55 protein-coding genes (1 of these 55 only partly in view) are annotated in these 57,671 nt (G+C 51.5%); 43 read left to right on the top strand and 12 right to left on the bottom strand.

Annotated features, from left to right (window positions below; all coding sequences use genetic code 11):
* Positions 1 to 20 precede the first annotated feature (20 nt).
* The gene (locus BLO51_RS12355) at positions 21 to 611 is read left to right on the top strand and encodes a helix-turn-helix domain-containing protein (RefSeq protein ID WP_167670187.1); all 591 of its coding nucleotides are present in this window, start codon (positions 21 to 23) and stop codon (positions 609 to 611) included.
* Between the two features lie 109 nt (positions 612 to 720).
* On the opposite strand, the gene BLO51_RS12350 is transcribed toward BLO51_RS12355, so the two are convergent.
* Positions 721 to 1,755 (bottom strand): Cfr family 23S rRNA (adenine(2503)-C(8))-methyltransferase, encoded by a 1,035-nt coding sequence (locus BLO51_RS12350; protein ID WP_090671822.1) that lies wholly within the window; start codon positions 1,753 to 1,755, stop codon positions 721 to 723.
* A 561-nt stretch (positions 1,756 to 2,316) separates the two neighbouring features.
* On the opposite strand from BLO51_RS12350, the gene BLO51_RS12345 reads away from it, so the two are divergent.
* Both BLO51_RS12345 and BLO51_RS12340 read left to right on the top strand, forming a co-directional pair.
* Entirely contained in the window at positions 2,317 to 2,871 is a 555-nt protein-coding gene (locus BLO51_RS12345) for a hypothetical protein (RefSeq protein WP_217266734.1), read from the top strand.
* Positions 2,872 to 2,900: 29 nt separating this feature from the next.
* Positions 2,901 to 3,305 (top strand): hypothetical protein, encoded by a 405-nt coding sequence (locus BLO51_RS12340; protein ID WP_090671816.1) that lies wholly within the window; start codon positions 2,901 to 2,903, stop codon positions 3,303 to 3,305.
* A gap of 168 nt (positions 3,306 to 3,473) precedes the next feature.
* Here the strand turns inward: BLO51_RS12340 and BLO51_RS12335 are convergent, their stop codons facing one another.
* Positions 3,474 to 4,229: a creatininase family protein gene (locus BLO51_RS12335; RefSeq protein WP_090671813.1), complete on the bottom strand. Its 756-nt coding sequence runs from the start codon at positions 4,227 to 4,229 to the stop codon at positions 3,474 to 3,476.
* A gap of 188 nt (positions 4,230 to 4,417) precedes the next feature.
* Here BLO51_RS12335 and BLO51_RS12330 point away from each other — a divergent pair, with 188 nt between their 5' ends.
* On the top strand, positions 4,418 to 4,957 hold the full coding sequence (locus tag BLO51_RS12330) for a GNAT family N-acetyltransferase (protein WP_090671810.1): 540 nt from the start codon (positions 4,418 to 4,420) through the stop codon (positions 4,955 to 4,957).
* Between the two features lie 183 nt (positions 4,958 to 5,140).
* Here BLO51_RS12330 and BLO51_RS12325 read toward each other — a convergent pair whose 3' ends face one another.
* The 4 genes from BLO51_RS12325 to BLO51_RS12310 all read right to left on the bottom strand — a co-directional run bounded on the left by BLO51_RS12325 (position 5,141) and on the right by BLO51_RS12310 (position 10,608).
* Positions 5,141 to 5,596, bottom strand: a complete 456-nt coding sequence (locus tag BLO51_RS12325) for a hypothetical protein (protein ID WP_090671806.1) — start codon at positions 5,594 to 5,596, stop codon at positions 5,141 to 5,143.
* A gap of 90 nt (positions 5,597 to 5,686) precedes the next feature.
* On the bottom strand, positions 5,687 to 7,450 hold the full coding sequence (locus BLO51_RS12320) for an ABC transporter substrate-binding protein (RefSeq protein WP_425415808.1): 1,764 nt from the start codon (positions 7,448 to 7,450) through the stop codon (positions 5,687 to 5,689).
* 194 nt (positions 7,451 to 7,644) lie between these two features.
* Positions 7,645 to 9,153: an ABC transporter permease gene (locus BLO51_RS12315; protein WP_090671799.1), complete on the bottom strand. Its 1,509-nt coding sequence runs from the start codon at positions 9,151 to 9,153 to the stop codon at positions 7,645 to 7,647.
* Between the two features lie 12 nt (positions 9,154 to 9,165).
* On the bottom strand, positions 9,166 to 10,608 hold the full coding sequence (locus BLO51_RS12310) for an ABC transporter permease (RefSeq protein WP_425415806.1): 1,443 nt from the start codon (positions 10,606 to 10,608) through the stop codon (positions 9,166 to 9,168).
* A 152-nt stretch (positions 10,609 to 10,760) separates the two neighbouring features.
* Here BLO51_RS12310 and BLO51_RS12305 point away from each other — a divergent pair, with 152 nt between their 5' ends.
* The 16 genes from BLO51_RS12305 (at position 10,761) to BLO51_RS12235 (ending at position 27,557) form a co-directional block, all read left to right on the top strand.
* Complete coding sequence (locus BLO51_RS12305; protein WP_090671797.1) at positions 10,761 to 12,497, top strand: ABC transporter ATP-binding protein; 1,737 nt, start codon at positions 10,761 to 10,763, stop codon at positions 12,495 to 12,497.
* A gap of 1,266 nt (positions 12,498 to 13,763) precedes the next feature.
* A complete protein-coding gene (gene cas6, locus BLO51_RS12300; RefSeq protein ID WP_090671793.1) occupies positions 13,764 to 14,510 on the top strand; it encodes a CRISPR-associated endoribonuclease Cas6 in 747 nt (248 codons plus the stop codon).
* A gap of 166 nt (positions 14,511 to 14,676) precedes the next feature.
* Positions 14,677 to 16,200, top strand: coding sequence for a hypothetical protein (locus BLO51_RS12295; RefSeq protein ID WP_090671790.1), 1,524 nt, complete (start codon positions 14,677 to 14,679; stop codon positions 16,198 to 16,200).
* Positions 16,197 to 18,479, top strand: a complete 2,283-nt coding sequence (gene cas10 / locus BLO51_RS12290; RefSeq protein WP_090671784.1) for a type III-A CRISPR-associated protein Cas10/Csm1 — start codon at positions 16,197 to 16,199, stop codon at positions 18,477 to 18,479. Before BLO51_RS12295 ends, cas10 begins: the two co-directional genes overlap by 4 nt.
* Entirely contained in the window at positions 18,480 to 18,983 is a 504-nt protein-coding gene (gene csm2 / locus BLO51_RS12285) for a type III-A CRISPR-associated protein Csm2 (RefSeq protein WP_090671781.1), read from the top strand. It begins immediately after the preceding gene.
* A 6-nt stretch (positions 18,984 to 18,989) separates the two neighbouring features.
* On the top strand, positions 18,990 to 19,655 hold the full coding sequence (gene csm3 / locus BLO51_RS12280; RefSeq protein WP_090671778.1) for a type III-A CRISPR-associated RAMP protein Csm3: 666 nt from the start codon (positions 18,990 to 18,992) through the stop codon (positions 19,653 to 19,655).
* Complete coding sequence (gene csm4 / locus BLO51_RS12275) at positions 19,652 to 20,590, top strand: type III-A CRISPR-associated RAMP protein Csm4 (RefSeq protein WP_090671775.1); 939 nt, start codon at positions 19,652 to 19,654, stop codon at positions 20,588 to 20,590. The genes csm3 and csm4 overlap by 4 nt, the downstream gene beginning before the upstream one ends.
* A 155-nt stretch (positions 20,591 to 20,745) precedes the next feature.
* A complete protein-coding gene (locus BLO51_RS29770) occupies positions 20,746 to 20,907 on the top strand; it encodes a hypothetical protein (protein WP_217266733.1) in 162 nt (53 codons plus the stop codon).
* A 354-nt stretch (positions 20,908 to 21,261) separates the two neighbouring features.
* Complete coding sequence (locus BLO51_RS28575; RefSeq protein WP_143006878.1) at positions 21,262 to 21,483, top strand: hypothetical protein; 222 nt, start codon at positions 21,262 to 21,264, stop codon at positions 21,481 to 21,483.
* Between the two features lie 257 nt (positions 21,484 to 21,740).
* Positions 21,741 to 22,373 (top strand): phospholipase D-like domain-containing protein, encoded by a 633-nt coding sequence (locus BLO51_RS12265; protein WP_090671765.1) that lies wholly within the window; start codon positions 21,741 to 21,743, stop codon positions 22,371 to 22,373.
* Between the two features lie 380 nt (positions 22,374 to 22,753).
* On the top strand, positions 22,754 to 23,125 hold the full coding sequence (locus tag BLO51_RS12260) for a hypothetical protein (protein WP_090671762.1): 372 nt from the start codon (positions 22,754 to 22,756) through the stop codon (positions 23,123 to 23,125).
* Between the two features lie 51 nt (positions 23,126 to 23,176).
* Positions 23,177 to 24,112, top strand: coding sequence for a helix-turn-helix transcriptional regulator (locus BLO51_RS12255; protein WP_090671759.1), 936 nt, complete (start codon positions 23,177 to 23,179; stop codon positions 24,110 to 24,112).
* A gap of 77 nt (positions 24,113 to 24,189) precedes the next feature.
* The gene (locus BLO51_RS12250) at positions 24,190 to 24,447 is read left to right on the top strand and encodes a zinc ribbon domain-containing protein (protein ID WP_090671756.1); all 258 of its coding nucleotides are present in this window, start codon (positions 24,190 to 24,192) and stop codon (positions 24,445 to 24,447) included.
* Between the two features lie 195 nt (positions 24,448 to 24,642).
* Positions 24,643 to 25,326, top strand: a complete 684-nt coding sequence (locus BLO51_RS12245; protein WP_143006877.1) for a lysoplasmalogenase family protein — start codon at positions 24,643 to 24,645, stop codon at positions 25,324 to 25,326.
* A gap of 44 nt (positions 25,327 to 25,370) precedes the next feature.
* Positions 25,371 to 26,903: an aldehyde dehydrogenase family protein gene (locus BLO51_RS12240; protein ID WP_090671753.1), complete on the top strand. Its 1,533-nt coding sequence runs from the start codon at positions 25,371 to 25,373 to the stop codon at positions 26,901 to 26,903.
* 30 nt (positions 26,904 to 26,933) lie between these two features.
* Positions 26,934 to 27,557 carry a sterol desaturase family protein gene (locus BLO51_RS12235; protein ID WP_090671751.1) on the top strand — a complete coding sequence of 208 codons (624 nt, stop codon included), beginning with the start codon at positions 26,934 to 26,936 and terminating at the stop codon, positions 27,555 to 27,557.
* 83 nt (positions 27,558 to 27,640) lie between these two features.
* On the opposite strand, the gene BLO51_RS12230 is transcribed toward BLO51_RS12235, so the two are convergent.
* Positions 27,641 to 28,105 (bottom strand): MarR family winged helix-turn-helix transcriptional regulator, encoded by a 465-nt coding sequence (locus tag BLO51_RS12230; protein ID WP_090671749.1) that lies wholly within the window; start codon positions 28,103 to 28,105, stop codon positions 27,641 to 27,643.
* A gap of 162 nt (positions 28,106 to 28,267) precedes the next feature.
* On the opposite strand from BLO51_RS12230, the gene BLO51_RS12225 reads away from it, so the two are divergent.
* From BLO51_RS12225 to BLO51_RS12210, 4 genes are read left to right on the top strand one after another with little or no spacing between them, the layout of a single operon-like run.
* Positions 28,268 to 28,903 carry an HlyD family efflux transporter periplasmic adaptor subunit gene (locus BLO51_RS12225; protein WP_245719641.1) on the top strand — a complete coding sequence of 212 codons (636 nt, stop codon included), beginning with the start codon at positions 28,268 to 28,270 and terminating at the stop codon, positions 28,901 to 28,903.
* Positions 28,904 to 28,941: 38 nt separating this feature from the next.
* On the top strand, positions 28,942 to 30,579 hold the full coding sequence (locus BLO51_RS12220; protein ID WP_245719640.1) for a DHA2 family efflux MFS transporter permease subunit: 1,638 nt from the start codon (positions 28,942 to 28,944) through the stop codon (positions 30,577 to 30,579).
* Between the two features lie 7 nt (positions 30,580 to 30,586).
* On the top strand, positions 30,587 to 31,156 hold the full coding sequence (locus tag BLO51_RS12215; protein ID WP_167670186.1) for an NAD(P)H-dependent oxidoreductase: 570 nt from the start codon (positions 30,587 to 30,589) through the stop codon (positions 31,154 to 31,156).
* A gap of 35 nt (positions 31,157 to 31,191) precedes the next feature.
* On the top strand, positions 31,192 to 31,659 hold the full coding sequence (locus BLO51_RS12210) for a hypothetical protein (RefSeq protein WP_090671740.1): 468 nt from the start codon (positions 31,192 to 31,194) through the stop codon (positions 31,657 to 31,659).
* 599 nt (positions 31,660 to 32,258) lie between these two features.
* On the opposite strand, the gene BLO51_RS12205 is transcribed toward BLO51_RS12210, so the two are convergent.
* Complete coding sequence (locus BLO51_RS12205) at positions 32,259 to 32,495, bottom strand: TM2 domain-containing protein (protein ID WP_090671738.1); 237 nt, start codon at positions 32,493 to 32,495, stop codon at positions 32,259 to 32,261.
* Positions 32,496 to 32,796: 301 nt separating this feature from the next.
* Between BLO51_RS12205 and BLO51_RS12200 the strand changes: the two genes are divergently transcribed.
* The 6 genes from BLO51_RS12200 (at position 32,797) to BLO51_RS12175 (ending at position 38,557) form a co-directional block, all read left to right on the top strand.
* On the top strand, positions 32,797 to 33,000 hold the full coding sequence (locus tag BLO51_RS12200) for a cold-shock protein (RefSeq protein WP_090671735.1): 204 nt from the start codon (positions 32,797 to 32,799) through the stop codon (positions 32,998 to 33,000).
* Between the two features lie 73 nt (positions 33,001 to 33,073).
* A complete protein-coding gene (locus BLO51_RS12195; RefSeq protein WP_090671732.1) occupies positions 33,074 to 33,301 on the top strand; it encodes a cold-shock protein in 228 nt (75 codons plus the stop codon).
* Positions 33,302 to 33,377: 76 nt separating this feature from the next.
* Positions 33,378 to 33,989 (top strand): class I SAM-dependent methyltransferase, encoded by a 612-nt coding sequence (locus tag BLO51_RS12190; protein WP_090671730.1) that lies wholly within the window; start codon positions 33,378 to 33,380, stop codon positions 33,987 to 33,989.
* Positions 33,990 to 34,128: 139 nt separating this feature from the next.
* Positions 34,129 to 35,784: a response regulator transcription factor gene (locus BLO51_RS12185; protein ID WP_090671726.1), complete on the top strand. Its 1,656-nt coding sequence runs from the start codon at positions 34,129 to 34,131 to the stop codon at positions 35,782 to 35,784.
* Positions 35,781 to 37,574, top strand: a complete 1,794-nt coding sequence (locus tag BLO51_RS12180) for a sensor histidine kinase (RefSeq protein ID WP_090671724.1) — start codon at positions 35,781 to 35,783, stop codon at positions 37,572 to 37,574. The genes BLO51_RS12185 and BLO51_RS12180 overlap by 4 nt, the downstream gene beginning before the upstream one ends.
* Positions 37,571 to 38,557: a substrate-binding domain-containing protein gene (locus tag BLO51_RS12175; RefSeq protein ID WP_090671850.1), complete on the top strand. Its 987-nt coding sequence runs from the start codon at positions 37,571 to 37,573 to the stop codon at positions 38,555 to 38,557. Before BLO51_RS12180 ends, BLO51_RS12175 begins: the two co-directional genes overlap by 4 nt.
* 55 nt (positions 38,558 to 38,612) lie before the next feature.
* On the opposite strand, the gene isdG is transcribed toward BLO51_RS12175, so the two are convergent.
* Genes isdG through BLO51_RS12155 form a run of 4 tightly spaced genes read right to left on the bottom strand, consistent with a single transcriptional unit; the run spans position 38,613 to position 41,694 of the window.
* Positions 38,613 to 38,933, bottom strand: a complete 321-nt coding sequence (isdG, locus tag BLO51_RS12170; RefSeq protein WP_090671721.1) for a heme oxygenase — start codon at positions 38,931 to 38,933, stop codon at positions 38,613 to 38,615.
* On the bottom strand, positions 38,921 to 39,736 hold the full coding sequence (locus BLO51_RS12165) for an ABC transporter ATP-binding protein (protein WP_090671717.1): 816 nt from the start codon (positions 39,734 to 39,736) through the stop codon (positions 38,921 to 38,923). Before BLO51_RS12165 ends, isdG begins: the two co-directional genes overlap by 13 nt.
* A complete protein-coding gene (locus BLO51_RS12160; protein WP_090671714.1) occupies positions 39,736 to 40,731 on the bottom strand; it encodes a FecCD family ABC transporter permease in 996 nt (331 codons plus the stop codon). Before BLO51_RS12160 ends, BLO51_RS12165 begins: the two co-directional genes overlap by 1 nt.
* Positions 40,732 to 40,737: 6 nt before the next feature.
* The gene (locus BLO51_RS12155; protein WP_090671711.1) at positions 40,738 to 41,694 is read right to left on the bottom strand and encodes an ABC transporter substrate-binding protein; all 957 of its coding nucleotides are present in this window, start codon (positions 41,692 to 41,694) and stop codon (positions 40,738 to 40,740) included.
* 425 nt (positions 41,695 to 42,119) lie between these two features.
* Between BLO51_RS12155 and isdC the strand changes: the two genes are divergently transcribed.
* From isdC to BLO51_RS12090, 13 genes are all read left to right on the top strand, one after another.
* Entirely contained in the window at positions 42,120 to 42,911 is a 792-nt protein-coding gene (isdC, locus tag BLO51_RS12150; protein WP_090671708.1) for a heme uptake protein IsdC, read from the top strand.
* A gap of 22 nt (positions 42,912 to 42,933) precedes the next feature.
* Entirely contained in the window at positions 42,934 to 43,404 is a 471-nt protein-coding gene (locus tag BLO51_RS12145; RefSeq protein ID WP_245719639.1) for an NEAT domain-containing protein, read from the top strand.
* A gap of 116 nt (positions 43,405 to 43,520) precedes the next feature.
* Positions 43,521 to 47,210, top strand: coding sequence for an NEAT domain-containing protein (locus BLO51_RS12140; RefSeq protein ID WP_167670185.1), 3,690 nt, complete (start codon positions 43,521 to 43,523; stop codon positions 47,208 to 47,210).
* Positions 47,211 to 47,298: 88 nt separating this feature from the next.
* Positions 47,299 to 48,201: a heme ABC transporter substrate-binding protein IsdE gene (gene isdE, locus BLO51_RS12135; protein ID WP_090671702.1), complete on the top strand. Its 903-nt coding sequence runs from the start codon at positions 47,299 to 47,301 to the stop codon at positions 48,199 to 48,201.
* 28 nt (positions 48,202 to 48,229) lie between these two features.
* On the top strand, positions 48,230 to 49,213 hold the full coding sequence (locus tag BLO51_RS12130; protein ID WP_090671699.1) for a FecCD family ABC transporter permease: 984 nt from the start codon (positions 48,230 to 48,232) through the stop codon (positions 49,211 to 49,213).
* A gap of 1 nt (position 49,214) precedes the next feature.
* Positions 49,215 to 49,985 carry an ABC transporter ATP-binding protein gene (locus tag BLO51_RS12125; protein WP_090671844.1) on the top strand — a complete coding sequence of 257 codons (771 nt, stop codon included), beginning with the start codon at positions 49,215 to 49,217 and terminating at the stop codon, positions 49,983 to 49,985.
* 19 nt (positions 49,986 to 50,004) lie between these two features.
* Positions 50,005 to 50,790, top strand: coding sequence for a class B sortase (gene srtB / locus BLO51_RS12120; RefSeq protein ID WP_281180353.1), 786 nt, complete (start codon positions 50,005 to 50,007; stop codon positions 50,788 to 50,790).
* Positions 50,791 to 51,234: 444 nt separating this feature from the next.
* Positions 51,235 to 52,308 (top strand): galactose ABC transporter substrate-binding protein, encoded by a 1,074-nt coding sequence (locus BLO51_RS12115; RefSeq protein ID WP_090671696.1) that lies wholly within the window; start codon positions 51,235 to 51,237, stop codon positions 52,306 to 52,308.
* Between the two features lie 92 nt (positions 52,309 to 52,400).
* Entirely contained in the window at positions 52,401 to 53,906 is a 1,506-nt protein-coding gene (locus tag BLO51_RS12110) for a sugar ABC transporter ATP-binding protein (RefSeq protein ID WP_425415807.1), read from the top strand.
* Between the two features lie 33 nt (positions 53,907 to 53,939).
* Positions 53,940 to 54,950 carry a galactose/methyl galactoside ABC transporter permease MglC gene (gene mglC, locus BLO51_RS12105; RefSeq protein WP_090671690.1) on the top strand — a complete coding sequence of 337 codons (1,011 nt, stop codon included), beginning with the start codon at positions 53,940 to 53,942 and terminating at the stop codon, positions 54,948 to 54,950.
* A gap of 127 nt (positions 54,951 to 55,077) precedes the next feature.
* Entirely contained in the window at positions 55,078 to 55,353 is a 276-nt protein-coding gene (locus BLO51_RS12100; protein ID WP_090671687.1) for a hypothetical protein, read from the top strand.
* A 123-nt stretch (positions 55,354 to 55,476) separates the two neighbouring features.
* Positions 55,477 to 56,484, top strand: a complete 1,008-nt coding sequence (locus BLO51_RS12095) for a YeiH family protein (RefSeq protein ID WP_090671685.1) — start codon at positions 55,477 to 55,479, stop codon at positions 56,482 to 56,484.
* Positions 56,485 to 56,601: 117 nt separating this feature from the next.
* Positions 56,602 to 57,671 carry the 5' portion of a copper amine oxidase N-terminal domain-containing protein gene (locus BLO51_RS12090; protein WP_090671682.1) on the top strand. Its footprint extends 502 nt past the window's final position, so 1,070 of the gene's 1,572 nt are visible here — the first part of the coding sequence; the start codon lies at positions 56,602 to 56,604; the stop codon falls past the right edge of the window.

Genomic DNA, 57,671 nt, shown 5'->3' with positions numbered 1-57,671 from the left:
CTAATCATAGGGGGAATTTCATGAGCGAAGACCAACGCAGGCTGGAACTCGGACGATTTTTACGATCGCGCAGGGTGCGTCTGTCACCGGAAACGGTGGGCTTGCAACACTTCGGTATGACTCGGCGAAAAACGAAGGGGCTGCGGCGCGAAGAGGTGGCGGCGTTAGCCGGCATTTCGCTTCCCTGGTACACTTTTCTTGAACAAGGCAGAGACATTAATGTCTCCGATCAGGTGCTTGAGAGCCTTGCCCGAGTGCTGCGCCTTAACCAAGATGAACAAGATCATCTGTTTTTCCTTTCAAACCCTCGCCGTATGAAAGAAATAGTAAGTGATGAAAACTCGATTACATCAACTCCATTAAGATATATGTTGGATCAAATGTCACTTTGTCCAGCTTACATCTCTGACGAGAAGATGAACATACTGGCCTTGAACGGGCTGGCATCCTTAGTATTCGGCCCCTTTGAGGAAGAGGATGGGCACAAACGAAACATGATTTGGCGCATGTTTATGCTGGAATCGTACCGAGTACTGGTTATTCGTTCCCGTAACATTGATATTGATCTTTGCTTTCCGAATGAGCCAAAAGAAGCGAATTGCCACGAATGACCCTTGAAGTGAATACTTGTACTATTTCACTATTTCGCCTATCAATCTTTTCACGAAAACCGGATAATTCTCCCCAATGTTTAGGTTGATCTTTTATTGCGGGAATGTTTTACTTGTTGTCTCCGTATAGCTGACCGCATGCTGCATCAATGTCCGTTCCGAATTGAGTTCGCACAGTGACTTGGATTCCCTTTGATTTTAAGATACTGACAAACGTTTGAACCCGATCTTTGTCCGATTGATGATAGCTTTCAGGCGTCACATCGGTTGAATTGTAGGGGATCAAATTGACGTGATATAAATGTTCCCAAGGACCTCTGTGCTTTAACAAAACAGCAATGGCTTCTGCATGCTCGTTTGAATCGTTTTCTCCTCGAAGTAATATATACGCAATATAGACTTTTCTACCTGTATCACGAATATGCTGATCCAACTTGTTCAACACATCATTAAGCGGAAACCGATTGTTAATGGGCATTAGCTCGCTCCGCTGTTCGTCGAACGGAGAGTGTAGTGAAAAGGTCAGGTTAACCTGTGGAAATTCCTTTGTCAGACGATCGATACCCGGCAAAATTCCGATGGTGGAAACTGTAATTCTTCGATGCCCCAAGCCAAAGGTTCGTGGATCTGTTAGAATCATAAGCGTGTCGAAGAGATTAGGATTGGCTAGCGCCTCTCCCATACCCATAAACGAAACACTATCCAAGGCTTGACCATTTAAATGAAAGTATAACAGCTGATCGGTAATTTCATCAGCGGTCAGATTTCGTTTCAGTCCGATTGTACCTGTAGCACAGAAGCTACAACCATATCCGCATCCGCACTGGCTGGAAATGCAGTATGATTTCCAGCCGCGCTGATAGCTTAGTTGAACTGCTTCTATGCGTTCACCGCCCTCAATGGAAAAAAGCACTTTATTCACTTGCCTGGATGTCTTTTGCATGACAGGGGTTAAGTTCAAAACGTGTTCGCCAAGGTTCTTAATTAATTCGTTTCTTATACCCTTGGGGAGTATGGTCATTCTGTCATATTCACCAATTCTTTGCTTGAAGATCGCATCCGCAATTTGTTGAAACCGATATGCAGGTTGTTTCAATGCTGTCAATATGTGTTGAATCATTTCGTATTTCGAAGTTGATTTCATGTTTTTTCTCCTCTTGAGCCGGAGAAAATGCCTTAAGCACCAATAAAGGGTGCCTAACATCTACATTAACCAACTAAAATAAAACCCACGATGCTTGCAGTTCCAGTCGCTACGTGCATCTATCTATAGATGGATAATGCTCCGGCATCCGTTTAGTTTGATCGTGAACCGTACTAACGGACAATGAACGGTTCACATGAACATTTACAACTTCAAACATTTATTTCAACCTCCTAAAATAATAAAGAGCTACAAGAAAGTTACCTTTCTTGTAGCTCAAATAAACAAAATACGAAAATCTAACCCAATGAATAGATTAGATATTGTTATTTTATTTGAGTGAAGAGAATAAGTAACTTTCTTGCTTAACAAAGAATAAAACAGTTTTTGTTTTATCATTCGTAAAATAAGCAAGAAATATTACATTATTCTCATCATCTCCCCTAGATTAATTGCTAGTATTGTAGCACAGCCAATGTCACATTTCAACTTTGTATCAATCAAGAAATCCACTCGGGAGAACAGGGTAGAAAAAAGATCGCCCTTTCTGTAGAATATTATTTGTACCAGCAAACTGAGCAGGTTTATACCCATAATATTATTTTGGGATGGCAATCTTTAGGTCATCCCTCCTTTAGAGGTGAAGTAATGGCTGATGTTCTTTTTGATTGTACTCAATTTCTGACGTTCGAAGCGAATGAGTGCGGAGATGTTTTATCATTCCTACTACCATTGTTTGAAAAAAGTAATGATTTTAAGGTGCTTCAAGAAAGAGAGATTTCTGAAAGAAGGATGTCCCATCTGAATGAATTTCTAAATAGACATACGGTCGAACTTATAAATCAAGAATTTATAGGTGAATTTGATGAATGGTTTGAATTTGATGAGATACCTCAACCAATCCAACAGTTTGGTCAAAATATTAAGGAACTTATAGAAAGAAATTCCATTGAACAACTTACAATAATACTTGTCCGGCATGCTTATGATGAAAAGGCGGCTGATAATATTTTTGTAGGTGATTACCGAGTAGAGAATATTTATGATGGGTTATATCATGCATCTTGTTTTGTTAACTCAGGGAATATTGTGGTGATTAGGTTAAGAAAGTCTTAACAACATGGATATATGGAGGTGAAAAATAAGTGAATGACGATATAATTTCGCCACAAGAATTGAGATTTCGAAATGAACTTAATCAAATATTACCAAACGCATATGATAGAATAGACGACATTGAAAGTTTTCCCGAAAGCATTGGAACAGAAATTCTTGCTTTTTTTGTTGGGTATGCTTGTCATCCTCAAAATTGGCCTCTAATTGAATTAGCAAGAAATAAAATCAAAACAATTCCTTCGAAATGGTTGCTAAAGCATCTTCCTGAAGTAGCTAGAACGACCATTTGTTTTGAAGACGATTGGGAGTATCGTAGATTGTTGGAACTTATTTCAGAAGCAGCTCCAATACTATTAAATTGGGGAATTGAGCAAGGGGTCAATTCAACAAATGAAGAAGTTAGAGAAGCGGCTGAAGACTTTATGGGACAATAAAAAGATTTTAAGTCCGAAGTAAACACATAGGTGATGTCTGTAACCTACTTCTCATCAGGTTTGCTGGCTATGAACTCCTGGTTTAACACGTTGTTATGAAACGGAAGCACATGCTTCGAATTCGTAGTTGCCTTATACTTTTTGACGGTTCATGTCCCGCTAGTTGAATCATCCTTGTGTTTTTCGACGGTATCCCTCTTCGAGGATTTGTTTTAAACCTTCGGTTCTTTTTTGAATAAATGTGTTCCAAAAAGTCTTACCTTTTTCAGCCAGTTCTTCATGTGAATAAATCCCTTCTTCAAACTTTCCCCAACACCCATCCTGAGTTAGCTTATCCCACCCTAAGTAATCTGCATAAAGACGGTTTTCTGAAGGTATGTCTGAACCCATTGAATTGGGTTTAACCAATTCAGGACAAAGCCACATAGCTGTACAAACGGACAATAAACCACCATGCATTTCGTTTAAGCCTGTTAAACCTGCCGCTTCAATTGCTTCTTCCCATGCAAGATGATTATTATGATTTGCGGAAATCAAAATAATCTGAGGGTACTTGTAATTAATATGCTTGACGAAAGCTCCCTCCCAATATGATCCGCCATGTCCAGTACAAACCAAAAACTTCCTAAACCCTTGTCTTATTAGGTTGCAAATAATCTCTTCCAACATAGCTGTTAAAATATTGGGGCTTACCGTAACTGTCCCCTTGAAATTGGCATGTTCTTCAGAGGTATTAAACGGGATTGTAGGCAACACGTAAGCATTTAATTCTCTCCCATAAGCATCCGCGTATAGCTCTGCGATAAGCGTATCTAAATGCATTGGCAAGTACGGTCCAAACTGTTCCGTAGCCCCTACCGATAGAACAGCTGTATCAATCCCACTAATTGAAACTTCCATTGTCGTGTTCTTAAAACTAAGCATACTAGCACTCCCTATAAAGGCTCGATTTCATAATACGCATTAAATTGTACCATTTTTGAGCGGTAGAAAACGGCTATAACCAAACTATTCCAGTAATTTTTTCTTGAAAAAAAGGGAAATTGTAGGTGTTGTCGAATAAAAAACTGAAGTAAACATCCAGGGGGTTATAGAGAGCGGAGGGGCTTGTTGTGATAAGAAGACCAACAATAGAGGATATAAAAGAGTTAAATGAGTTTTTTAGAATTGTAATAACTGACACGTATATTAAAGAAGGCATAGGGGATATGTTGAATGATTTAGAGGTTGAAATAAAAGCTAAGGAAAACTATCTACATAGAGATCTGGAAAGCGACGGAAAAGACAGATATTTTCTAATTGCTTTAGATGGAGAAAAAATAATTGGATCAATAGAATACGGTCCATCAAGTGAGCTTATAAATCATTGTACAGAACATGCATTAAAAGATGTAAATGAAGTGGGTACAGTTTTCGTGCATCCGGACTATCAGAGGCAGGGAATTGGTAATCAACTACTTGTTGAAATGTACTTGACCTTAAAGAGTGAAGGAATAGAAGAATTCTGTTTAGATAGCGGATATACTAATGCACAAAAAATCTGGAAGAAGAAATATGGAGAACCAGATTATCTGTTAAAGGATTATTGGGGAGAAACCGCTCATCATATGATTTGGAGGGTAAAGGTTAATGATTTATTAACAAGAGGATGAGCTTCGATGATATACAAGCCAAATTCCCCCCTTGTCGCTAATGTTACTACTACAGCTTGCGGTCCGGATTGCAAATGCTCGTCGCTTCTTCTGCAACCTTGACCGCAGCTTTTTGTCCATTTTCATTGTTCAAGGCAGTTCAGCCGGATATACAGGGGGGCGAAACCCGTCGTGCGCATTTCGTTACAACCGATGCAGCGGCTCGATGCGGTAGGCCGACTTCTCACCGGCCGGTCCTTGGTGCTCGCCGTGGATGACCCAGCCGTACGACACCGTCGAAGCCAGCCGGTCACGCTCTTCTACACTCAGTTGGGCGGAGACCGACTCTTGTCCGGGCTCCAGGCTGAGCTCGGGTTCCTCGCCCAAGGCGAGCAGAATCCAACTGGAAATGCCCCGCAGTGTGCTGTACTTGATCTGGTAACCGTTGAAGACGGCCTCTTCGAAGACAGCCGGATCGCTAGCGGCCGTGGCGGTCAATAGCTTGTAGTCGAACTGGAACTCGCTCTCGTCCTGAGGCAGCTCGCCTGCATGGATGCGGCGGAGTAGCTCCTCCTTGGACCAACCGTAGGCTTTTAACGATTCCAGCATGAGGGCGTCCCATTGCGGCAGCTTGGCTTTACTTTTATCAGAAGAAGACACGGATGATCGCTCCTTATTTTATAGGCGTTGGCTTTGTGAAGAAAGAGACCGCCCGTTTGAGGCAGTCTCTTTTCATTATCGCTGAATTCCTTATTTTTTGCCAGCTTTATAAGCGTTCAGGAACTCTTTGGCTTTGCCGGCATCGGCTTTGAGCTCAAGGCCGGTTTGGACGATCGGGCTAAGCGTCGATACGGCTTTGAATTTATTGTTTTTGTAGTAAGCGAGGAACTCATCTTGATTGATCGAGTAAAGCACCGCTTTTCTCAGATCGGCGCTTTTCGCCACTTCGCGGTTTTTCGTATTGAACAGCAGGTACGAGACGGCGTTGCTTGGGGTTGTCTGCAACGAAAGCTTGCTGTCGTTTTTGACGATGTCGAACTTCGTCTCCGGCACGCTGTAGAACAGGTGAATCTCGCCGCTGCGCAGCGCGGACAGCGAGCTGTCGGCGTCTTTGATAAAGCGGGTTTTGATGGTGTTCACCTTCGGTTCGTGCTTCGTGCCCGCCATATAAGCCGGGTTTTTCTGGAAGATCGCTTCGTAATCGTTCTTGTAGGACAGGATGTACGGACCGCTCGTGAACAGGGTGTTGTTGTATTTAGCGCCTTCGGTTACCGTGTTCTGATCGCCGTACGGGATGTCTTTGTTCACGTCGAATTTGGCAACGTCATACTTGTTGATGCTCTCGACTTGCTTCTTGGACACGATACCGGCCGATTGGTGAGCCAGATAGTTCAGCACTTGCGGGAACGGATTGATCGTTGTCAGCTTCACGACCTGGTATTTGCCTTCTTTGCTGTTGGCTTGTTTCTTATCCGGGACCAGAGCGGAGATTTTGGCGCCAAGGCCTTTCTCCAGACCGCTTTTCACCGTTTCGGAGCTGCCGGTTTGCTTGATCGAATCCAGAACAGCCGGGTCGGTCACGAGCTCTACGTTCTTGATGTGTTCATGTAAAGTGTACGTTCGATGGTTCGGCACCGAGTTTTTGTCCTTCGCGCGCTGTAGGGAGAAGATCACGTCGTCTGCGCCTACGCGCTCACCCGTATCGACGGCCAGCTTATCCTTGATTTGAGCGAAGTTGATATCGTCCCGCAGGATGAAATAATAGTCGGTATTGCCTTCGGCGATGGCGAAGTTATACGACAGGGAGCCTTCGGCGGTCAGTTTGTCGTCATCTGTCAGGTTGAGCAAACGCACGTACATATTGGTGTTGATGATGTTGATCGAGCCGTCGTTTCCTTTGATCGGGTCGAGCGACGTCAAGGTCGGTATCGGCGATTGCAGGATAATCGGTTCTTTCGCGCGCTTTCCGGCATCATTGAAATCGAGCTCTTCCCATGGAAGGGAGCGGGATTTCGACAGCCGTACGGCATCCTTCTTGAGAACCTCCTGATTAAAAGCTTGCGATTTGATGGATGTAAACAGAGGCGCGATATAGGCCTTGTCGAATACGAGCTTCTGCTCAAGCTGCTTGTACGTATCCGTATACTGCCCTTGCGTCTGCGTCGAAGCTTTTTCAATCAGCTCGTCGATTTCCTTGTCGGCCATGATGCTGTAGTCGCCGCCCGTTTTGAACAGCGAGCGTACGGCGTAATCGGGGTTGCCGGTTACGGTGGTCCAGCCCGACAGAACGATGTCGAAGTTGCCTGCGTCCTGCTGTGCCTTGTACGAGCCAAAGTCCGGCTGAAGGTTCAGCTTGACGTTGAAGCCGTTCTTGGTCAGTTGATCGCGGACGATGTTGGCGTCCGTCTCTCCGGAGCTCAGAGCGAGCAACTCGATGTCGAATCGGTTGCCGTCGCCCGATGGTTTGGAATGCGCCTGTTCGTCCTTGGTTGTTAACGTGCACCCGCTCAGCATAAGCGATACGCCGAGAATCGCCGGAATGAGCAATTTCCTCTTTTTCTTCAATGCAAGTCCCTCCTGATGAAATAAAGTTATGAAATATGAACTCACACACATTCAGTTATCGTCCCTGCAGGATTCAAGCACCTGAAAAGGAGATAGAGCATGGATGAGGATTCCGCATGTATTGCCTGCCCGAAACGGCGGCTTTACTTTAGCTTCGGATCGAGCGCGTCGCGGACACCGTCTCCCAAGAAGTTGAAGGAGAGAACCAGCGCGATGATCGCCAGACCCGGGTAGATGGCCGTAAACGCATGCGACTCCAGATACGCGCTGCCGACTTTCAGAATATTGCCCCACTCCGGGATATGCGGCTCGACGCCGAGTCCGAGAAAGCTCAAGCTGCTGGTCGAGATGACTGCGGTGCCGATGGTCAACGTCGATTTGACGATCATCGGGGAGATGGAGTTGGGAATGATATGCTTGAACAGAATCAACAGATCGCTGGAGCCGAAAGCCCGTGCCGCCTGCACGTATTCAAGCGTTGAGACGAGCATGACGTTCGCCCTCATCGTCCGGGCGTAAGCGGGGATCGCTCCGACGCTCAGCGCGAGAATAAGGTTCGTCGTGTTGGCACCGAATGCTGCGATGATCGCAATCGCGAGCAGGATGCCCGGAATGGCGTACAGAACGTCGAGCGCCCGCATGATCACGTTATCCGTCTGCCGGCCGAAATAACCTGAGATCGCACCCAGCAAGCCCCCGATCACGACGGGGATCAGCGTGGATAAGAAGCCGACGAACAGCGAGATCCGTGCGCCGAATACGATTCGGGAGAACAGGTCGCGTCCGAAATTGTCGGTGCCGAGCGGGTAAGCCAAGCTCGGAGATTGCAAAATCGCCCCATAGTTGTTGTCGATCGCCATTCCATAATCGAACATCAGGTAGCTGCACACGGCGATGGTAAGCAGGAAGCAGATAAAAAACAGCCCGAGCATCGAGGCGGAGCTTCTGGACAGGCGCTCGACGGCATGGTTAAGCTTCGAGTCCGACATATGCTCCTTGTCGCGCAGCTTGGCGATCAACAGGAGGCCGAGGAACAGGGCGAACAGATTGCCTGTTGCGGTGGTTGCCAACAGCGCGATGGCGACGATCCACATCGATTTTGGAAAAATCTTGTCTTCCGCGTAGCGCGCCACCAGCAGCAAGGCGACCAGTTGGACCACGGCTGCCACGATAAGCAGCGCCATGCCTGGCAGGAACGTATTGGCGACGTAAGGCTTGAATACGTTCAAGGCAGAGACGGCGAATACGGACAAGGTCGTAAGCAGCGCATAAAAGGCCAACGTGTAGGCGACGCTCTTCTTGCGTTTGATCAGTTGTAAAGCGGCGGTCCCGACGAAGATATTGGCTGTCAGCAAGCTGAGCAGCAGCACATAACCTAATCGGCGCGTGACCTGCCGCAGCTCGCCGCTGCGAAGCAGGTCTCTTTTGATAAGGAACCTGACCGCTAACTGCAGCAGCCCAAAAACCAGATAGGCGGCGAATGCGGCCAGGACGGCCGGCTTCCAGACCGCGCCGGACCAGTCGTAGCTGTTCAGCAGCAGTACCAAAGCGATTCCGAGAGAAGCGATGCCGGAGAAACCGGCTTGACTGTATTCCGGGCAAGAGGCCAGCCGGAAGTGAGCTTCATGTTTGGTTAGTTGGTTTGTTTTCACGGCTGACACCTGCTAGTATTGTTTCATTTTTGAACGGATTCTTGGATCGAAAAACGCATACAGAATATCGATAACGACATTGACGATAGAGATTGCGATTGCGGTGTAGACGACGCCGCCCATAATGGCGGGGATGTCCGGGATGAACTGCTTGTCCACGATGTAGCTCCCGATGCCGTTAATATTGAATACCTTCTCGGTAACGGCCGCTCCACCGAGCATCCCGCCGAACTGAAGTCCGATGATCGTAATGATCGGGATCAGCGCGTTGCCTACCGCGTGTTTCCACAGGACGCGCCTGCGGGACAACCCCTTGGCTTTGGCGGTCGTAATGTAATCCTCGTGTATGACCTCAAGCGTGGAAGAGCGGGTCATCCGCGCGACCGCCGCCGTTAACCCCGTGCCCAGAACGATAATCGGCATGATCATCGATAGCGAGTTCTCCGGGCTATAGGTGGCGGGAAGCCATTGCAGCTTGATCGAAAAGTTCAGGATGAAGATCAAGCCTTGCCAGAAGCTCGGGATCGACAAGCCGAGTAAAGCAATGAACATAAACGTATAATCGAAAAACGAATTCGGCCGCGTCGCCGATATAATGCCGATCGGCAGGGCGATGAGCACCGCGACGATGGTGGATATGACAGTAAGTGTCATCGTCACGGGAAACTTGTTGGCAATGGCTGTCATCACTTCCTCGTTGCCGGCAAACGATTTGCCGAGGTCGAAAGTCAGGATGCCCCGCAGCGTATTCCAGAGCTGAACCAGATAAGGCTGATCCAGTCCATACAGCTTATTGAATGCGGCGATCTGCTCGGCGGTTGCGGTTTCCCCGAGAATATTGGCGGCCGGGTCCATCGGCGATATATACAGGATGGTGAAGACCAGAAAGGCGACGCCGAAAATGACCAACACCGTCATGATCAGCCGCTCCACGATGTGTTTCAGAAATGCGTTGCCGTAGATCCCGATCAGCGCATACATCAGAATCCCCGGCAGGAAGGTCACAGCCAGAAACGCCGGGTGATGGATCAGCATCCGGAACGTCTCCGCAAATGTGACCTGTGTCTCGTGGCGCTGCTCCAGTTGAGCCTCGACCTGCCGCTGCAGAGCTTCCTTGAACTTCTCGGCGGTAATGCGCTCCGCTTCATGCTCCAGCTGCTTCTGATCGACCTGTTGGTTGAAAAAATGATGCTTTCGGGTCAACTGTTCTTTCGTTTCCGATAAAATCCGGTCCCGGTAGCCGGACTCCAACAGCTTACGTTCCAGACTTCGACGCAGTTCCTGATGCGCCTTCCGCTTGCCTCCATATAGGTAGACGATGCCGACGAAAACATTTATAGGCGCCCCAGCGAGCAGCAGCAGGAAACGATAAGCCGGATGTAGAAACATTTTAGAGTAGATGTTCCCGATTCGGTCAACGAGACGGGAACCTGTCATGACCGTTTGCCCTGTCAAGCTTGTGCGCTCCCCTTCAAGTAAATTAGGTTGAAAAAATTTGCATTATTCCGATTAATATAGTAGATTTTAAGATAACGCTCGAAAAATGTCAACAATTAATACGACGAAATCAGGTCTTTCAAAATTTACGATTTAACGCAGGTGACTTCATGGATACGCTACTGCAGGTGAACCAATTATCCGTTTCATTTTATTCTCGTGACAGGGAAGTCGAAGCCGTCCGGAATGTAAGCTTCGAGGTACGTAAGGGCGAGACGCTCGGGATCGTCGGAGAATCCGGCAGCGGCAAGAGCGTCACGGCGCGCACGATCATGCGTCTGCTGCCTTCGCCACCCTCTATGGTGAAGGGCGGAGAGATTTTATTCCAAGGCCAGAATCTGGCCTATAAAACCGAACAGGAAATGGAGCAGATCCGGGGGCGGGAGATCGGAATGATTTTTCAGGACCCGATGTCCTCGCTTAACCCGACGATGCGGATTGGCAAGCAGATCGAGGAGAGCTTGATCAAGCATCGGAAGCTCTCCAAAACGGAGGCGCGCAGGGAAGCGATCGAGATGCTCCGGATGGTCGGCATCCCGTATAGCGAGGCCCGCTATATGCAATATCCGCATGAATTTTCCGGCGGCATGCGTCAGAGGGTGATGATTGCCATCGCGCTCGCTTGCCGTCCTTCGTTACTGATCGCCGATGAACCGACAACGTCGCTGGATGTTACGATACAGGCGCAGATTCTGCATCAGATGAAGGAGCTCCAGCTAAAGCTCGGCACCTCGATTATCCTCATCACGCACGATCTGGGCGTCGTTGCCGGTATGTGCGACCGTGTCGTCGTCATGAAGGAAGGCGAGATCGTCGAGACCGGCACAACGGAAGAAATTTTCTACTCGCCGAAGCATCCTTATACGGTCCGGCTGCTGAACGCGCTGCCCCGGTTGGACGAGAAGAAGAAGCCGAAGCCCGCGCCGCTCATCGCGAGGTCGGCCGACGATCGTCCGCTGCTGGAGGTCCGGTCGCTGAAGCAATATTTTGATCTCGGGAAGGGTCAGATCGTCAAGGCAGTGAACGATATCAGCTTCGATATCCGGGCCGGCGAGACGCTTGGCGTCGTGGGCGAATCCGGGAGCGGCAAGTCGACGACGGGGCGGGCAATTCTGCGTCTGAACGAGCCTACCGGGGGCGAGGTGCTGTTCAAAGGGATCGCGCTGAACCGGCTGAACCGCGGTGAAATGAAGACGATGCGGCGGTACATGCAGATGATTTTCCAAGATCCGTACGCCTCGCTGAACCCGCGTCTTCGCATCGTCGACATCATTGGCGAAGCGTTAGACGTGCATGGGATCGCAAGAGGGAAGCAGGAGCGGCAGAAGCGGGTCGAAGAGCTGCTCGATATGGTTGGGCTAAGCCCGGCACATGCCATGCGTTATCCTCACGAATTCTCGGGAGGTCAACGCCAGCGGATCGGCATCGCCCGTACCCTTGCCATCGAGCCGGAATTTATCGTGTGCGACGAGCCGTTGTCGGCTCTGGACGTCTCGATCCAGTCGCAGATCGTCAAGCTCCTGGAGGAGCTGCAGCAGCGACTGGGTCTTACCTATCTGTTTATCGCGCATGATCTGTCTATGGTTAAGCATATCAGCGACCGCGTGGCGGTGATGTACAAGGGCAAGATCGTGGAACTGGCTGAAAGTGAGGAGCTGTACGAGAACCCGCAGCATGCCTACACGAAGTCGCTGCTGGCCGCGATCCCGGTTCCCGACCCGAAGGTGGAATCGCAGAAGACGTTCACCGCTGGGGAGGAGTCCTCGAAGGCGGACCCGTACGGCTTGGAGCGCTCAAGCTTCGTTGAAGTGAAGAAGGGGCATTGGGTGGCAGTTGCTGAAGCATAGGGTTAGGTGAGGGTTCGGGAGACGAACGGCTGCTTAGTGGGAACGACTACAAGCGAATGTAAGTGAATTGGGTTGGAAAAAGGTGGACAAAGCTATATAATTGTAAATGCGCGTTTGTGTCGTCGACCTCCAATGCTGCAAAAAAGCCGGGGGGTCGACGACAACGATTGTCGCGCGGGAAAAGGGATTTTGGTAGTTGGTGTGGGTGAGATTTGTTTTGCAAGTATGCGAGAATGGCGTAACGACGGCGGTTTTACGGGGTTTGAACGTACCTATGAGGAATTGGAACTTGTCAATGGCGACACAGTTGTTAGTGACAGCAGACAGGTTTTGAACGTACCTATGAGGAATTGAAACAAAGTCTTGCGAGGCGACTGGTCTGGAGCGTGGGAAGGTTTTGAACGTACCTATGAGGAATTGAAACACAGTAACCTGATTGTCATATGGCATTCCATCAGCTGTTTTGAACGTACCTATGAGGAATTGAAACTCCAATCGCTCAAGATATGGTTAGATGGCTTGAAGAGGTTTTGAACGTACCTATGAGGAATTGAAACGCGATTTGGAAAGCCGCTCTAATATTGTTGCTTGTACTCCTGTTTTGAATGTACCTATGAGGAATTGAAACTTTTACTAATCTTCATATATTTAATGTACCAAAACTGTTTTGAACGTACCTATAAGGAATTGAAACTGCAGATCGGAGATGTCGCCTTGATATTCTCCAGTCAGTTTTGAACGTACCTATGAGGAATTGAAATCCCAAGCTGATGTTCTCTTAGCGGACGGCAGACGAGTGTTTTGAACTTACCTATAAGGAATTGAAACATCTCCGCCTCTGCGAGCAGGTTGTCGTATGCCTTCACTGTTTTGAACGTACCTATAAGGAATTGAAACTTGTACAGAAATAAAGCCGTAAAAATGACAAGTACCCAGTTTTGAACGTACCTATGAGGAATTGAAACGCATAGCGTCGTGGGCGAGGCGGTGCGCCTGGTCGAACGTTTTGAACGTACCTATGAGGAATTGAAACTACCATGCGAACGAGGTTGGGATGAGTATAATAAAAGTAGTTTTGAACGTACCTATGAGGAATTGAAATTATTGTAATGGATACAGCAGGAAGTGGTATGTCTATTTGTTTTGAACGTACCTATGAGGAATTGAAACTACCCTTCAGGACCAGGCATCGTTCGATATTCACGTAGTTTTAAACCTACCTACGAGGAATAGGAAGTTTGGTATAAACTCAAGGAGGCAAGCTTAGTGCGTATACGAATCAAATTCCAATTCAAAGAAAAGTTAGATGTTCCGGTTCATCATCAGGAGCTACTCCACGGTATGATTTATCATTGTATTGGGGATGACGAATTTCGGGATCGGCTCCATAACATTGGATTTCCATATGAGAAAAGGCAGTTTCGCATGTTCTGCTTCTCCAAATTAATGGGAGCCCATCAATTCGAAAACGGCAGGATCGTCTTTACGTCGCCGGTATCGTTTCTTTTTTCGAGCTCTCATGATCGATTGGTTAGCGAATTGGCGACTACGTTGTTTGCCAAAAAGGAACTGTATATCGGCCAAAATCGCGTAACCATGGCAGGCATCGAAGTGGTGGACGAAAAAATAAGCTCCGCCATGCATATCCGAATGATAACGCCTGTAACGATGTACAGCACCTTGATCGAAAATAATCGTAAAAAAACATACTATTACTCACCGGCAGAAGAAAAATTTTCCGAACTGATAGCCAATAATGCCCGCAAAAAGTACGAGGCCATTTACGGTAATCCGGCTCCGGAAACAAGCTTAGAGCTAACACCGCTGGATTCTCGAAGCCTAAGACCCAAAACGGTTCTATTCAAAGGTACGATTATCAAAGGGTGGATGGGCGATTTTCGATTAACGGGTCATCCGGAACTGCTTCGTATCGTTCATCAGGTAGGCATCGGGGCTAAGTGCTCGAATGGGATGGGTTTGTTTACAGTGGTTCGTGAATTGAACGAAAAGTGAATAAACGATAATAACAAAAAGTCGTTCATCTACAGAGATGAGCGATTTTTGTCGTTTATTAGGAAAACGTGGAAATATTTTTAGGATGAATGGAAGGAAAAAGGTTTTGTGTGTCAAATATAGTAGTATTGGTTCATTTTCACTTTTTTTATAGGGCGGTGGAACTATGGCAATCGTGTTGGCCAATATCGGAACTTCCGATGTACAAAGAGACGGTTCTCGAATACCAGAAGAGGAACGCCTTAATGCATTCAACTTTATGAATGAAGATTTACTGGGGCAAACGAATGTATTTCAACCTGAGTTCCCGATTATGAGGTCGATTGAAAAACTGCTTAGCTCCAAAGAGGAGTACCTGGAATATCTCATTTTGTTCTATACGGAACAGGAAGGCTTAGATTTCCGCAGTTCGGATACCTATAAGGATTTTGAATTTATTCGCTTAGCGATAGCACAGCAGAAGTTGTTCGAAAGTCATAATCCGATACTTCTGGGGTATCCGATTCACAAAGCACCTTATTCTTATGATCGGATGTTTTTTCATTACCGGCAGGCGATGGAGCAAATTATGCGCCAACTGACTGAAAAACATGTAAATTTAAACCAACCGTTTTATGTTTCGGTGGCGGGAGGAACGCCGGCGTGTAATTTCGGACTGCTTCATGCTGTTAATGCCACGAGAGAGCTTCCCCGCAACAAGCAATTCATCTACTCCCCGCGCCCAGCGAGGAAAGAAGATCCGCAGCCGCCTGCGGTGGAGATTGAGGTTGACGCTTATTTGTCTGTCGACGAGCTTCTGTATAACTTTCGGGAATTGTTCGAAGGGCATCATTACGGTCAAATCAAGAAGCTGCTGGAAAGCTTCAAGCTGCTTCAAGAAAAGGATGTGACAGAGGTCCATTTTCTTGATGCGCTGCTCTTGCGTAAAAATTTGCAGTACGATAAGGCTGTACAAAAGTTGAACCGTATAACGAACGCTGACTTTAAAAAAGAAGCATTTTTCAATAAGTGCTTCGTTGATACACAGAGTTTGATGAACGGAATCAAGATCAACGAGGAGCAGGTGCAGGAAAAGCTTCACAAACCGGAGATCAAGAGGCTGCTCGAAGAGCAATACTGGAAGCTCGAAAACTATTATGCTCTTGAGCAATATAACGACTGGGTTACCATGTTCATGAATTTGTATGAGAATATGCTTCGTCTCAAAGCAATAGATGGGATTGGAACAGCGCCAAATGAACATAGTTCCGGTCAGTTGAGGGAAGCCATTCGTTCGTGGGCGACGATTCATGGTGTGGATTCACTTCGAACAGATGATTTTATATGTGGAAAAAGAAGATATCCAACACGCCACACCTATGAGAAGATCGTTTCTGCTCTGGAACCGGACAGCTTGCTTGGCAAGAATAGTCCGCTCGCATGCAAGCTGGATCATATTTATGAAGAACGTAACAATCTGATACACCGTTTCGGGGGCTTGACCAAAGAAGTGATAAAGGACACATTCAGCCTGGCCAACTGGCAAACCGAGCTTAAAGGATTGCTGCACAAGGAGTTTCATTGTCAGCTAAAAGAGAATCCGCTCACTGAAATTCATGACGGTTTCCTTCATTGGCTCCGTCACCGGCTTCACCAGCGCGTAATGTCTCGTGAAATGTATAGGGAACAAGGAGGTGAAAAAATGCAATGAAAGAGACGATAGTCGCTTCGTATTATTATCTGCTATATCATACATTAAGACATTCTCTGGCTGCTTCCGATTTTGAAGCTCATATGGAGTGCATGCGTCAACAGCAAAAGGCAGTCCAAGGAGAAAAAGTGCTTCAGATCCTTGAACAATTACAACAGGGACGCGAGGATCAGGCGAGCCTACCATCCATTCGTAAAGCTCTTGACATCCTAGGCATCATGCCTGAAAACGATGCTGACTCGCTGAGAAGATTATCTTCCGTTTTTTGCTATATCGAACTGGAGCAGCGTTACGAGCGGCAAGCTGTCTATGATTTCGCGGAATTGAGTGAGCGCGCTATTTTTCCGAAGGAGGAGCAGGCGGAGCTTTCGGCCGATCCTCAGGCGTACGTTCAGAAGTTTGTGAGTTCCTTGAACCGGCTTTGGAAGCGGGAGGACTTATCGTTTGAAGCGTTTTTCGCGAAATTAAAGAATACGGTAGAGCATTATGCCTGGTGCATAGCATCCGGATCTAAATCGTCCCATCAATACGTGCCCGTCTCGGAACAATGCAGTATGCTTGGGGCTTTGGCCGCAGCGTTATCCAGCGAAAGAATGGAAGATTCGGGACGGATGACGTTAGTTGTCGGTGATCTGTCCGGTATTCAAAGATATATTTTCGATATTGCCCAGACAGGGGCAGGAAGTGTAGCAAAGCGTCTGCGGGCCCGTTCGTTCTTTCTTAGCGCGCTATCGGACATCATTTCCCATCGAATCGTTCATCGTTTCGGTTTGCCGCTTTCGAATATTGTGATGTCTTCGGGAGGCAAATTTTATATTTTACTTCCGGGCGGGACAGCTACGCTTCAAGAACTGGAGCGTCTCCAGAAAGAATTAGACCATTGGTTTCTGGAACAATACCACGGAGAAATCGCTTGTAATCTGGCTGGCGAGGTCATTGTTGCGGATGACTTGACCCATATGGACAAGATTATGGAACGATTGAACCTTACGCTGCGCCAACGCAAAATGAATCCCCTACTCCAAGGGCTGACTACAGGGGAATGTTGGGATACGAACAATTGGCTTGTTCAGCAGCAGGAGACGGGCCGCCGATGTTCGGTTTGCAAGAAATTCGCGGTAGACGAAGGGGAGCTATGTAAGCACTGCCGGTTCGATGAGGAAATGGGACAGAGGCTGGTTCGAGCGCGTTATTTTGTATATCGCTATCCTTCGCAGCGCGGCCTTCCCGTTGTAGACGGATATAGCGTAGAGGCTGTGGAGTCTCCTCCGGCCTACGAGGACAGTATTTATTTGGTATACCGGTTGAATAGTCCGGCCGTGGATACGGATGACCGTCTACCGATGGTAACGAAATACGCTGCAAACTATATTCCTGTAGCAGACGAGAACGGTTGCCCGCACTGTCTTGCTAAAGACGATGCTCACGATCCGGTCAGACCGGGCGCTCCTTTGCAGTTTGAGTGCATTGCGGAATCCGCAATCGGGGCCAAGCAGCTTGCTTACCTGAAGGCGGACGTCGATTATTTAGGCAGTGTTTTCGTGTTTGGCTTAAATAGGGATGGTCAGGCAGTCCAGCTTCAACAAATCGCGGTGCTTAGCAAAATGCTGGATTTATTTTTTTCAGGTTGGGTGCATAGGATCATCTCCGAAAAATACCGCAGGGTATACACGGTTTTTTCAGGTGGAGACGATCTGCTTCTAATCGGGGCTTGGGATGAGATCGTTCATTTGGCTCAAGAGCTTCATCTGCGATTCCGTGAGTTTGTCGGGGATAACCCGAATTTGACGTTATCTGCCGGGATCACGTTCTGCAAGTCGCATCAACCTGTGGCCAGGCAGGCGGCAGTTGCGGAGGAGGAATTGGATCGGGCTAAGGAAAGTCCAAGCCGAACCCGCCCGGAGGGCCGCAATCAAGTGTCTGTCTTGCAGCAGGCCATGAACTGGGAACAGTTTGCTGAGTTTTGCGAAGAGGCGAAGCGTCTGGCTGTGATGTGGGAGCAAAAGCAGGTTACCTCGGCGTTTCTCTACCGTTTGTTGGATTATGCGGAGATGTATCGGACTTATGAGGCTGGGGACACTCAGGGGCTGCGGTTTTACCCGAAGCTCTCTTATGATATTGCGCGCAATTTGTCCGACGAGAAGGATAAAGAGGTTAGAATTTGGGCCCAGCGTTTTCTCACAATACAGGAAGATCATCCTTTTTTAACGTTACGACCTTTAATTCAGATGAGCAGATTGTATCGTTTAAATGACGTCATCGGAAAGGAAGAGATGTAAATGTGGCCGGAACGTTATCTGGAAGATGGGTATTACGACAAGAAGGGGTACCTGCGCAGGGAAATTATCGTCGAACATGCAGAGGAAGTCGCAGACATGCTGGCGGAGAAAGAACTAACGAGTGCTACACTACATCGCTTTTACAATATGGTGCTTGGGATCGTGCAAAAGTTTCGTACTACAGGAGAGTATGATAGGGTTCGTCCCCAAATCGATGAATTAGAGAAATTCGCTGCGCAAGCGATGAAAAGAAAAGCATCAAAACCTGCACCTGTGGAGTTTAAGCAGTTTATTCAGAAAAACGTTACGCTTGCTAATAAATCAGAGGAAGGACTCTTGGGATTTTTTCAGCATTTTCAGAGCGTTGTTGCTTTTTTCCCCAATACAGAGGGCGGCGGTCCAAGAGGAAACGGAAATTCAGTACACCGAAACCATGAATCGGAAAAACATAACAGTAGCAAGAAAAATACTTCTTTTCATAAAAACCAATCCACGAGGAGGTAATGTAAGATGAGGCTTGAAAAGCATATAATCATTCGCGGAGTAATTCATTGCCTTAGCGGCTTACGAATTGGAGGTGCTAAAGAACAGCTCGAAATAGGAGGGGTAGAAAATAATATCATTCGACATCCTTTAACCAAGCAACCTTACATTCCAGGTTCTTCTATAAGAGGAAAGATGAGAACATTGCTGGAGTACAAACATTCAGATAAAAATTATAAAGTTCCATGTAAATGCAACACTTGCAAAGTGTGCAAATATTTTGGCGCGTTGAATGCTCAAACTCCAACAAGGGTTTTGGTACGTGATGCGGCTTTAACCGAAAAGTCTCAAAAGCTTCTTCAGGCAGCATTATTTGAGTCGGGTATTCATTTTGCAGAAATAAAAATGGAGAATGTTATCGAAAGAAATACAGGGAAAGCGAATTCGCCGCGTGCGATGGAAAGAGTCCCAGCTGGGACCGAGTTCGATTTCGAGATCAGTATACGTAAATTCAAATTTGATAACGAAGAAGATATCGTGAATACAGTATTTGAGGGAATGAAATTGTTGCAGCAGGATTACCTCGGAAGTTCAGGCGGGCGAGGATATGGGCAAATCGAATTCCGCAATGTCACAGTTGACGGCAAGCTTGAGGATTCGTTTAGGCACGATACTGGCGGGAACGATAAATGAAACTGATACGTTACCGCCTGCACTTTCGTTCGGGATTAGTAACTCCGCTTCAGAGCGATACGCTGATGGGGACATTAGCATGGGCAATGTTGCAGCATTACGGGGAGGGTGAACTGAGCCGGTGGATACAACAGTGTGAAGAGCAGCCGCCTTTTGTTATTTCCAACGGTTTTCCCGGAGACCTGCTGCCGAAATTAATTATGCCTTCGCCTGTTGCCGTATATGGGAAGAATAGCAAACAAGACATGATTCGGGAAGTCAAGTTAAACAAACAGCGAAAAGACCGTAAATGGCTGACAATAAAAGAATTTGACGCGGTGCGAAGCGGACGTGATGTTGATTGGGAGGAAGCAGGGAATCCAACTGTCGTTCGTATGGAGCCTCACGTCATTATTGACCGGTCAACCGGAACGAGTCTGGAGCAAAACGGGCTTTTTGACATCGAGGTAGAATACACTCAAGTATATTCTTTGTACGTACGGTTTCTGGATTCGTCGTATCAGGAACGGTTTGAAGAGCTTCTTACAGCAATCGGACAAGTCGGCTTCGGTGCGAAAAAGAGCAGTGGCAAAGGAGTTTTTCGCATAGAGCGAGTTGATGAGAGTCTTGCCTTTTTGGATGAATGTAAAGATAGCAATGGTTATGCACTTTTGTCCAACTGTGTACCTTCGCGACATGATTCGATGAGAGGATATTATAAAATTGCTACGAAATACGGGAAAGTAGGGGAAAACGCCTCCGGCGGCCGCCACCCGTTCAAACGTCCGTTACTCATGATTCAGCCGGGATCTTGTTTTTATTCGCCAAGCTTGCCTCCTTACTTTGGCACGGTGGTGAGAAATGTTTTACCGGAAAATCCAAAGGTCGTTCAGTTTTGTTTTGGTCTGACCGTTCCCGTGAGGCTTCCGAAGTCAGAAGCAGGAGAGAATGGCTAGGTTTTCAATTGGTTTGAGATATGAGCGGAGAAGGAAGTCCTCGTCCACGAGTGATAATTATTTGAACTGGAACTGAAACTCTGTGCTGGAATGAGATTGAAAAAAAGGTGGAAAAAGATTTATAATTTAACTGTGCATGTTGTCGTCGACCCCCGATGCTGCAAAAAAGCCTGGGGGTCGACGACAACGATAGCCGTGCGGCAGAAGGGTTTGTACCGTTAGCTGAGGGAGAGACGAAATTATGGGATATGTGGAAATGGCGTAGTGGCGGGATTTTTATGGGTTTTGAATGTACCTATGAGGAATTGAAACAATAATTTAAAATTGTGTCAGGAGGTTGATACAACAGTTTTGAATGTACCTATGAGGAATTGAAACCAAATTGGAAATGTATTCGTCTCTGAGCCTTGTATCTTCGTTTTGAATGTACCTATGAGGAATTGAAACCTTGTAATTATCACTGCCATTACATCGTCAACTCCCAAGTTTTGAGCGTACTTATGAGGAATTCTATAGACGGTAATGGACACACTAGTTTATTTGAAAAGGAATTGAGCCATTATGATTAAAAAATCATTGATTTTAGGAATAGGTGCTCTAACAATTAGTGCATTGCATTCGCAGGCGTAATTACTTCTAATGTTCAGGCCAATCGTGACGAGCAAAAAAGTGTGCAAGATGTTACTTTCGATCCTGTACCTCCTGTGCTCTTGGAGCATCATAAACACCCCGATGCTATTCAAACAAAAGATGGTTTTTTCGTGAAAAAGCAAGTGGGTCACAATGATTACAGCAAAGTTGAAACAGTAAACGATCCTTCTAATACGAATGGTAAAACTAAGATAATCATTTATGATGGCAATGTATATGTTAAAGAGGAAAATACTATGTAAGAGTTGATTAAAAGGCTATTCTATTGGATAGCCTTTTTTAATGGCTGTAAGGTGGATATCTGCGACCATCGCGATAGCTTGCGCTGGTAGGCTTAGGCCCGTTCCGCTCGGGCCTCGTCAGGCGCAAAAGACTAACTTGGGAAAATCTTTCTTCCCCCGCTGGTTCAAGGATGGCGGGGATTTTTTTGCTTTTTGTCGAATTTGTGGAGTCGGACATGTTCATGATACTATGGGTAAAAATGTAAAGGAGACAAGCTATGAAAAAGTATCTCGGACTCCTCGCCTTGGTAGTAATGATCATGACTGCCGGGTGTACACAAGCAGAGCCTCAAGCAGTTGCAGCTTCAGAGCAGAATACCGCGCCCGCATCGGTTACGACCCTGCAAGATACACCAAAAGAAGCAGCGAAGCAGCCTACGCCTACGAACGTAGAATTTGCCTTTACTAGAGCCGGGCAGCACCCAGAAAAGGTCCTTATTGATGTGATCAACTCAGCTAAGGAGACGCTGGACGTTGCGATCTACAGCATTACGCATCCGGACATTGTAGCGGCTATCCAGGAGGCAAAGAAGCGTGGCGTCGCAGTTCGAGTCCTTACGGACAAGACCAAATCCGAAGGGAAAACGCAGGGAAAGGCTTTGAAGATTTTAGGCAGCGCGGAGATTCCAATAAAGATCAACAGCCACAGCGGCCATATGCACCTGAAGGTAACGATCGCAGATAAGAAGGTTGTGACTTCCGGATCGTTAAACTACAAGGCTTCGAGTACAAAGAACGATGACGTTCTGGTTGTGATTCGCGAGGAGGGTGCCGCAAAAACATTTACAGATGAATTTGAAAAGATGTGGAACGATACCAAGAATTTCAAACCGATTGAGAAGAAGAAATGATGGTAAAGGGAGCGAAAATCATGTTTTGCATTCCTTCACACGTGCTAAGCTTCATTATTGTCGTGATTTTGTTGGCAGTGATTATTCCTGTTTTGCTTGGTTTTTACGGAATGAATTTTTCTTAGTCCTCAAGAGAGGCCGTAGTGGCTTGGTCGCAACACGGAAGTCGACTTCGCAGGCAAGTTCCCGGTTCAAAACCGATAGTTACCCACACGGTTATACACACAACAATCAGCCTATAGACGAGGAATCGTGCCTATGGGCTTTTATTATTCACATATTCACAGAACAGGTTATGCACATGGATATGTGAAATTGCCGGTTCCCATGAGCAGACTTTTTTAGTATGGTATACTTGTAAATAACAGGGAGGTCCGACGATGAAAAAAGCCTTCGTTTTACTCTTTTTACTGCTGCTTTTACAAGGATGTGCCCGAGATGATCATAACAACCTTATGTTCTCCGGCGAGAGCGAGCATTGGACGGGGGAGCTTGAAGTTTTTCGGATTGGCGACAAAGCGGAGAAAAGATTCACGCTTCGCTATAAATCTAACGAGCAGCTTACGGTGCCGATTGACTTCTCCTATTCTTATTCCGGGGGAAACTACTCGGCAAAAGGCCAGAACATAGAAAATAATAAAATCGTCGCCCGCTCCGTTTCCTCGAATGTCCCTCTTCAAAAGAGCGAGGAAATCCCCATACATGTCGAATGGGACGGAAAAAAGGAGGACGTGATGCTTAAGTCGAAATAATGCTGCTATGATGGAGAGTCCGAATAAAGAAAGGCTGGAGCGGTCTTGCGTTTGGAACGGATACTTGCTGTTTTGATGCTGGTTGTCAACAGGAGAAGAATATCGGCCGCGGAGCTCGCGGACAAAATGGAAGTTTCGGTCCGGACCGTCTACCGGGATATCGAAACGTTGTGCCAAGCCGGGTTCCCGATCGTCGCCTACCAAGGGGCCGGGGGCGGCTTTGCCGTCATAGAGGGCTACCGGCTGGACCGGAACGCGCTGACGTTTGATGAAATCGCCTCGGTCATTTCGGCGTTGAAAGGGATGACGAAGACACTCGACGATGCTCGTCTCGGAACGACGCTGGAGAAATATACGAGCTTGCTCACCGACAAGGAGAAAGAAACCGCCCGCTTCTGGCAGGAGCGGCTCGTCATCGATATGAATCCGTGGGGGGCGGACGGTGCGATGAAGCGGAAGGTCGCCCTGACTCGGGAGGCACTCCAGAAGGAGGTGACCCTCCGCTTCGCTTATACTTCGAACAACAGGGTGACGACCGACCGTGAGGTCGAGCCGATGACGCTTTTGCTCAAGGGCGCAGCTTGGTACTTGTACACGTATTGCCCGCTTCGCGGCGATTTTCGCATGTTCCGGTTGTCGCGGATGTCTCAAGTGATGGTAACGAATAGCCCGTTCGAGCGCAGGGAGCATGCCGGCCTGGAAGAGAAGGACTTGGAACAGATGTGGAATAGCGGCTCCCGGACGGTGACGATGGTGCTGCGCTTCGCGCCTGAGGCGAGAGCTCGGGCGGAAGAGTTTTTCGGCATGGAGGAAGGGCAAACGGGAGAGGACGGTTTCTTGACGGTAGTGCAGACGTATCCCGAGGACGAGTGGGTGTACGGCTTCCTGCTCAGCTTCGGGGACCAAGTTGAAATCCTCGAACCCGAGCGGCTGCGTGTGCTCATCCGGGACCGCGCGGAGCGCATCTGCAAGATATACGGGAAATGAAAAAATAACATGACAAACTGTTGTCATAGTTAGGGGTGTATGCTGTAGCTATTCCCAATCAAATGGAGGTTGTCAAAATGGACAAACAATTTTGTCAAAGCTGCAGCATGCCCCTGAACACTGCCGAAGATTTCGGCACGAATGCCGACGGAAGCCGCAATGAAGAGTACTGCACCTACTGCTATCAAGGAGGGGCCTTCACCTCCCCGGACGCTACCGTGCAGTCGATGATCGAGGAATGCGTTCCGCATGTGGTTGAAGGTCAAGGCATATCGGAGCAGCAAGCCCGCGAAATGCTGAACCAAGTGATCCCTTCGCTCAAACGATGGGCGTAACAGACTAACGTTCCTGTACCAAAGCTTTTCATCATCAGATCCCAAAAGAAGCCGCCGTCGTGCTCTGCGTTATTCGCAGGCGCGTCTGCGGCTTTCATCTTTTTGCTGGACCGTTCTTCTTAACTGAACCGTCAATGAAATGATGGAAAACGGCATATATAGGATATAGAATGGATTTATAATTGGAGGGGTACGATGGGGATTGCTTTGGTGCAGGTTGTTCTTTTTGCATGGGGTCTATGGATGGCAAGGCGGAGAGCGATAAGCAGAGAGGACGGTCTTATACTTCCGCTGTGGGTACGAGTGCTGCTCAGTCTCTCACTGGTTGCGGCGGCGTTCGTGATTTGGCGATCCGACCCGGCGTCGCCTTATGGCCAGTGGGTATTTTGGGGAATGCTGCTGTCGTTCCTCGGCGATCTGTCCATGGCCGGCGTCATTCCTTGGCCGCAACGGCTAATTGGCGGCATGCTGACCTTCGCAGTTGCGCAGAGCTTCTATATGACGGCATTTATTCAAATGATGGCCGCAAGCGGAGGGGCTGCGGGAGGCCGCGGATTATGGATCGGCGTGACTGGCTACGGTTTGCTGCTGGTTGTCGGGTGGCTGTTCTTCATTCGCAATCCCCGTAAGCAAGCCATCCTTAATTATGGAGCGCTTGGATATTGGGTCGGCGGAATGGCCTGCTTTGCTCTTGATCTGGCAATGATGCTAGGGGGAGTCTGGTGGCTGACGGCTCTCGGCGGGCTGATCTTTGTCCTGTCCGATCTGCTGATCGGCGTGACGGATGTCGGAGGGTACAGAATTAAACATAAGGAACTATGGATTTGGTTCACGTATGTCGCCGGGCAGATGGCGATTATTTACGCCGCGGCAGGATGATGTTCGGCGAATAACATAATTTGTAGTGAAATGGAGAGATCGTGGTGGCGTGGAGAGCGGTAAATCCTGCGACAGGAGAAGAAGGAGAGGAAATTCATGCAACGCCGCTGGAAGCGGTAGACCCTATGATGCAGAAGGCCAAAATCGCTTCGACCCGCTGGAAGCAAACGCCGGTAGCGGAACGATTGACGTATTTGCGGCGGATTCGTTACTACATGACGGAGCATTTTGAGGAATGCGCGGAGCTGATTGTTCAGGCAACCGGGAAGCCGCTCGTGGAAGCGGCGACACACGAGCTGTTTATCGTGGCGGATGCGATTAAACATATGGAAGACTGCGCAGTCAGGACGCTAAAGACGCGCAAAGCGAAGACGCCGCTCACCTTGTTCGGGAAGCAATCCACGATTTCCTACCACCCCCGGGGTGTCGTTCTTGTCATTGCGCCGTGGAATTTTCCGTTTCAACTTGCGATGATACCTGCGTTAAGCGCATTAACGGCCGGAAACAGCGTCATTGTCAAGCCTTCCGAGGTGACGCCTACTGTAGGGAACTTGATGGAGCGTATATTCGCGGCGGCGGGATTGCCAGAAGGGCTTGTGCAAATCGCTCACGGGGATGGCACGCTGGGAGCCGCACTTATTGAGGCCAAGCCGGACTATATTTTCTTCACAGGCTCCGTGCAAACAGGCGCCCGGATTCAGCAAGAAGCGGCGAAGCGGCTCATTCCGACTACGCTTGAGCTCGGCGGCAAGGACCCGATGATCGTCTTCGCCGATGCGAATCTCGAACGGGCCGTGAGAGGAGCGGTATGGGGATCGCTCGCCAACAGCGGGCAAGCCTGCATTTCAGTGGAGCGAATCTATGTCGAGCGGCCCGTCTATGCGGATTTTACCGCGCGACTTAAGCAGGAAGTGAGCCGGCTGCGCCAAAATGGAACCGAGGATACGGACTTGGGCTCGATGACCTTCTCGAAGCAGGTGGATATCGTTAGCGATCATGTGCGCCATGCACTGGAGGAAGGGGCCGAGCTGGAGTGCGGACTTCATCCCGAGCAATGGCGGCTCACACAAGGCTTGCAGGTGCAACCTATCGTACTGACGCAGGTGAACCCGCAGATGAAGGTGATGCGTGAAGAAACGTTCGGTCCCGTCATGAACGTCATGCCTTTTGATCATGAGGCGGAAGCCATCGAATTGGCAAACGATTCCTCTTTCGGACTGAACGCGAGCGTCTGGAGCCGGGACTTGAACAAGGCCCATCGCGTCGCCGACCTGCTGGAGTGCGGCGGGGTGTGCATTAATGATGTGATGGTTACGATCGCGAATCCGTACTTGCCTTTTGGCGGGATAAAACAAAGCGGTATAGGACGCTACCATGGGGAAGAGGGTTTAACATTATTTTGCCATCAAAAGGCGGTCGTGCTGGACCGCGGAACGAAACCAGCGGAAGTCAACTGGTTTCCGTATGCGGGCAAATATCCGGTCTTCGGCCGTCTGATTAAAAGCTGGTACGGTTCCAGGAGAAGCCTGTTTGGTTTTATTCGGGCGTACCTTGAGTTGATGCGAAAATCCAAATAAGCGAGCCGGGCAGCGGGAAGGGGATGCGCGATGAGACAACATATCAAAGAGTTTTTTACCCATTTTGATATTAGCGTGATGAGCGTATTGCTGGTGGTGGATTGGATGGTCATTTTGCCGCATGCGAATGAGGGGAAGATATGGCTGGCTCTCGTCCTTGGGATGGCCGGTTATGCATTGAGCGAATATATGATCCATCGTTTTTTGTTTCATATGAAGCCGCCGAAGCATCCCCTGCTGCTTGCTATGCTCCGCCGTCTGCACTATGACCATCATATTTACCCGACCGAATTGCGCCTGCTGTTCCTTCCCGTATGGTACAGCCTCCCGATCATGGCCGGACCGGCGCTTTTCGCTTACTTGGTGACGCGGGATACGGTGCTGACCATCGCTTTTGTTATGGGAGTGATCAGCTTCCTGCTTTATTACGAATGGACGCATTTTGTCGCCCATCGTCCCATCAAGCCGATCACGCCCTGGGGGCGCTGGATGAAAAAAGTTCATCTCTGGCATCATTACAAAAGCGAACATTACTGGTACGGCGTAACCAACCCGCTGTTCGATGTCATGCTGGGCACGTTCCGCGACGAGCAGCAGGTGGAAAAAAGCGAAACGGCGCGCAATCTGGAAGGAAAAGCGGATGCGCGGCTCTAGTCCTGTTCTCAATACTTGGCAAGTTCAATGACCCGTAGACGGACGCTTTGCAAAAAGCGCCCCGCTTACGGGTCATTTTGTATTTAGAGCTTCAAGGCGAGCTGTTCGGTAATTTTGTCGATCATAGCGAAAAACTGCGTCTTCTCCTCGTCGCTCAGCGGTTCAAGCATATCGGTAAGCAGCTGCCGCCGGATTTCCATGGCGCTCTTCACGAAAGCAACGCCTTGCTCCGTGAGCGCGATCCGTACGGTGCGCCGGTCCGAATCGCTGCGCAGACGGACGATCAGGCCGTCTTCCTCCAACTGATTCAGCGCGATCGTCGTTGCGCCGGAGGAAAGCTGCAATTGTTTGGCGATATCGGCGACCATGCAGTTTTGGTTGTGGTAGATGGTCTTAAGCATGTAGTATTTCGTATTGTTCATCCGCATATGCGGCTCTTTGAGCTTTTGTTCGACGAGCTTCATTTTGTATTTCTGGAACGTTTCCATCAGTCTGTTCATCGAGTCGAATTCATGAGCAGACGTGTCCGGAGGCTGGTTTGCGGGCATGGGGCTTCTCCTTACATTTGTTCGAAATCGGGCAGATAGATCAGTATACCGGATTTTATTACTAATTGTGTTCCGTTTTTTTTCATGCTAAAGTTGTTTTATTGCAAAATTACTTTATAACAAAGTAATTAACATATTAAAATATTATGGAGGAGAAATCGAATGAAAGGTCGCATGTTTGCAGCCAATATTATTGGCGTTGTTCTTATTGTATTGTTAGCCTTCGGCGGATTTTATTATTACGATCAGACGTCCAAATATATTAAGACCGAAGATGCCCGGGTTGCGGGCGATATGATCGCCGTATCTGCCCCGGCGGCCGGTACGCTGTCGTCCTGGAGCGGGAAGGAAGGCGGGACCGTCGCCAAAAACGGCAATGTCGGTCAAGTCTCCGAAGGCTCGAAAACGGTGAACGTCGCTGCCCTGATTGACGGCACGATCGTCAAAAATCAGGCCAAGGAAGGCCAAATGGTACAGCCCAGCCAGCCGCTGGCGCAGCTTGTCGATATGAAAAACCTGTACGTGACGGCCAACCTGGACGAAACCGACGTGAAAGACATTCAAGTCGGCTCGGCGGTGGACATTACGGTGGACGGCGATGCCGGTACGACGCTGAAAGGAAAGGTCGAAGAGATCGGACATGTGACGAACTCCGTGTTTTCTTTGCTGCCATCCGCGAATACGAGCGGGAATTATACGAAAGTGACGCAGAAGGTACAGGTCAAAATCTCCATGACCAACTATTCGGATTCTGTCCTGCCCGGAATGAACGCAACGGTTAAATTGACGAAAAAATAATGGTTGATTTCTAATATCTTACCGAGAAAGGAGCTGCGATGATGGCTTCTCCGACAGAAACGAAAGATAACCGGGGCGGCTTGTCAGGTTATGGGAGTTTATTGACGGTGCTGATGCTGGGCTTGTTCCTGGCGATTCTGAACCAGACGCTGCTGAACGTCGCACTCCCCCATTTGACGGCCGATTTCGGCGTCAGCACGAGCACGGTGCAATGGTTGCTCACCGGCTATATGCTGGTGAACGGGGTTCTGATCCCTTTGTCCGCGTACTTGATTGAACGGCTTGGGGTCCGCCGATTGTTTCTGATCGCGATGTTTTCCTTTACGGCAGGGGCGCTAATCTGCAGCATCGCTCCAAGTTTCCCGGTCATGCTGACCGGACGTTTGATCCAAGCGATCGGCGGCGGCGTTCTGACTCCGCTGGTGATGAGCGTCATCTTGTTTATATTTCCGCCGGAGATGCGGGGGAAAGGCATGGGGCTGTTCGGGCTCGCGATGATGTTCGCCCCGGCGGTCGGACCGACCTTGTCCGGATGGATTGTACAAAATTACGACTGGCATTGGCTGTTTACGGGAATGCTCCCGTTCGGCGTGCTGGTGCTCGTCATTGCTTTTTTCAAGCTGAAAAATATCGAAGAGCCTAAACAAATCAAGCTGGACACCTTCGGCACGGTCACATCGATCTCGGGGGTGGGGCTTCTCCTGTACGGGCTTAGCGAAGCCGGGTCCAGAGGATGGACGGATACCGTTGTCTTGTCCTGCATCGTTGCCGGATTCGTTCTGCTTATCGCGTTTGTTATCCAGCAAATACGCTCGGAAAACCCGATGCTGGATATGCGGGTGTTCCGCTATGGCGTCTTTTCGCTGTCGACCGTGATCAACGTGTTCGTCACGGCCAGCATGTTTGCGGGGATGATTCTTCTGCCGCTCTATTTGCAGAACTTGCGGGGCTTTACGCCGCTTGATTCCGGGCTATTGATGCTGCCGGGGGCAATCGTGATGATGATCATGTCGCCGATCTCCGGAACGCTGTTCGACAAGATCGGTCCGCGCCCGCTGGCGGTTATCGGAATGCTCATTACGACGGTGACGACGTACGAATTCACGACACTGACTCTGGATACGTCTTACGGTTATATTGTTGCCATTTATATGGCGCGTTATTTCGGTATGTCCTTGTTGATGATGCCGATCATGACGGCCGGCATGAATCAGCTTCCGCGGGAGCTGAGCAAGCACGGGACGGCGATGTCCAATACGCTGCGCCAAATCAGCGGTTCGATCGGGACAAGCTTGATTACGACGATTTTTACTAATCGTTCGACCGTTCATTATGCCGCGTTCACGGACCGGATGGATACGACGGACCCGGGCTTCATGGACTCGTTCGGTGCGCTCGTTAACCGGATCGCCGCGGCGGCGCATCTGCCGTTGACCGAAGCGAAAACACAAGCGGCAGCGGCGTTAGCCGGGCAAGCGAAGCTGCAGGCGACGGTGATGGGGATTAACGACGCCTTTTTCTGGACGACGATCATTTCGGTGGTCGGGTTGGGCTTGAGTGTATTCTTGCGCGATGTGAGAAAAGATAAGCCAAAGCAAACCCTGCATCACCCTGAGGAGACGAATGCGCGTACGGAGGTTATTCTGCTCCCGTCGCCAGGACAAACGGCGCAATAAGAAACAGATGAACCCGGAAAGAAACGGTTTGGACAAGGAGGGGATCAAGGTGAAACTATATATCGTATACGATAGCGAAGGCGGACATACCGAGGCATTGGCGCATGCCATCGCGGCGGGAGCAGCCTTGGTCGAGAACGCCGAGGTGGAGGTGCGCAGCGTGCAGGAAGCGGACGTTAGGGCTCTACCGGAGGCGGATGCGATTATTTGGGGCTGTCCCGGGCATTTCGGAACGATCAGCGCCGGACTTAAAGCATGGATCGACAAGCTTGGCTATTTGTGGGCGCAAGGGAAGCTGATCGATAAAATCGGCGGCGTGTTCTGCACGACGGCGACCGAGCACGGAGGCCTCGAATCGACAATGGTCAGCCTGATGACGCCGATGCTGCATCAAGGCATGATCGTGGTCGGTCTGCCCGGCAATCTTCCGCAAAACGCCACCTATGGCTCGTATTACGGTGTAGGCGTGACGTGCCCGATCGATAGCGATGAGCTGCTCAGCGGGCAGGGCGAAGAGCTGGGCCGGGCTTTCGGGAAGCGGATTGCCGAGGTTACGCAGAGATTTGCGCGTTCTTGAGCGGATGACGCAGGCGGACGGAAGGAGGAAGCGAGATGACCGTTCCTGTCATTTGCATCGCAATAGCCGTCATTCTGGTTATTGTTCTCATCATGTATAATATGCGATCGACGACGTCTGCACCGGTCCCCCGGAGCGAGCGGCAGTTTCCCGGCCATTCGGAGGAGGCGCCGGAGCAGGGGCCACAAGCGGAAGAGCCCGCGGCGGATCAGGAGAGAGTCAAGGCCAGAACGGTCCAAAGGACTTCGGCGGCGGAACAAGGAGCAGAGGTTCGTGCGGCACATAAGCCCATAGCACAATCCGGCCGGGTGCTTGCTCCCGAAGCCGATGCGGAAGCCGCGCGGACTTCGGCCAAGCTTGCCGATCCGGAATATCGTCAGGCATTACGCGGGTTCACCCAACCGGCAAGGTCTGAGACGCTGTCCGAGAAAGCCGGCGAAGCTCCCATGAAGGACAACGACTTCCGCACGGCGCTGCGGTCGATGCACAACAAGAAACAATAATACGATTGCGGAAAAAGACTTCATGACCTTAGGTGATCGCATAGGCGCCCTGGGGGAAGAAGTCTTTTTGCCATGCTTGAAGCCAAGTTAATTACCAATTTGATGCCCCGCATCTGGGCGAATTTCCGGTCCGAGTACATAGTTATCCACGGAATTATACACATAATAAACAGCCTATAGACGAAAAAAACTCGCCTATGGGCTTTTGTTATTCACATATCCACAGAACGGGTTATGCACACCGGGATTTGGAAATTTCGTTTCCATGGGTCTGGTTCTTTATTGTTCCAATATTTGTAAAATGTGACCATAGACAGAAAGAGACCCACAAGCAACGGGCTGTGGGTCTAAAGGTTTTATATATTAAAAAGGGGGTCAAGGATTATTATAGCCTGCGAACATTAAAGAACGATGAAAATTATATTTCAATTAGATTACAAATCGATAACGAACAGAATAATTCACGACAGGCCGCATAGCGTATTAGGAAGCAAACTTGTAGAAACATATCGCAGCGACTCTCTAATTCCCGGACAAGCGCGAATGCAAAAAAACTGCCGCGCAGCAGCAGTTTCTGTACAAAAATGAGGCAATGGGAATTAATTTTTGATAGGCTTGCCTTCAGAATCGGTAAAACGCCCAAGGCAGATCATGATAAAATCAATCAATGTCCAGATACCGAAGCCGCCCAAGGTAAAAATCATGAGAAAAGCGGTTCCGACCTTGCCTGCATAGAAGCGATGCATGCCAAGCGATCCAAAGAAGATGGCAAGAAGCAACGTGCTTACGAAGCTTTTAGAACTCTTTTCCTGATTTTGTGGTGCATTGTAATCCACAGCAATTCCTCCATTAACAACAGTAAAATTTGACTTTCCTTTCAGTCTATCGGCAGGGACCTCGCCAAAAGTTAGTGTTCTTTTCTAAAAAATTCTTTATAATTTCAAATTTATTTTGTTCCACGGGGATATTTGCCTTTACGTACGGAATGTGGTAAAATAAAAAAAATGTTATAAATGAAACCGAAATTCACATATTGAAAAAGGTTACATTTTTTACATGATACTTTTTTCAATGTGTGAATTTTTTAATTTTGGTTAAAAATGAGCATATTAATATCATTTAGTGGAGGTCACACTCATGCAAACAGGTACAGTAAAATGGTTTAACGCAGAGAAAGGCTATGGCTTCATCGAAGTTGAAGGCGGCAACGACGTATTCGTGCATTTCAGCGCGATCCAAGGCGAAGGCTTCAAGTCCCTGGACGAAGGCCAACGCGTTGAATTCAACGTTGTTCAAGGCAACCGCGGACCGCAAGCCGAGAACGTTGTCAAAGTTTACTAAGCAGCAAGCCCGCTCTTAACGCAAGTTAGGGGCGGTTTTTCTTTTAGTATTGAGATCGGAAAGGGGAATGGCCATGAATTATCGTAAAAAGATGTTTGAGGAGATTCCCAAAGAAGAGACCAAGATCTGGTCCTGTACAAAAGAAGATTGCAACGGGTGGATGCGGGACAATTTTATGTTCGAGCATAACCCGACGTGTCCGTTGTGCCAGTCCCCTATGGTCAGCGATACGAAAATGCTGCCGGTGCTCGTGAACTCGACGCTGGATCAGCGTCCGGCTAACGCCGGCCAAGAGGAATAGGCACGCATTTGACAGCCGCCGTTCAAGTTGTTAACTTGGATAGCGGTCTTTTTAGGTTTCGAGTGAGGTGACGAAGATGCTCGAATGGACGGGGGAACGAATTATTCCCAAGCAGATGAAGCCGACGAACGGCATGCTGCTGGAGCATATCGCGAGATATTATTTTGCCGCTCCTTACGTGAAGGGGCGGGTGCTGGACATTGCCTGCGGAACCGGATACGGGAGCCATATGACGGCCAAGGAGCGGAAGCGGGAAGTGACGGAAATCGTCGCCGTCGATAACGATGAGGAGACGCTGCGGTATGCAAAGCGGGAATATCATCACCAGAAGGTGACGTATGTACAAGGGGACGCGACGGACTCCGGGCTTCCGGAGCGGCTTGGCCTGTTCGATACGATCTTGAGCTTTGAAACGATCGAGCACCTGAAGGACGATAGGACGTTCACTGACAACCTCTACCGCATGCTGAAGCCGGGGGGGATTCTGGTCCTGTCCAGCCCTTTCGGCCGGGGGCGGGGTATGCCGACCAGCGAACCGTTTCACGTTCACCAGCTTACACCGAGCGAGTTCGAGGAGCTGTTCACCGGCTTTGCCGAGGTGGACATTTACTATCAGCGGGGCGTAACCTTCGAGAAGCCGCGGGACGGAATCCGGTATTTTATCGGCGTGGCGGTGTGTCGGAAGTAGCGGGACACGGCGCAGCACCTGTCTCCTCCCACTTTTCAAACGTGGTGCCCTACGGGTATATTTATCGTCATAATATTCCATACCGCCGGCCGGGAACGCCGGTTCCCGCTTCAGGCGTAACGAAGCGAGGCTGCGACCGATGTATAAGCTCATGCTTGTGGAAGACGAAGAAGATGTGCGCGAAGGCATCCTGCGGGAGATCGACTGGGCCCGCCACGGATTCGAAGTGATCGAAACCGCGGAAAACGGTCAGGAGGCGGCGGAGCTGTTCGAACGGCAGGTGCCGGACGTCGTCGTCACCGACATCCGCATGCCGTTTATGGACGGGCTGCAGCTCGCGGCGTGGATTAGGCAGCGGTACGAAACGACGAAGATCGTCATCCTGACCGGCTTCGACGAGTTCGAATATGCGCAAAAAGCGGTCAAACTGCATATCGACGAATATGTGCTCAAGCCGTATTCGGCACAGGAGCTGATCGACGTGCTGGCGAAGATCAAGCGCCGGATTGACGAAGAAGCGGCGGAGAAGGAAAACGTCCAGACGCTGCAGGAGCACTACCGCCGAAGTCTTCCCGTGCTGCGCGAGGTATTCCTGGCCTCGCTGGTCGCGCGGAAGCTGCCGCGGCGCGAAATCGAGGAGAAGTGCCGCAGCTACAATCTGGAGCTGGCGGCGGACGCCTACGTCGTATCCGTCATCAGCATGGATACGGGCGACAGCGAACAAACGGACGAGGCAGCCGAAGCCTCGCTCAAAGGTTCGAAGGACACGGAGCTGAAGCGCTTTGCCGTGCTGAACATTGCCGAAGAAATCGTCGAGAAGCACCGCTTGGGGCGGGTGTTTTTGCACAACGATACCTTGGTGCTTTTGACGGTAGCCGGACAAGGGACGGAGGGCGAAGCTTCCGCACTTAAGAAAACGCTTACGGCGTTGGAGGACATTCGGCAGAGTATTGAGAAATATTTGAAATTCACCGTCACGATCGGCGTCGGCACCGTATGCGGCGAATTGACGAACGTATCCTATTCGTACAAGGATGCGGTATTGGCGCTTGATTACCGCGGCATTCTCGGCGGCAACCGGATCATTTGCATCGATGACGTGGAGACGCGTTTCGTCGAGAAGCTGCGCTTCGACGAATTGAAGGAGCATGCGCTGATCCGCTGTCTGAAGGTCGGCACCCCGCAGGAAATTCAGGAGACGGTGGACGGCTTGTTTCACGGCATCGGCGAAACACAGGTATCGATCAAGGATTACCAGATTTATTTGATGGAAATGCTAACCGCCATTCTCAAAGCAGCTAAAGACGCGAACGTCGATTTGGATGCGGTGCTCGGGACGGACTTCATACCTTTCGCGGAACTGCACAAGTTTACGAGCCTTCAGGAAGCGAAGAGCCGCATTCTCGGGCTGTGCACCGCGATTATGAACAGCATCGCGAGCCAGCGGCAGTATACGTACAAAACGCTGGTGGAGCAGGCCATCGACTATACGAAGCGCCATTACCACGAGACCGACATTTCGATCCAGAAAGTATGCAGCCATCTGCATATCAGCGCCGGCTATTTCAGCAGCATTTTCAAGAAAGAAGCGAAAATGACGTTCGTGAACTACCTGATGCACATTCGGATGGAAGCGGCGAAGGAGCTGCTGCGGACGACCGATCTCAAAGCGTTCGAGATCGCCGAGCGGGTCGGGTATGCGGAGCCGAACTACTTCAGCTTCAGCTTCCGCAAGCATGTCGGCGTCTCGCCGAAGGAATACCGCAGCGCCGCCATGGAGGGACACCGTGGATGAAATGGGTGCCCCGGTGGCTTCGGCGGAAGGCCGCATCCGTTGTCTATACGTGGAAGGTCAAGAGCATTCAGGTGATCATCACCGCGTCGTTTACGCTGCTGACGCTGCTTGTGATCGCATTCGTCAGCGTGATGCTGTACAACAAGTTTACGAAGACGGCGGAGCAGAACACGTTTCTCAGCAATGAACAGATCGTCGCGCAGGTGAAATACAATCTCGAAATTTACTTGCAAAATATGTCTCAGGTGTTTCAAACCGTGGAGCAAAAGGTGCGGATGAATTCCATCGTGTCGGGCGAACGGCTGACCGAGCAGCTCGGGACGATACTGGACAGCCGTACGGATATCGTATCGATGGCGCTGTTTACGGCAGACGGCGAGCCGATGGCGGGGCTTCCGGTCATGGAGATGCGCAAGAACACGAAGCTGACCGAGCAGAGCTGGTTCAAGACGGCGCTGGAAAACCCGAACCATCTGACCTTCTCGCTGCCGCACATCCAGAACCTGTACAAGGACAAATACACGTGGGTCGTGTCCATGAGCAAGCAGATTACGATCGAACGCGGCGGCGAGAAGCGGAACGCCGTACTGCTCGTCGATTTCAACTTCAAGACGATCGACGACCTGTGCCGCCGGGTCAGCCTGGGGAAGAAAGGCTACGTATACATCATCGACGAGTCCGCAGGCAACATCGTGTACCATCCTCAGCAGCAGCTCATTTATATCGGCCTGAAATACGAGAATGTGGAGCAGGCGCTCAAATACACGTACGGCAACTATCTCGATTCCTCCAGCGGCGACAAGCGGCTGATCACCATCGCAACGGTCAACAACATCGGCTGGAAAATCATCGGCGTTTCTTATATGGACGAAATTGTGACTGCCAAAAAGGAAATCGGCGGCTTTATCGCTTGGCTGCTGCTGTTTGTCGTCGTCTTCGTGCTGCTGATCTCGGCGTTCATGTCGGCCAAAATTTCGCAGCCGATCCGCCGGCTGGAGCGTTCGATGAGCAAGGTGGAGCAGGGTGTGTTCGATATTCACATCCAGGTGCAGGGCGACGACGAGGTGGGGCGGCTGTCGCGCCGGTTCAACTATATGGTGGCCCGCATCCGTGAGCTGATGGGCCAAATCATCCGCGAGCAGGAAGCGAAGCGCAGGGGCGAGCTTGAAGTGCTGCATGCGCAGATTCACCCGCATTTTCTGTATAATACGCTGAATTCCGTCGTACGTCTGGCCGGCGGAGGCAAGAGCGAAGAGGTCATTACGATGATTACGGCGCTGTCGAAATTTTTCCGCATCAGCCTCAGCAAGGGCCAGACCATCATCTCCGTGGAGGACGAGCTGGAGCATGTCCGCAATTATTTGATCATCCAGAAGATGCGCTACAAGAACAAATTCGAGTTCGCGATCGAAGCGGAGCCGGAGGTCCTGGGCTGCCGGACGCTGAAGCTGATTTTGCAGCCGATTGTGGAGAACGCCATCTACCACGGTATCGAAATGATGGCGGACGAAGGCTTCATCCGGATCACCGCAGAGCTCGCCGGGGAAAAGGTACGGCTGCAGGTCATCGACAACGGGCTCGGCATCCCGGTGGACAAGCTGGAACGGCTGCTGCCGGGCGAGGCGGCAAGCGGCGAAGGCTCTTCCGTCGGCCTGCGCAACGTGCATGAGCGTATCCGGCTTGGCTACGGCGAAGCCTACGAGCTGGAGATCGAGAGTCGGCTGGAGGAAGGCACCACGGTGACGCTGTGGCTTCCGGCTATTCGAACGGAAGGGGCGAAGGAGCGATGACAAGCGGAAACGCAGCGATTCGAACAGTTCCGGTGCTGCTTGCAGCCTTGCTCTGCCTCCTGTTGCTCCCGTCTTGCGAGAACGAGAATACCGAGCCGCACATCGCAGAGCCGAAGAAGCAAATTGCGCTTGTTCTGAAGACGCATAACAGCGATTATTGGAAAACGGTGCGTATGGGGGCGGAAGCGGCGGCAAAAGAGTTCGGCGTCGAGCTGTCGGTCGGGGCGCCCGAGCAGGAAGAGGATGTGCAGGGCCAAATTCAACTCGTGAACGAAGCGGTCAACTATAAGCGGGCTGCGCTGGTACTGGCGGCGAACGACGATCAAGCGCTGGCGGAAGCGGCCGGACAAGCGGCGGAGCGAGGCATGCCGGTCATCGCCATCGATACGGAGATCGACTCGCTGCAGGTGCGCAGTTTCATCGGCATCGACAACTTCGAGGCCGGGCGCAAGGCGGGACTCAAAATGGCGTCGCTGGTCGGGAATCGGGGGCACATCGCGGTGATCGGCTTCAAGCCGAGCGTGAGGACGACCGAGCAGCGGGAGCGGGGCGTGCTGGACGAACTCGCCAAGCACAGCCAGATGAAGGTGGTGGAGCAGGTCGAGTGCGCCTCGGACCCCGCTCCGTGCGCGGGGCAAATCCGCAGGCTCCTGCAGCAGCCTGTAAACGGGATCGTCGCGCTGCATGCCGTTTCGTCCATTGAGGTTATCCGGGCGATTGGGGAGATGGGGCTGGAGGGAAAAGTAAAGGCCGTCACGTTCGACAGCACGGCCGAAAATATCGAATCGCTGCAGGAAGGCGTCATTCAGGCGACGATTATCCAAAATCCGTTCAGCATGGGCTACCTGGGCGTCAAATATGCGGTGGAAGCCTTGGAAGGCAAGAAGGTGCCCGCCCACTTCGATACCGGAACGAAGGTGATCGATCAGGACAACATGTTCTGGTCGGACAACCAGAAGCTGTTGTTTCCTTTTGTGAAGTGAAAAAATGGAGAGGGCGGCCGTATGAGCGGTCGCTCTCTCCTGCATTCCGGCCGCATCAAACGGCAGCGATGGGCTGTCTTACGATTTTAACGTCATAGAACGAGATTTTGTTGGAAATAATATAATCCGGCATGCCTCCGCGGTGGGAGTGCGCCTCCCGGAACGCTTCGCTGCGAGTCCACGCTTGAAAGTCCTCTTTTTTGTTCCAACGGGTGCTGACCGTCACCTCGTCGTATTCCGGCGTATTTTCCGTCAGCAGCACCTCCAGACCGAGAAAGCCCTCCATATATTCCACTTTTCCGACCTTGTCGAACCGTTCGATCAGCTTATGCGCGTTGCCCTTCGTGATGTGGGACGTATTCGTTACAATGACCATATGATTTCCTCCTCAGGTTTATATGCGGTTTTTCGAATCGGGATGATGACAGGATAGTCGTCGTCGAAGGCGACTTTGGCTTCGATGGAGTACACGTCCTGCAAAAATTGCGGATTGATGATTTCTTTCGGATTTCCAGACCCCACCACACGTCCATGCTTCATCGCAATGAGATAATCGCAATAATTGGCGGCCTGCTGAAGATCGTGAAGCACCATGACAATCGTCAGCCGGGACGTTTGATTGATCCTTTGCAGCATTTCCATCACATCGAGCTGATGGGCGAGATCCAGATAAGTGGTAGGCTCATCCAGCAGCAGAATATTCGTTTTTTGGGCCAAGGCCATGGCGATCCGGACTTTTTGCTGCTCACCTCCCGATAAAGTGTGGAACATTTGCTGCTCTGCCTTTGCGGTGCCCGTCATGTTCAGCGCCCAATCAATAATCCGCACGTCGTCCGCCGTCATACGATCGAACATACGTTTGTATGGGGAGCGGCCGTAAGCGACCAGCTCCCGTACGGTCAGCTCGGGAAGCTGGCCTTTGGATTGGGTGAGCATCGATACGGTTTGGGCGAACTCCATCGATTTATAGGTCTTTGCCTGCCGATTATGAACGTACACCTCTCCCTGATCGGCTTTAAGCAATCGCGCCATAATTTTTAATAAAGTGGATTTTCCGGAGCCGTTAGGCCCTATAATGGCTGTCAGCTTCCCTTCCGGGATTGAAACCGAAACGTCCTGAAGCCGGAAGGCGCCAACATGGAATTCCAGATGATCCGTATGAATAGCGGTGGCGGTCATCATACGATTCCCCGTTTCTTCAGCAAAAATAAAAAGAACGGCGCCCCCAGACCTGCAAGCAGAATGCCGACGGGCAGCTCGATCGGGTCGAACCACGAGCGCGCGATCGTATCGGCCAGCACGACAAGCGCTGCGCCTCCCACGATGGACAGCGGAAGGAGGAAGCGGTAATCTTCGCCGGCCAGCAGCCGGATGGCGTGAGGCACGACCAGACCGACAAAGCCGACCAACCCGGCGACGCTGACGGCTGCCCCGGCCAATAAGGAGGACAACAGGATCAGCAGCAGGCGCTGCACCTCCACCTTCTGCCCCAGCAGCTTGGCTGCATCGTCTCCGAGCAGCAGCAGGTTGGCTGGTTTGATCGCAAGGACGGACAAAGCCAGCCCTGTGATGGCGTAGGGCGCCATGAACTGCAGATGATGCCAGCTGCGGCCGCTTAGCCCGCCCGCCAGCCAGGGCAGAACGGCTTGCACCCGGTCGCTGTATGTCACCATCAACCCGTTGGTCATGGCACCCAGCAGCGCGTTGATCGCGACGCCCGCCAAAATGATTTTGAGAGGCGAGGCCCCTTTATTCCACGCCAGCCCATAGATGATCACGGAGGTGATCAGCGCTCCCAGAAAAGCCAGGGCGGGCAGCAAATAGCTGAGCTGCGGAAACACGATCATCGCCATGATGGCGGCAAGGCCTCCGCCCGCCGAGACGCCGATAATGCCCGGGTCGGCCAGCGGATTTTTCATCACGCCCTGCAGCAGCGCACCGGCTGCGGCCAGGCATGCGCCGGTCAGCATGCCGACGAGCACACGGGGGACCCTGAGATTCATGACGATTTTTTCGTGCGCAGGCGGGCCGCTTGCCGTAAAAACCGTCCATATCTCCTGAAGCGACAGAGAGACGGACCCGTAGGCGATGCCATAAAAAGCGACGACGAGGAGAAGGAGAGGGGCCGCAATGCATAGCAGCTTTCTTCTCAGGAGGCGTTGTTGTTTATTCATCGGGCGTCACTTCACGGCTTGAAGCATGGCTTTCAGCCGGTCAAGCGCTTCAATGACCCGGGTGCCGGGATTCGTGCCGAACAGGTCGGACGGCAGCACGTCCACGCGGTTATGCTTGACGGCGTCCAGGCTGTTCCAGGCTGCATTTTGCTGCATTTCCTTCAGGAATCCGTCCTTGACCTTCTCGGGATTGCCATGGCTCATCAACAGAACCAGCTGCGGGTTCGATTGGATAATTTTTTCGGTATTCAATTGCGCATACTGCGGGTAGTTTTCCAGCTTCGGATAGTCCGCAGCAATATTTTCCCCTCCAGCTTTCGCCAGAATATCGCCGCTTAAGGAATTGCCCAGCGCAGCCATGTAGGTGCCCGGAGCGCCGTAAACGAGCAAGACCCTCGGCTTAGGGGCAGCTGAGCCGGAGCTGATTTCCTTGAGCTTCGCATCGATGCTTTCGTTTAGCTCACGGGCTTTGTTTTCCTTCCGCAGCAATTGGCCAAACAAGGTGATCTGCTTCTTGATATCGTCGATCGAATTGGCGGAGGTCAGTAGCATCTTGGAGCCGATGCCTTCGACCGAAGGGATGTCTTTCGTGTTCAAGGGGTGGTTGCCGAGCACGACATCCGCATCCAGAGCAGCGATTTTTTCGAGATCGATGCCGTGGGTGCTGCCGACCTGCTCTGCGCCGGCCGCTTCTTTGACGGCCGCCGGACCTGCCGACGTCGGTCGGCCTACGACCTTGCCGCCCAGCGCATAAATAATGTCCACATCGCCGTTGCTTAATGCGGCGATTTTTGTCGGGACGGTGGGGAAGGTCACGCTGCGTCCGGCAAAATCTTGGACGGATAGCTTCGTATCGGCCGCCTTCGTTTCGGACTGCTTCGCCTCGGACGGCGCAGCCGTGGCACCGCTCCCCGTGGACGGCCCCGGACTGCATCCGGCCGCTCCGAGCAGCAGAACGGCCATGCCTATATGCCACAATCGTTTCACTTGCGTCCTCCTATCTGACGGAGCCGGATATGATAATCTATGATCGATTACAAATGATAATGATTATCACTTTCAATGTCAATGGGGCATTGGGGAATATATCCAAAATTTTTTTTGGAGCGTGATACAATAACCAAAATTTTGGTTGCTGCCAATAATATGGGTTGACAATTTCCTTGAATCTGGAATAAGATCAACCTGTCGGACAAAATTTTGTCTAAATATTCCCAAAAAATGAAACAAGGGAGGGGTGTCATGTTCAGAAAATTATGAAAAGAACAACAGAAGAAGCGGGAAGGGATCATTTTTTTTGTGTTTTAATTGAGAATGATAATCAATATTGATGATGGTGATTATCAACGAATTCTCTGTAAACTAACCGGAAAGGAAGCCCGTACAACGTGAAAAGGTCATTTGCTTTACCCTCCTTGTTTTTGACGCTGGCGTTCATCCTGAGCCTGTTCTTTGCGCCGGGAGCGCAAGCTGCGTCCGATTTGGCTGACGGTACGTATACGATTGACTATACCATTGTCAAAGCGGAGAACGACTCGGCTTCGATGGCGAACGATTACTTCGAGAAGCCGGCTACCCTGCAGGTGAAAAAAGGCAAAATCACCGCGCAAATTCAAATGAACCACAGCAAATGGATCACCATGTTCAAAGTGCCGGACAAAGGCGATTTTGCCGATGCGAAAGTGATTAAGAGTGATGAGAAGGAAGATACCCGAGTCGTCGAGTTCAAGCTTGACGATTTGTCCAAGCCGATGCTTTCCAAAATTCATGTGACGGTCGAATCAATTAACTACGACCATGACTACACGATCCGCTTTATTTTCGATACCAAGAAGTTAAAGAAAGTCGAATCGGCGGCCAAACCAGCCTCCGATAAAGCAGGCGCTCCGGCTGCGGAGAAGACCGGCGCTGGCAAAGACGCGAAGGCCGGTACGACAGCTCCGGCAGCAAGCGTGAAGCCGGAAGCGAAGGCCGATGCCGTCAAGGCGGAGAAGAGCGGCACGGCTCCGGCAGCGAGCACGAAGCCTGTGGCGGCAGCCGACGTCGCCAAGCAGCCGGCGGACAAAGTCATGCTGCCCGCCGACAACCCGCAAACCGGGGATCAAGCCCCTCTTGCTTTCTTTACAGCTTTGTTCTTCATTTCAGCATGCTATCTGGTCCGCAGCCTCCAAAACCACTAGACCCTAAAAGGAGAGAATCCCTTTGAGAAAGCAATTTACCAAAGCCATTGCCGTGTTTATGATGATGTTTGCGCTGCTAACCTTCGTTCAGGTCCCGCTGGCCGGAGCCAATCCTGCACTTGCGGACGGAAATTATACGATTGAATTCACTGTGTTGAAGGATCAAACCAACCAAACGTCCACCATGGACGGCTATCTCCAGAAGCCGGCTAAGCTGGAAGTGGTCAACGGCAGCAAATTTGTCTCGGTTACTTTGAAAAACAGCGATTGGATTCAATTTTTCAAAACTGAGCAGAACGGAAGCTACGTTGACGCGACCGTGGTAAGCACGGACCCGGCGGCCAACACGCGCGTCGTTAAATTCCCGGTATCCGATTTGACGGCCAAAACGAACGTGTACACGCATGTGAAAATTACAACGCTGCCATTCCCTTACGACCACAAGTACAACGTTCAAATTCAATACAATACGAGCACCATTAAAGCGCAATAAGCAAGTCATCCAAGTGTGTCATTGTAGCTAAGAAGCACCTGTAATTCGCTGCGGCCAGGAAAGCAAGGGGAGCTTGATCCCCGGTTTATTTACGAGACAAAAGGAGCGTTATGACTTTGAGCAGGACATTACAGAAAGCTTTATCCGTCTTTCTAACCGTCTTCGTATTTCTCGCTGCGGTTCAAATTCCGCTCGTCGGTGCGGCTCCCTCGCTTGAGGAGGGCAGCTATACGATCGGTTTTACCGTGCTGAAGGAAGATAAGGATGAGCCGTCGATGGTGAACGATTACCTTCCGAAGCCGGTCCAGGCCAAGCTGGAAGTGAAGGACGGGAAGCAATTCGCATCTATCACTTTGCTGAACAGCAGCTGGTGGCAATATTTCAGGACGGAGAACAACGAACAATTCGTCGATGCGGAAGTCGTAAGCCGGGACGAAATCAAGAATACGAGAGTCGTGAAGTTCGAAGTGCCGGATGTGTCGGCTAAGCTGAATGCCAAGATCCATGTGAAAATTATGGGCTTGCCGGGCATGTCCAACTTTGTCTACGACAATTATTATACGGTGCGTATCGTTTTCGATACGGACACCCTCGTAGCGGAGCCGGGAGACAAGAGCGGGCTGAAGGCACTCGTCGCTCAAGCGCAATCGGCGCATGATGCCGCCGTGGAAGGCAGCCTGAAAGGGCAGTATCCCGCAGGCTCCAAGAGCAAATTGAGCTCGGCGATTGCCCAAGCCAAGGCCGTCGCCGACAGCGCATCGCCTGCGCATGTGCAGCTGAACAAGGCAGCTGCTGCGCTGCAAGCGGCCCTCGATGCGTTCAAGGCATCGGTCCATACCGCGAATCCGGACCCGACGAAGGACGGCGTATACCGTCTTCCGTTTACGGCGCTTCATGCGACGGCGGATCAGACGTCGGGTATGGATTCGTACTTGGCTAAACCGGGCAAGCTCACGGTCCAGCAGGGGCGCAAGAAGGTATCCTTCACGGTGAAGCAGAGCTCGATTATTCCGCAATTCAAGGTGGAGCAGGGCAGCGTGCTGCTTGATGCCACCGTGGTCAGCCGCAATGCGGCGGACGATACCCGGGTGGTGGAATTTGAAGTGAGCGATCTGAACGCTCTCGTGAACGCCGAAGTGCGGGTGGAGACCTCGTACAACGGACAGCCTTACCAAAGAACGCACAAAATCCGCTTGAAGTTCGACTCCGCAAACGCCGAGAAAATCCCGTCCTCCGAACTGACGGGACCTGCGGCCGTGAAAGCCGGTCAGCAGCTGAAGCTGACGTTCGGGGTGAGCGGCGTGACGAACAGCGTGTACGAGCAGGTGTACACGCAAGAGCTGACGCTGGGCTTCGATCCGGGCAAACTGGCCTTGGTCGAAGCGTCCCCGCTGATCAACGGCCTTCGCCTCACGGAGCAGTACGAGATCGCGCCCGGACAAGTCCGCTTGTCGACCAGCTTGGACGAAGGCGTGCAGCCTTTGCCGGTGAACAATCGGTACATCACGCTCACCTTCCAAGCGCAATCGGTGACACAGGCGACTTATGCGCTTGTTGCGTTAAGCGATGTCATCGTGAACAACCATAACGGGCAGCTCAAGGTAGACGACAGCTGGCATATGCTCGCCATTCAAGCGGGTCCGGCCCAGAAAGGGAAGCTGAACGCGCTGATCTCGGAGGCCGAGGCGCTGCATAACGCAGCGGTCGAAGGCACGTTCCCGGGCCAATATGCCAATGGCGCCAAGAACGCGCTTTATGCGGCGATCCGGCAGGCTCAAGCCGCAGCCGGTCTGGACGAGGCGGAGCAAGGGCAGGTGGATCAGGCCGCAAGCGCTCTGGAAGCGGCGATTGCCGGATTTAAAGCTGCGATCGTTACAAGCCCCCGCAGTCCGGTAAATGTCGCGAACGGGCAGTACAGCTTCGATCTCGTTGTCATCTCCGGTGACCGTTTCGGCTCGTCCGTAAGCTCTTATCTTGAACATACGGGGAAATTAACCGTTCAAGACCGGAAAAAGTTTCTCTCGTTCCAACGGAAAAACGGCGTAACGATTGCGAATTTCCAATTGCTGCGCGCCGACGGGACAACCCAGGATATTCCGGCGCAAGAAGCGCCGACGTCGCGGGAGTCTGAAGCCGCCCGTACGTTAGCTGCGGGTGCGGCAGATGTCCGATACGAGATCGACGATGTGACCGCCACCTATCTCGTCAAGCTGGCAGTGGCGAAAGATACCGGAACAGAGGAGCGTTCGTTCCGCATTGCCTTGAGCAACCTTGTGCCTGCTTCGCCCGGAGGACCGGGGCCGGCGAATCCGAACACGCCGGCAAAAAGCCCGAACGGATTGGCCGACGGTACGTACAGCATCGATTTTAAAGTGTTGAAGTACGGCACCGACAACAAATCCGTGATGCAGGATTACGTGAAAACGCCGGGCAGCTTGAAGGTTGAGAACGGTACGCAATATGTCTCGATTGTGCTCAAGCAAAGCAAGGAAATTACCGAGTTCAAAGTCGAGCAAGGCGGAAGCCTGACCGACACGACCGTAGTCAGCACCGATGAGAAAGAGAATACGCGGATCGTGAAATTCCAAGTGCCGAATCTGGATGAGAAAGTGAAGGGCTGGGTCAAGGTCGATTGGGCAGCGTTCAACTATTTCCATTCCTATGACGTGCACATTGCGTTTGATAAAAGCAGCATGAAGGAGCTAAACGGCAACTTGTTCAAAGTTCTGAACGCCAAGCCGTTTCCCGAATCGCTGAAAGCTGGCGAGTATACGATGGACTATGCGCTGCTTGACACGGAAGCCAGCTCGGAGCAAACGAAGACGGAAGACAATAAAGCGGATAAGAAAGCAGATAAGAATGCGCCGAAAAAATCGTTCATCAACGATTTGGTGAAGCATCCTGCCAACCTGACGGTTCAGGAAGACGGCAAGAAGCTCGTTACCTTCACTGTGAACAAAAGCAAAGAAATGCCGATGATCCAGGTCCAGCAGGACCAAGTGGAGAAGGATGCCGATCCGTTTGCCGACGTCAAAGTGGTATCGTCCAATGAACAAGAAAATACGCGGGTCGTCCAGTTTGAAGTGAAGGACGCCGGTACAAGAAAAGCCCGGATCAAGATGGACTGGCCGGACAAATACAACCGGGTGTACACCGTGGACATGACGTTCGATCTTGACAGCATCAAGGCTATCAAGAAGGAAGAAGAGAAGAGGAAGAAGGAAGAGTCTAAAGCAGAAGCCAAGCCTGCGGTGGAGGCGATCGCGCCTGCGAAGCTGACCGATATCGAAGACCACTGGGCGAAAGCTCTGATCGAGCGGGCTGCGGCACTGGGCATCGTTAACGGCTACGAGGACGGCACGTTCCGTCCGGACAACGAGACGAGCCGGGCCGAGGTAGCGACGATGGTCAGCCGGACGCTCAAGCTGAAAGGGAAGCAGGGCGAATTGAACTTCGCCGACCTCGACAGCATTCCCGCATGGGCGAAGGAGAATTTGGCCAGCATCGTAAGCTCGGGCATCATCAGCGGTTATGCCGACGGAACGTTCTCGGGCGACCGGAAGGTCAGCCGGACCGAAATCGCCGTCATGATCGTGCGCGCCCTGAGGATCGAGCCTGTAGCGAACGCGTCTCTTCCGTTCACAGATGCCAGACAAATTGCCGCATGGGCGCAGCCCTACATTGATGCGGCCCATAAGCTCGACATCATCGGCGCAAGTTACGACAACCATTTCGCACCACATGCGAACGTAACCCGGGTCGAAGCGGTGAATTTGGTTTTGAAAATGCTGAATCATGTCAAGTAATTGCAGCTGAAGCAAAAATTTGGATGAGCGGGGATGTCGGGTAACCGGCGTCCTCCGTAATTTTTTTAGGAAAGGAGGAATCGCCAAGATGAGCAAATGGTGCAAAGGGCTAAGCGCTGCCATCGTCCTCCTGCTGCTCATAACAGGCTGCTCGGCGAAGCCGAACACCGATGGTACCGCTGCTGCGAACACTGACCTAGAGGCGGCCAAGACGCAGCCGGAGCATCGGATTATCGCCACGACGGTGGCGGCTGCGGAAATCATGGATGCGCTGGAGGTCGATTTGGTCGGGATTCCGACCAGCTACAAGGAGCTGCCCAAGCGATACGCGTCCTTGCCTCAAGTAGGCAATCCGATGAGCCCGAACATGGAGCTTGTGAAGTCGCTCGATCCGACGGACGTGCTGTCCGTGACGACTTTGCAATACGACTTGGAGCCGGTCTTCAAAAACGCGGGGATCGAAGCCAATTTTCTCGATCTGACCAGTCTGGGCAAAATGAACGAGGCCATCAAGACGCTGGGCAGCAAATACGGCCGTCAGAAGCAGGCCGAAGCGATCGTAGCCCAATACGACAAGAAGCTCGCCGTAATCAAGCAGCGGATCGCGGGCAAAGCGTCGCCGTCCGTGCTTATTTTGCTTGGCGTGCCGGGTAGCTATCTGGTGGCGACGGAGAACTCGTACATTGGCGATCTGGTGAAGCTGGCCGGCGGGAAAAACATCGTACAGGGCGAAAAAGTGGAATATTTGGCCTCCAATACGGAATACCTCCAGCAGACGAACCCGGAAGTCATTTTACGGGCGGCTCACGGGATGCCGGAAGAGGTGATCAAAATGTTCGATAAAGAATTTAAGAAAAACGACATTTGGAAGCACTTCGATGCAGTAAAAAACAACAGGGTATACGATCTGGAAGAACGATTGTTCGGGACAACGGGGAATTTGGCGGCGATCGAAGCGCTGGACGTTGTGACGAACATGCTGTACCCGTAAACTATGGAGCGATAGAGGACGTTTGCACATGAACAAAACGATTTGGAGCCTGGTGGCCGTCATCCTTTTGCTCGTCGTCATGATCATCGTATCTGCAACGACGGGCAGCATCAAGGTCGGCGGCTTCGAACTGATTCAAGGCTTGGTTACCGGCGCGAACAAGAAAGTAGAAGTCATCCGCGACCTGCGTCTGCCCCGGATCATCGTAGCGCTGTTCGTCGGAGCGGCATTGGCGGTATCGGGCGTGCTTCTGCAAGCCGTGATGCGGAGCTCGCTTGCGGACGCCGGCGTGATTGGCATCTCTTCGGGAGCCGGGTTTATTTCCATTCTGATGGTCTCTCTATTCCCGGGCCTTTTCTTCTGGCTGCCGTTTTTTGCTTTTATGGGCGGCGCTTTGGCATGCTTTCTGGTCTATTCGTTCTCCTGGAAATCGGGCCTCAGTCCGATTCGGATTATTCTTGTAGGAATCGCCATCAACGCGATGTTTACCGGCTTGGGACAATCGTTTAACTATAGAGGCAGCTATGCGGTGGCCAGCGTCAATCAGGCGACGACATCTACATTTCCCTTGAAAACGTGGAGCGACGTCGAAGTGATGCTCATCTACGGTACCGCCGGTCTCGTGCTCTCGCTGCTGCTGTGCTCCTGGTGCAACGTGCTTGCGCTGCAGGACAAATCGGCCCGGAACGTCGGCCTTCCCGTCTCGGGCGCCCGGCTGCTGATCTCCGCCGTCGCCGTCCTTCTGGCGGCCGTCGCTACAGCCATCGGAGGACTTATCGCTTTTGTCGGGCTGCTCGTTCCTCATATCGCTCGGCTGCTCGTCGGTTCGGATCATAAGGTGCTCATTCCATTTTCCGCCTTGGCGGGGGCTTTGCTGATCTTGACGGCGGACACGCTCGGACGAACGGTGCTGGCGCCTGCCGAAATTCCGGCCTCGATTATTATGATGGTGATCGGGGGGCCTTTCTTAATATTTCTGCTTAGGAAGAGTGATCGGGTCCATGGACATTAAGTTGGAAATTCAACATGTCAGCTTTTCGTACGACAAGAAGCGCGATCAGCTCAAGCAGGTGAATGGCCGGATCGAGCCTGGCAAAATCACGACCATTATCGGCCCGAACGGATCGGGCAAATCGACGCTGCTCGGCGTGATGTCGCAAAACTACACTCCGCACAGCGGACAGGTCGTGTTGGACGGCAAGGCGATTCGCAGCTACAAGCCGAAGGATCTGGCTAGGAAGCTGGCTGTCGTCCACCAGCAGAACGACGCGCCCTCCGACATCACCGTGGAGAAGCTGGCGGGCTTTGGCCGGATCGCGCATCGGAGTATGCTTATCCCGCACCGCGAGGAGGACGACAAGGCTGTCGAGTGGGCGCTGTCCTGCACGAACCTGCTGGAAAAGCGTCAGGCGACGCTCGATCAATTATCCGGGGGCGAGAGGCAGCGAGCTTGGGTAGCGATGGCCTTGGCGCAAAGCACGCCGATGTTGTTTTTGGATGAGCCGACCACATTCCTTGATATTTATTACCAAATTGAACTGCTGGAGTTAATCAAAAAGCTGAATGCCGATCACGGCCTGACGATTGTCATGGTGCTGCACGACATCAATCAGGCGATCCGGTACAGCGACCGCTTGATCGTGATGAAGAACGGCGAGATTCAGATGCAAGGCCCGCCGGACGAGGTCATAACGGAAGCTTCGATCAAGACGATCTACGGCGTGGATGTGGTCGTAAAGAATGAAGAAGCTGCGGGGCTGTATATGATTCCGGTCGGCATTTGACTTGTATTGAGGTGATAAGTTGAACATTCGAAGATGGCTGACGCCGCTTTGCTTGGGACTGATGCTGTTTTCCGGGTATGAGTTAGCCGGTATTTTCCGAAGCTACCATGACAACCGGGTCGTCATGGCCGAAGCCCGGCAGCTGTACGGGCACGCAGAGCCCGAGCCGCCTCTCACTGAGGCCGTGGAGCCCCTGGGCGATGCCTTAGAGGCCCCGAAGGGGGAGTTCCCCAAGGAAGCCCGCGCTCAATTCAAGGCTCTGCTCGACGTGAATCCGGACGTGGTCGGCTGGGTCCGAATCGCGAATACAGTCATCGATTATCCGGTCGTCCAAGGAAAGGACAACGCTTATTATTTGAACCGGAACTATAAGGGCGAGGAGGCGGGCGCCGGCAGCATTTTCCTCGACTTTCGCAACGATATCGGCAAGGCTCAGCCGAACACGGTGATTTACGGCCATCGCATGAAGGACGGCTCCATGTTCGGTGATTTAAAGAAATTCCTAAAAGAAGATTTTTATAAGAAAAATCTCACTTTTCAATACGATACCTTGTATCACAGCTACCGGGCTGAAATTTTCTCCGTCTATCCGGCGACCGCGGATTTGAATTATATTCAGACCGGATTCGAGAGCGAACAAAAATACGCAGCTTTCCTGCAGGACCTGCAGGAGCGATCGCTGTACAAGACGGATACCGCCCTCGGGGCGGATGACCGCATCCTCACGCTCTCAACCTGCGACTACACGCTCGATCCTGCGAAGGGGAGACTTATAATCCACGCCAAGCTAATCGAGCAAGATTGAATGGCCCGCCCCTTACTTAACCCTACTTAATAAAAAAACGTCCTTTGTAATCCGAAGGGCGTTCAGCTTTTCAAGAAAGTGAACTTTACAAAAATAGAGAACCATACGTGGGTGGGGTATCCACTGGAGAAGCGATAGCGTCCGCCTTTGTCATCGGGAAATATCCGCTGCTAAGCAGCTTCCAATTAAAATTTCCCGATGACAACAGCGGTCGGAAGTGGATACCCCACCCCCCCCTCGTATACCCTCTCTATTCCCCCACTTTCCCTACACACTCAACGTCCTTTGAAATTCGAAGGACGTTTCTTTGCATTCCCCCAAACACATGAGGATTTCGATAGAACACATGAGAATTTTGCATGGGTTTTTTTCCGAAAATCCAAGATAATGGGAACGTAGCTAACCTAACGTAACGTCACGCAAAAAAACAGGAGGTCAGATGTTATGAAAAAGAAAGCTGTATCCATGATCGTCGCGGCAGCCCTGCTTACAACCGCTGTTGGCTGTTCCGGCTCCGGCAATGCCCCCGCGGGCGGCGCGAACACGAATGCCAGCGGAGGCGCCGCCAAGCCCGATGCCGCAGCCAAAAACCCGACAATCGGCGTCGCCATCTACAAATTTGACGACACGTTCATGACGGGCGTACGGAACGCGATTTCCCAAGCGGCGGAAGGCAAAGCGAAGGTGGACATCGTCGACAGCCAGAACTCCCAGCCGGCCCAGAACGATAAGGTCGATCTGTTCATTACGAAGAAGGTCAATGCGCTCGCCATCAATCCGGTCGACCGCACCGCAGCCGGCGTCATCATCGACAAAGCGAAAAACGCGAACATCCCCGTCGTTTTCATGAACCGCGAGCCGCTCGCCGACGACATGAAAAAATGGGATAAGGTGTACTACGTCGGCGCGAAAGCGGAACAGTCCGGCACGATGGAAGGCCAGCTCATCGTCGATTACTTCAAGTCGAACCCAGCAGCGGACAAAAACAAGGACGGCGTGCTGCAATACGTCATGCTGAAGGGCGAGCCGGGGCATCAGGACGCCGAGCTGCGCACGAAGTTTGCGATCAAAGCCGTCGAGGACGCGGGCATCAAGGTGGAGAAGCTGGCAGAAGACACCGCGATGTGGGACCGTGTCAAAGGGCAGGAGAAGATGGCCGCGTTCCTCGCTTCCCACGGCGACAAAATCGAAGCCGTCTTCGCGAACAACGACGATATGGCGCTTGGCGCGATCGAAGCTTTGAAAGCGAAGGGCTATTTTAAAGACAACAAATTCATTCCGGTCGTCGGCGTTGATGCCACGGCGCCCGCGCTCAAAGCGCTCGAAGAAGGCACGCTGCTCGGCACCGTACTGAACGACGCGAAGAACCAAGGGAAAGCGGCGTTCAGCATCGCGAACGTACTCGCGCAAGGCCAGACGCCGACCAAAGAAAACACCGGCTATGACATTACCGACGGCAAATATGTCTGGATCTCTTACAAAAAAATCACAAAAGCAAACATGAACGACGCGAAATAATCGGCTACCCGGCCGAGCGGCAAGGGGCAATGGCTGCGGACGTTGCCCTTTTGCCGTATGCGCACATCCTTACGCTAGGGGGCCTTGGCATGATGGAAACCCGATATTTGCTTGAAATGAACGGAATTTCGAAGGAATTTCCCGGCGTCAAAGCGCTGGACGGCGTCACCTTGAAGGTGCGCCCGGGCACGGTGCACGCCTTGATGGGGGAGAACGGCGCGGGCAAGTCTACGCTGATGAAATGCTTGTTCGGCATTTATAAGCCGGACAGCGGCGAGATCGTCTTGGACGGCCAGCGGGTGGAAATCAAGAACTCGAAGGATGCGTTGAGCTTGGGCGTCTCGATGATTCATCAGGAGCTGCACCCGGTGCCTCACCGCAATGTGATGGAGAACATCTGGCTCGGCCGTTTTCCGGTGAAAGGGCTCGGACCGTTTAACATCGTCGACGACAAAAAAATGCGCATGGATACGCTAACGCTGCTTCGGGATTTGGATATGGATATCGATCCGAACGCCTTAGTAGGCTCGATGTCCGTATCGAAGATTCAATCGCTCGAAATCGCCAAAGCCGTCTCCGTCCGTTCCAAAGTAATCGTGATGGACGAACCGACGTCTTCGCTGACGGGCAACGAAGTGGAGCAGCTGTTCAAGATCATTAACGAGCTGCGCGGGCGCGGCGTATCCATTATTTATATTTCCCACAAGATGGAGGAAATACTCCGCATTTCCGACGACGTGACCATCATGCGGGACGGCAGACTGATCGGCACGTGGCCGGCGGCCGAGCTGACGACGGATCTCATCATCTCCCGCATGGTCGGCCGCGACCTGAAGGAGCGCTTCCCGGAGCGCCACAACACGCCGGGCGACGTGCTGCTGAAGGTGGAGAAGCTGACATCGCCTTTTCCAAAGTCGTTCCGGGATGTATCGTTCGAGCTGCGGCAGGGCGAGATTCTGGGAGTCGGCGGCCTTGTCGGCGCGCAGCGGACCGAGCTGATCGAAGCGCTGTTCGGCCTGCGCTCGGTCGCCTCCGGCGAGATCCGTCTCCGCGGACACAAGGTCAAGATCAAATCGCCGATCGATGCCAAGAAGCATAAAATCGCGCTGCTGACCGAAGAACGGCGGGTGACGGGCATTTTTCCCGTGCTGTCGATTCTGGAAAATACGATGATCGCCAATCTGGACCGGTATATCAATCCGTTCTTCCTGCTGAACGAGCGGAAGGGGCGGGCGGAAGTCGCCGGGAGCGTCGAGAAGCTGCGCGTCAAGACGCCTTCGATTAAGGAACTGATCAAAAATTTGTCGGGCGGCAACCAGCAGAAGGTGCTGCTGGCGCGATGGCTTCTGACCGATCCGGACATTTTGCTGCTTGACGAGCCTACCCGGGGCATCGACGTCGGGGCCAAATTCGAGATTTATACGATCATCGCCGATCTGGCCAAGCAAGGCAAAAGCATCATCATGATTTCCTCGGAAATGCCCGAGCTGCTCGGCATGTCGGACCGCATTATGGTCATGTCGGAGGGGCGGCTGACGGGCATTCTGGACGGACGACAGGCGACGGAACAAGATATTATGCGGCTGGCCGCCAACTAGAAGAGGACATCGCGAAGGAGGAGAACCGGGCTTATGAGGACGGGAAAGCTGAATCATTTTTTTACGCAATACGCGATTTATTTCGTTCTGATCCTTCTCGTAGCGGGCATTGCGGCGTCCGATCCGCGGTTTCTGTCGGTCGATATTTTGCGGGACATTTTGCTGCAAAACTCGACCCGCGCCATTATCGCGCTGGGAGCTGCGTTCGTGCTGATTACGGGAGGAACCGACTTATCCGCGGGTCGCGTCGTCGGGTTGACGGCGGTATTGTCCGCTTCCATGCTGCAGACGGCCGACTACCCGCGCCGCTTTTTTCCGGATATGCCCGATCTGCCCGTCTGGGCGCCGATCTTGATCGGGATTGCTGCAGGGCTGCTCGTCGGCTTGATCAACGGCTGGATCGTATCCAGACTGAGCGTGCCGCCGTTCATCGCGACGCTGGGCACGATGGTCATCGTCTACGGGGCCAACTCGATCTACTTCGATTTGAAGCCGAACGAATCGCAGCCGATTGCCGGTTTGCGCCAGGACTTCACAACCATCGGCACCGGCTTCGTCGGACCGAACGGGCCGTATTCGCTGCCGTATATCGTCATCATCGCGATCGTCGTCGCTTTTGTCGTCTGGGTCATTTTCAACAAGACGCGGCTCGGCAAAAATATGTACGCCATCGGCGGCAACAGCCAAGCGGCGGTCGTCTCCGGGATTAACGTCAAGCGCAACCTGATCTATATTTATGCGATCGCAGGCGCGCTGTACGGCTTGGGCGGCGTGCTGGAAGCGGCCCGTACGGGCGGCGCGACGAACAACTACGGCAACATGTACGAGCTTGACGCGATTGCCGCGTGCGTGGTCGGCGGCGTATCGACGGCAGGCGGGATCGGAACCGTGCCGGGCGTGCTGGCCGGTGTGCTCATCTTCGGCGTCATCAACTACGGCTTGACCTTCATCGGCGTCAGCCCGTATTGGCAGCTTATTATTAAAGGGCTGATCATCGTCGCCGCCGTCGCTTTTGATATTCGTAAGTATTTAGCGAAAAAATAAGAAAGTCGCAAAAAGCTTGTCGCATAGGCGGCAAGTTTTTTTTGCGTTAGGCCCCAAGGAGGATTGCAATATCTTTATTTATCCGATAAAATAACTATGAATTAACCGAAAGGAATGGGTGATTCCGATGACGGCACGTTGTCCTCACTGCTCCGGCGTTCAGCCCTTGGACGCTTCGATCTGCCCTCACTGCGGAGCCGAGGCGAAGACGCAAGACCGGCTGCTGGACGCTTTGACTTATTGGGACGGCACGGCTGCCGCTTCCCGTCTGTATCCTTCTTTGATAGCCCTTCTGATCGTTGTCGTCACCGGCGGGGCGGCCGCTTGGCTGCATTTTCCCGCGCTTTTCTGGACCGGTGCCGTCATCGCGCTTCTGTACCGCCTCTTCACGATCAAAGTTTGAAGCCATCCCGTCAATCATAATAAAAGCTTATTTATAGCATCAAGGATTCGTATTTGTGTTTTCCCCCCGAATCTCTTACGATTACACCTGTCGGAAGTACATGGGGAATCGGGGGGAACACCTATGAATGGATTGAAATCGCTCGGCCCGGGTCTTGCGCTCACGGGAGTCATTGCGGCTGTGTCTTACGGGCTCGGCCTGCTGTTTCCGCTGATCGGCGGCTCGGTTTTCGGCATCGTGATCGGTATCCTGGTGAACAATCTATGGCGCAAGCCGCAAAATACATGGCAGGGCATTCGTTTTAGCTCCAAAAAAGTGCTGCAATGGGCAATTATTTTGCTCGGCTGCCGTCTCAGTCTGTCGGAGGTATGGAAGACCGGCACGGAGACGTTCGCGGTCATGATCGTCACGCTGCTGCTTTCGTTCGCCGCGGCCTACGGATTCGGACGGCTGCTCCGGATTCCGTCGCGCATGGCGACGTTAATCGGCGCGGGCACCGGCATTTGCGGAGGTTCGGCGATCGCGGCCATCTCGCCGGTCATCGAAGCGAAGGAAGAAGAGATCGCGTATTCGATCTCGACGATCTTCTTGTTCAACATCGTCGCGGTCCTTGTTTTTCCGGCGCTTGGGCACGCGCTCGGCTTATCCGATGCGGGCTTCGGTTTATGGGCGGGCACCGCGGTGAACGATACTTCTTCCGTCGTCGCCGCAGGGTATGCGTTCAGCACCGCCGCCGGGGATTACGCTACCATCGTTAAGCTGACGCGCACCACGATGATCGTGCCGATTGCGATCATTATGGCGGTCGTCGTCGGTTGGAGCAAGAAGCGGGAAGCTGCCGGCACGGCGGGAGGATCGTTTTCGGTCAAGCAGGTATTTCCTTGGTTTATTTTATGGTTTCTCGCCGCTTCGCTGCTGTACACGCTCGGACTTTTCGGGGAGCAGCTTTTGCAGTGGATTCATGTGGCGGCGCAGGTTATGATCGTGGTGGCGTTGACTGCGGTCGGCTTATCCGCCGATTTCCGGCAGATGACCGCAACCGGGGTAAGACCGATGATTCTCGGCTTAATCGTCTGGTTGGTCGTCTCCGTCAGCGGATATGCGGTCGGCACGCTGACCGGCCAAATGTGACGTTTCCGTTTTGCGGGAACGTCTTTTTTCTTTTGCAAAGGCACGGCAGGAGGAAATCCGTTCCATCTCATCGAATCTTTAGTCAAGTACGTAAGACTACTGAAGGAGAGATGCCCGTTGTTTAAAAAAATCGGCGCATGGGTCATGAGCGCAGCACTTGTTTTTACGGCCGGCTGCCAGCCGCTTGGCGGTTTGGATATGAATCAGGCCATTGAAAACGAATGGAAGACGGATACCTACGAGGCTTCGCTGTCGATGGGGCTTCAATACGATGTGGGAGACACGAATGCCTTGTCCGAATTCGACAAGGAAGGATTGGCCTTGTGGAACGGATTTCAATTAAACGTGTCCAGCTTGAAGGTGAACCGAAAAGAGCAGACGATGTCGGCCAAAGGCTCGCTCTCTGCTGCCAAGCTGAACCTTCCGTTTGCCGTTTCCTTGGATAAGAACGGCGCGGTGCTCAACGTGGAAGGCGCGAACAAGCCGATTGTTATTGCCGATTGGCGTACGAACGAGCTGACCGGTCTGTCTCACGAGCTGACGATGTACGATGACTATTGGTTCTATAGGCTGAAAAGGCTTATGAAGGAACTGCACTGGGCAGATCAACAAGAGGTGACCAAGAAAGCAATAGGCTTGCTTTCCAAAAATCTTCCAAACGCCACCTCCTTTGCTGTTGATAAGAAGACGGAAACGATTCAGGGGCAGACGGTAAGCGGACATGAGCTCCGGTTTGATGTATCGGAAAAGGAGTTTGCCTCGTTATTCCGGTCCATGTTTAAAAACGTGGCTTTGGACAACCAAGGCTTGCGTGAGCTGGCTGTCGTCATCTACGATAAGTTCCATCCGGAGCTAAAAGAACTGGGCTTCGCCGAGGAGCTGTTCCAAGACCGGCAGCTCGGTACGGAATCGGTCTATACGGGGGCGAAAGCGATTGCGCTTTATTTGACCTCCGAAGCGGGCAGAGCTTGGGAGCAGGAGATGTTGAGCCAAACGAAGCTCAAGATGGATGCCTTCGTCGACGAGAGCAAGCATATCCGCCGATGGAACGCCGAGATCGCCGTGCAAAGTCCCGCAGGTATGGAAGACGAAATCCGCGGCGGCAAGTTTACCGTTCGGATGGACCGCTGGAACATCAATGGAGATGTGAAGCCGGACATCATCTCCACAAAGGATGCGATCCCGTA

It is taken from the genome of Paenibacillus tianmuensis (assembly GCF_900100345.1).
Taxonomy (GTDB): domain Bacteria; phylum Bacillota; class Bacilli; order Paenibacillales; family NBRC-103111; genus Paenibacillus_G; species Paenibacillus_G tianmuensis.
Note: the sequence above shows the minus strand (reverse complement) of the source record. Positions and strands in the feature narration are given on the sequence as shown.

Excerpts from the sequence above, each read along its gene's own strand:
- BLO51_RS12115 (WP_090671696.1), top strand. The coding sequence starts at position 51,235 with ATGAAAAAGAAAGCTGTATCCATGATCGTCGCGGCAGCCCTGCTTACA.
- BLO51_RS12130 (WP_090671699.1), top strand. The coding sequence starts at position 48,230 with ATGAACAAAACGATTTGGAGCCTGGTGGCCGTCATCCTTTTGCTCGTC.
- isdE (WP_090671702.1), top strand. The coding sequence starts at position 47,299 with ATGAGCAAATGGTGCAAAGGGCTAAGCGCTGCCATCGTCCTCCTGCTG.
- BLO51_RS12355 (WP_167670187.1), top strand. The coding sequence starts at position 21 with ATGAGCGAAGACCAACGCAGGCTGGAACTCGGACGATTTTTACGATCG.
- BLO51_RS12220 (WP_245719640.1), top strand. The coding sequence starts at position 28,942 with ATGATGGCTTCTCCGACAGAAACGAAAGATAACCGGGGCGGCTTGTCA.
- BLO51_RS12305 (WP_090671797.1), top strand. The coding sequence starts at position 10,761 with ATGGATACGCTACTGCAGGTGAACCAATTATCCGTTTCATTTTATTCT.
- BLO51_RS12335 (WP_090671813.1), bottom strand. The coding sequence starts at position 4,229 with ATGCTTAGTTTTAAGAACACGACAATGGAAGTTTCAATTAGTGGGATT.
- isdG (WP_090671721.1), bottom strand. The coding sequence starts at position 38,933 with ATGGTCATTGTAACGAATACGTCCCACATCACGAAGGGCAACGCGCAT.
- BLO51_RS12320 (WP_425415808.1), bottom strand. The coding sequence starts at position 7,450 with ATGCTGAGCGGGTGCACGTTAACAACCAAGGACGAACAGGCGCATTCC.
- BLO51_RS12195 (WP_090671732.1), top strand. The coding sequence starts at position 33,074 with ATGAATTATCGTAAAAAGATGTTTGAGGAGATTCCCAAAGAAGAGACC.
- BLO51_RS12230 (WP_090671749.1), bottom strand. The coding sequence starts at position 28,105 with ATGCCCGCAAACCAGCCTCCGGACACGTCTGCTCATGAATTCGACTCG.
- BLO51_RS12295 (WP_090671790.1), top strand. The coding sequence starts at position 14,677 with ATGGCAATCGTGTTGGCCAATATCGGAACTTCCGATGTACAAAGAGAC.
- BLO51_RS12095 (WP_090671685.1), top strand. The coding sequence starts at position 55,477 with ATGAATGGATTGAAATCGCTCGGCCCGGGTCTTGCGCTCACGGGAGTC.
- BLO51_RS12155 (WP_090671711.1), bottom strand. The coding sequence starts at position 41,694 with ATGGCCGTTCTGCTGCTCGGAGCGGCCGGATGCAGTCCGGGGCCGTCC.
- BLO51_RS12350 (WP_090671822.1), bottom strand. The coding sequence starts at position 1,755 with ATGAAATCAACTTCGAAATACGAAATGATTCAACACATATTGACAGCA.
- BLO51_RS12160 (WP_090671714.1), bottom strand. The coding sequence starts at position 40,731 with ATGAATAAACAACAACGCCTCCTGAGAAGAAAGCTGCTATGCATTGCG.
- BLO51_RS12200 (WP_090671735.1), top strand. The coding sequence starts at position 32,797 with ATGCAAACAGGTACAGTAAAATGGTTTAACGCAGAGAAAGGCTATGGC.
- cas10 (WP_090671784.1), top strand. The coding sequence starts at position 16,197 with ATGAAAGAGACGATAGTCGCTTCGTATTATTATCTGCTATATCATACA.
- BLO51_RS12180 (WP_090671724.1), top strand. The coding sequence starts at position 35,781 with ATGAAATGGGTGCCCCGGTGGCTTCGGCGGAAGGCCGCATCCGTTGTC.
- csm4 (WP_090671775.1), top strand. The coding sequence starts at position 19,652 with ATGAAACTGATACGTTACCGCCTGCACTTTCGTTCGGGATTAGTAACT.
- mglC (WP_090671690.1), top strand. The coding sequence starts at position 53,940 with ATGAGGACGGGAAAGCTGAATCATTTTTTTACGCAATACGCGATTTAT.
- BLO51_RS12110 (WP_425415807.1), top strand. The coding sequence starts at position 52,401 with ATGGAAACCCGATATTTGCTTGAAATGAACGGAATTTCGAAGGAATTT.
- BLO51_RS12265 (WP_090671765.1), top strand. The coding sequence starts at position 21,741 with ATGAAAAAGTATCTCGGACTCCTCGCCTTGGTAGTAATGATCATGACT.
- BLO51_RS12260 (WP_090671762.1), top strand. The coding sequence starts at position 22,754 with ATGAAAAAAGCCTTCGTTTTACTCTTTTTACTGCTGCTTTTACAAGGA.
- BLO51_RS12225 (WP_245719641.1), top strand. The coding sequence starts at position 28,268 with ATGAAAGGTCGCATGTTTGCAGCCAATATTATTGGCGTTGTTCTTATT.
- BLO51_RS12245 (WP_143006877.1), top strand. The coding sequence starts at position 24,643 with ATGGGGATTGCTTTGGTGCAGGTTGTTCTTTTTGCATGGGGTCTATGG.
- BLO51_RS12190 (WP_090671730.1), top strand. The coding sequence starts at position 33,378 with ATGCTCGAATGGACGGGGGAACGAATTATTCCCAAGCAGATGAAGCCG.
- BLO51_RS12250 (WP_090671756.1), top strand. The coding sequence starts at position 24,190 with ATGGACAAACAATTTTGTCAAAGCTGCAGCATGCCCCTGAACACTGCC.
- BLO51_RS12165 (WP_090671717.1), bottom strand. The coding sequence starts at position 39,736 with ATGACCGCCACCGCTATTCATACGGATCATCTGGAATTCCATGTTGGC.
- BLO51_RS12215 (WP_167670186.1), top strand. The coding sequence starts at position 30,587 with ATGAACCCGGAAAGAAACGGTTTGGACAAGGAGGGGATCAAGGTGAAA.
- BLO51_RS29770 (WP_217266733.1), top strand. The coding sequence starts at position 20,746 with ATGCTGCAAAAAAGCCTGGGGGTCGACGACAACGATAGCCGTGCGGCA.
- csm3 (WP_090671778.1), top strand. The coding sequence starts at position 18,990 with ATGAGGCTTGAAAAGCATATAATCATTCGCGGAGTAATTCATTGCCTT.
- BLO51_RS12210 (WP_090671740.1), top strand. The coding sequence starts at position 31,192 with ATGACCGTTCCTGTCATTTGCATCGCAATAGCCGTCATTCTGGTTATT.
- BLO51_RS12235 (WP_090671751.1), top strand. The coding sequence starts at position 26,934 with ATGAGACAACATATCAAAGAGTTTTTTACCCATTTTGATATTAGCGTG.
- BLO51_RS12185 (WP_090671726.1), top strand. The coding sequence starts at position 34,129 with ATGTATAAGCTCATGCTTGTGGAAGACGAAGAAGATGTGCGCGAAGGC.
- csm2 (WP_090671781.1), top strand. The coding sequence starts at position 18,480 with ATGTGGCCGGAACGTTATCTGGAAGATGGGTATTACGACAAGAAGGGG.
- BLO51_RS12175 (WP_090671850.1), top strand. The coding sequence starts at position 37,571 with ATGACAAGCGGAAACGCAGCGATTCGAACAGTTCCGGTGCTGCTTGCA.
- BLO51_RS12100 (WP_090671687.1), top strand. The coding sequence starts at position 55,078 with ATGACGGCACGTTGTCCTCACTGCTCCGGCGTTCAGCCCTTGGACGCT.